The organism is Paraburkholderia sp. RL17-347-BIC-D (genome assembly GCF_046027915.1).
Taxonomy (GTDB): domain Bacteria; phylum Pseudomonadota; class Gammaproteobacteria; order Burkholderiales; family Burkholderiaceae; genus Paraburkholderia.
Map to the genome: position 1 here is coordinate 114,147 of NZ_JARESS010000020.1, position 51,772 is coordinate 165,918.

The window sequence follows — 51,772 nt, forward strand, 5'->3', positions numbered from 1 at the left end:
ATTCCGGCCGTGGTGGTTGTTTTGGGTATCGTTGGTGTCGTGGTGGTTAGGGCGTTTGCCTCGTCGCGCGTGGATGGCATCGACGTTTTTATGCGGCGGCATATGCCCGATGAGCGCGAGAGGAGTTAGAAGGAGTTTTTTCCGCATCAAAGCATGCCGCGTTCTGCCGGCACTTGATAAAAGTTGCTCGCGGTTGATTCGGGCGATCGTCCCCTTGTCAGTATCTGATATGCTGCGGCCTCGCTTGCCGTCGCGCTGTGTGCCGCGCAGCAATTTCCATCCGCCGTCCGACTCGGGGTTGGATCGTGATCGCGCGGCGCATCCTATCTCGCTGTCGCGTGACATCGAAATCTAAGCTCACGACCCGTCTCCCCAGCGTCTGCCCAATACCTTTCAAACGTGACATCGACATTCGCCATGAGTTATGATAGGCGTTTGCCGTCGTCACCTTCTCGGATCTGATTCGGGCACACTTCACACGGTAACAACTTAATCAAAGTCATCGCACCGCTCGCGTGTGATGGCGTAAATCACATTGCGGAGGTACGCGCGCTATGGTCGGCAAGGTCCCTCTGTTTTCCATTGAAGCCTCGAATCGCGGCATCGATTTGGCTGGTGCGTTCAACCGCGTGGCGAACAGTCACTGGTTCATCCTCGGCAATGAAGTGACAAACTTCGAGCGGGAGTTCGCCGCGTATATCGGCGTCGATACCTGCGTTGCACTTGCTAATGGAACCGACTCGCTGGAACTCGCGTTGCGGGCTCTAGATGTAACGTCCAACGATTCCGTGGCGCTCGTGGCAAACGCGGGTTTTTACGGCAGCACGGCGGTCAATGCGATTGGAGCGCGCGCCCTTTACGTCGACGTCGATGCTTCGTCGCTGAACATGTCGCCGGCCGCCCTTCGCGACCTGCTTTCGCGCGAGAAGCCCAAGGCGATTCTCGTTACGCATCTGTACGGACAACTCGCCGCTATCGAAGAACTCGTAGCGATTGCCGCACAAGCCGGCGTTCCTGTCATCGAAGATTGTGCGCAAGCTCATGGCGCAATGCGCGCGGGGCGTATTGCGGGAAGCTTTGGCGCCATTGGCTGTTTCAGTTTTTATCCGACCAAGAACCTGGGCGCACTAGGTGACGGCGGTGCAGCCGTATGTTCGGACCCGGTGATCGCACAGAAGCTGAAGATGCTGCGTCAGTACGGCTGGAACGCCAAATACAGTGTAGAGCTGGCGGGCGGCCGAAATAGCCGTATGGACGAAGTGCAGGCGGCGATCCTGCGCGAGAAGTTGCCGCACCTGAACGACTGGAATTCGCAACGTAAAGCCGTGGCGCGGCGATACAACGCCGCCTTCAAAGATCTACCGGCCAGGATCGCTTCATCGGTGGATGCGGATTACGTTGCCCATCTCTACGTCATCCGCGTGCGCGACCGCGATTCGTTTCGCGCGTATCTTGGCGAACAGCAGATCGCAACGGAAGTGCATTATCCGATTCCCGATCATTGGCAGACCGCTTACAGAAGCCGGTCCGCTTCACCCCGTCAACATTTGCCGGTGACGGAACAGAGCGCGGCCGAGATCGTCACGTTGCCGTGCTTCCCGGGAATGACCGAGGCGCAGGTGGATCGTGTCATCGAATCCGTTTGTGCTTATTTCGCACGTGAGTCCGCGCAATGAATCAACCAAAGAACCGAACATCGCAGATCGGCTTCGACGATTTCCGGCGGCTCGCGAGCGACGACTCGTTGTCGAAATACGAGCGGATCGGATTTCCGGACGACTATCGTCAAGGTTTCGAGAGTCACATTTTCGCGGACATCGTCGGCAAACTGGACAACCTGCAACTTCCGAAACAGAACGTGCTCGACATCGGCCCTGGATGCAGCGATCTTCCGGGCATGCTGATCGGCCTTTGCGAGAAGAACGGCCATTTGCTCACTTTGGTGGATAGCGAGGAAATGTTGCAGCAACTGGACGATCGGCCATTCATCACGAAGGTTGCAGCGCGCTACCCCGATTGCCCTGGCGTCATCGACGGACTCAGAGAGACGGCAAATGTCATTCTCTGCTATAGCGTTCTGCAATACATCGTGCTGGAGGCACCGTTCTTCCGTTTCCTCGACGATTCGCTGTCCTTGCTGGCGCCGGGAGGGCAGATGTTGATTGGCGACATACCGAATGTATCCAAGCGCAAACGTTTCTTCTCCAGCGAAACGGGCGTCCGTTTCCACAAGGAGTTCATGCGCACCGCCGACGATCCGGTCGTAAGCTTCAATCAGATCGAGCATGACCAGATCGATGACTCCGTCGTCTTCTCGATTCTTGAGCGGGCGCGATCCGCTGGGTTCGATGCCTACGTGCTGCCGCAAGGGCGAGCGTTGCCCATGGCGAATCGCCGCGAAGACATCTTGATCCAACGACCGTAAAAGCGACGCAAATGGAAAAGACCCGAGACCTGGTTATCGTTGGCGACAGTGCATTCGCCGAAGTTGCGTACGAGTACTTCACGCACGACTCGGAGTACAACGTGGTCGCTTTCGCCGTCGAATCGGAATTCATGACGCGCGACCACCTGTTCGATTTGCCGGTGGTGCCGCTGGAGCGGCTCGAAGAGCTTTATCCGCCCGAGCGGGTCGACTTCTATGCGGCAATTGTCTATTCGCAACTGAACCGGCTGCGTGCGCGCCTTTATGAAACGTGCAAGGCGAAAGGCTACAAGCCCGCAAGCTATATCAGTTCGAAAGCGTTCGTGTGGCCAAACGCGTCGATCGGCGAACATTGCTTTATCTTCGAGAACAATACCGTCCAGCCGTTTGTCCGTATTGAGGACAATGTCGTGCTCTGGAGCGGCAATCACATCGGGCATCATACGAAGGTGGACAGTCACTGCTTCATCTCGTCGCAAGTCGTGATTTCCGGGTTTTGTACGATAGGGCGCCATACCTTCATGGGGGTCAACTCGACGGTCAGCAATAACGTCAACATTGGCGAAAGCAATTGGATCGGACCCGGCGTTTCGATCTCGAGTGACACGGAACCTGACAAGCTCTACGGCGGTGTCAAAAGCGAACCCGCAAGAGTAAGCGCTCGCCGCTTCTTCAAAGTACGCGCGGACTAAAAATGGAATGGAGAAAGCTGGGCGTCGTCTGGTGCCCGACCGGTGACCTTTGGTGGGCCCGATCCCATGCATCGTGTCCGACGCCGCTGTTTCTGGACGACGGCACATTGCGCCTCTACGTGCAGGGGCGTGACGAAAAAGGTATTGGCCGCATTGGCTTCGTCGACGTTGACGCCGGCGATCCAACGCGCGTGCTCCGTGTATCGCCAGACCCTGTCCTCGACGTTGGCGTACCGGGTGCCTTTGACGACAATGGTGTATTCCAGACATGCGTGCTCGCGCGTCCGGACGGCACGTTGGCGATGTACTACGTCGGCTTTGAGATTTGCCATCAAATCCGCTACCGCTTGTTGACTGGACTTGCCATCAGTCACGATGGCGGCGAGACGTTCCAACGTCTTCGAGCTACGCCGGTTCTGGAAAGATCGCCGCATGAGCTGCATTTTCGATGTGGTCCCTTTGTCATGGCTGAAGGCGGCGTCTACCGGATGTGGTACATCGCAGGAAGCGAATGGGAGACGCTGGAAGGAAAAGCCATGCCGGTCTACAACCTCCACTATCTGGAGTCCGCGGACGGGATCATTTGGCCCGACGAGGGCAGTCGCGTCTTTGAACTGAATCGCGATGTCGAACATGGGATTGGTCGGCCCTACGTTGTCAGGAAGCATGACGGCTACCAGATGTTCTATAGCATCAGGAAGAAGCAGCCATTGGGTTATCGGATGGGCTATGCAGAATCGCCCGATGGCCGGCACTGGACGCGGCTGGACGAACAGCTGGGACTGGACGTTTCCGGGTCCGGCTGGGACAACGAGACGGTTGAATACTCGGCGGTGGTCAATGCCGGCGACAAAACTTTCTGCTTTTACAACGGCAACGACTTCGGCGGGACGGGCTTCGGTGTCGCGGAACTGATCAAGTGAACATCAATATCGTCGACTACAGCGCTGAACACGCACAAGCATGGGACGACTGGTGTCGCGAATGCGACAATGCAACGCTGTTGCACACGCGACGCTTTCTGTCATACCACGGTGCACGCTTCGAAGACGCTTCCGTCCTGCTAATGAACGAGGGGCGTTTGGTGGGTCTGTTTCCAGCGGCGAAGGCGGCCGGCGATTCGGACATCGTCGTGAGTCATCCGGGCGCAACATACGGCGGCATTGCACATGCCGGATGGCTTCACGGTCAGCGAATGATCGACGCGATCGGCGCGTTGAAGGATCACTATCGCAACCGTGGTATCCGCAAACTGGTCTACAAAGTGGTCCCGTTTATCTACGCGCGGGTTCCCTCGCAAGACGACGTGTATGCGCTTTTCCGTCATGGTGCGCAGCGCGTTCGATGCGATCTGTCCTGCACGATCGATCTACAGCACCAGCGGCCCGTCAGCGAGCGTCGAAAGCGTGCGAGGCGTAAGGCGTGCAAGACCGTCTCGTTGCGCGCGGCTATCGATGACCTGCCCGCATTCTGGGCGGTTCTGACCGAAACGCTCGCGCGCCGCCACGAGGCTGTTCCGGTTCACACAGTCGACGAAATCGCTCTGCTGGCGTCGCGCTTTTCCGACGAGATTCAGCTTCGATGTGCCGTTATGGATGAAAAAGTGATCGCGGGCGTCCTTTTGTTCTGCTCGAGGAACGTGTGGCACGCTCAATACATCGCGTCCAATGAGAGCGGCAATCAGGTTAGCGCGCTCGACGCGGTATTCGGCGCCGCGATAGAAGAAGCCCGCGCTAGTGGAGCACGGTATTTCGACTTTGGCACGAGTAATGAATCTGCAGGCCAGGTACTGAACGACGGACTGTTCCGGTTCAAGTCCGAATTTGGCGGCGGCGGTGTAGCCCACGAATATTACGAATTGGCGATTTGAGACTGTGAGTCAGAAAAAAATATCCTTGATCGTTCCGGTGTATTTCAATGCCGGAAGCCTGCCCGACCTATTTGCGCAGCTCGTCGCGCTCGAACAGGGTCTGCTCGCCCGCGATATCCTGCTTGAGCTTATCTTCGTCGATGACGGCTCAAAGGATAATTCCCTCGAACTGTTACTGGAATTCAAGAACACCCGGCCGGCCACCACCGTCGTCAAGTTGACTCGTAACTTCGGAGCGGTGCACTGTTCGAAGACGGGTTTCCGCTTCGTGACGGGTGACGCATTCATCATTGTTGCCGCCGATCTGCAGGATCCGCCCGGGCTGATCAATGAGATGGTCGACCGGTGGCTGGCTGGTTCCAAATTTGTTATTTGCGAGCGCGTAACCCGAGATGATCCGGTCGTGTCTAAGTTCTTCTCGCGTATTCACTATAAATTGCTGCGGGCGCTGGTCATTCGCGACTACCCCTACGGCGGGTACGACATGGCGCTGATGGACAAAGCGCTGTTGCCTCACCTTCTGAACAGTTCGAAATCAGTTTTCACGCCGCTCCTCGCTTATTGGCTGGGCTACGAGCCGAGCGTGATCACCTATCATCGTCCGGCGCGTCGCCACGGGAAGTCCGGTTGGACGTTTGCCAAGAAATTTTCAGCGTTTCTCGACATCATGCTGGGTTTCTCAATCACGCCAATCCGGGTGATTTCGGGCATCGGCGCTGTGATCTCAGTGTGCAGTTTCGTTTACGGGCTCATCGTCGTGATCAACGCATTCCTTCACAACATTTCCGTTCCCGGATTTGCAACGATTGTCTCTCTGATTTCATTCATGCTGGGACTCGTGATTGTCATGCTCGGCTTGATCGGTGAGTACTTGTGGCGGATCTTCGAAGAAACGAACCGGCGCCCGGAGACGGTCATCGAGCAGGTCTGGTGAAGATGAGGTTCAAGCGATTCCTGGTTTCGGGCGCTGTCAACACGCTTGCCACCTACCTCCTTTACCTGCTGTTGCTGAAGTTCCTTCCCTATACATGGGCCTACACAGTCACGTACGTGGTTGGTATCGCGCTGGGTTACCTACTAAGTGCTAAATGGGTATTCAAAAAAGATCTGAGCGTGCGAACCGCAGCGGCATATCCGGTGGCTTATCTGATCAACTATGCGATCGGACTAGGCGTATTGAGGCTATGCGTACATGTACTGCACGTTCCGGCGCAGGTCGCGCCACTCATCGTCGTTTGTGTGACCATTCCTGCGATGTTCATTCTCACCCGCGCAATCTTCCGTGAATAGGCCCATGAATACTATGCCTGCCATTTCCGACTGCAAGCTCTACGAGTTGCCGAAGATCACCGATCCGCGAGGTAATCTCACGTTTATTGAAAGCGATAAACATGTTCCATTCGCGATCCAACGTGTTTTCTACCTATACGACGTTCCCACTGAAGAAAGCCGGGGCGCACACGCGCACCATACGCTGAATCAGTTAATCATCTGCCTCTCGGGCAGCTTCGACGTCGAGGTCGACGATGGCAAGAACCGCACGCGCATCCATTTGAATCGGCCGTGGAAGGGCTTGCACGTTCCACCGTTGATTTGGGCAGCGGAGGTCAATTTCGATCCTGGTTCGGTAGCGCTGATTCTTGCGTCCGATATGTACAATGAAGCGGACTATATCCGGGACTACGATGACTATCTCGCCCTGATGAACGATCTAGCGTCAAAGCAGGATTGACTGAATGTACCGCAGCGTAACACTGAGATCAGAGCCAACGTCAGGCGCGCACAACCACCGCGTAGGGCTAATCGCCGCCGCTTTGTTCGTCGTGCTCGTCGTTGTTGTGCTGCGGCTGGCGGTAGTCGGTGGCTATCCATCCACGGACGAAGGCATCTACGCGTACTACGCGCTGATTATCCATGACCGGCTATCGCAAGACCTACGTCTTCCGAATGACGGCATGTTGATGCTCTACCCGTTAATGACGTCTTTCGTCTACTCGCTGAAGGTCAATCCCATTTTTGCTTTACGACTGATTGATGTCGTTCCGGACGCGCTAGCCGCTGTCTTGATGCTACGAATATCAGCACGCTTGAGTGGAAGCCTGACAGCGAGCGCGCTCATCACCGCGCTGTTCTTTGTGCTGCTGAACCACCCGAGTTTCATCCAGTATGGGTTCAAGAACAGCTTCTTCATAGCGCTGTGCCCGTTGCTCTATGCGGTGATCCTGTTCTTGTCCGAACAGCAAGCCAGTCCGTCCAGGTTCTTTGCCATGGGCGTACTCGTCGCGCTCGGCGTACTTTTGCGAGAAACGCTACTTCTCTTCGCCGTGTTAGGGGCGGTTTCCATTTTCGCGGAGCGGGGTACTCGCGGGTTGACGTACTACGTTGCAGGCGGGCTGGCGGCTGGATCACTCATACTCATCCTGGCAATCGCCCTGCGAGGCACCGGCGGCGTATCCAGCTTTATAGCGGGTTACGTTGACAGTGGCGCCGTTTATGTAGCGTTCGGCGATATGCGATGGAAACTCTTCACGTCGAGCGGGCAACTCGCTGCGCAGGCAGCTGCCGCGGGGCTGGTTATAAGTCTTGCGGCAACGGCATGCCTCGTCATCGCGTCGATTCGCGGCAGAACGACGGAATATCTGAAGCCTTTCGCTTTTTGGGCCGCTGTTACCTTGATCCCCTTCGTTGAACCGCTCGCGAAGCTGGGTTTTCCTTATCATTTCTCGTGGTCGCTGATCGGCCTGTGCGGCATTACGAGCTTGGGTTGGAGCACTTGCCAGTTTGCTGGCCGGGCGCAAAAGCTCATTTGTAGCTGCTTGTGCATTGGCGTCTCCTTACTGCTCGTATGGCCTCAACTCAACTTTCAACGCAGCATCTTTTGGGGACTTACCTACCCCGCGCTCAAGGAGACGCACGGGAAATATTGGGCCGACGAGTCGATTCCGAATAGCAACTATCTGCTCTTGGCCGATGAGATCAAACGCGTTGCTCCTGCCAACGCCACGCTGAGTTCGAGCGCTGCGATGCTGATACTGTATCCCCTTACCGGTCTCCGCCCACCGTGTTACGGCGTCAGTAATCTGACCGTTACGGCTGTCACGCTGCGGTTCGACGAGAAAGCAGTTAAACGAGCCATCGAAAATTGTCCTGCGGATGTGGTCGTAGCGACTCAGAGAGACTTGCCTGGCAGCTCGGCCGTCGCGCAAGCAATGCGGGAGCTCCCTCAGTATCGGCCCGCTGGCAGAGTGGACGCGTCCACTGCACGGGATTACGGAAGCTCCACCGCAGAGTTGTTTTTGCGCCAGCGTTGACACGAATGAATGTGCTAGGGCCACGCAAGGGAACGCTAGTATTTCAGCCTAAGCCGCCCACCATGCCAACCATGACGCCCGTTCGCCTGAGTCAGCATATGCAGGCGGGTGTCTATCCGGCGACTTCAGGCGGAGCGGCTCTGTACCGATGTGAAACGGTTCTTCAAGAGCAGGAAAGGACGCTCGAGAAGCCTATACGAAACGTCCGCGAGCAAGACGTTGGCCACGGCGGCGACAGCGAATCTCGAGAACCGGTTGTGCACTTCGAACTGATCCAGGACTTTAGCGGTCTCTGTCAGTGCACAAATGTGGAACACATAGATCCCGTACGAAATCTTTCCTAGGTGCCGCGTGGGGCGGCAACCGAACGCTGCCCGCAGCTTCGATGACATCGAGACCGCGTAGACAATCAGACAGCACGCGAACGCCATGACGGGATAACCAATTACCTCGCAGACTCGCGAGATACCGGGCGGCCCCATCCATACGAGCGCCGAGAGTATCAGCAAAGCGGCAGTAGCAGAAAGCAATGACTTGCGCGTCCGCAAATCCATCGATGCGCCGACTGAAGTGCCGAGGCCCATGAATATCCCGAACAGAAACGTGTCGGCTCTCAGCGGTGAGACCCATACGAATGGATGACTACGACCGATCAGCACGACACCGAGACGCATCAACATAAAGCCTACCGCCGCCGCAGCGAGCGCCATTTTCAAGCCTCGCACGTGACCACGCGAAAAGTACGTTGCAGTTGCGATGGGGATCAGCAAATAAGCCTGCTCTTCGAGCGCGATCGTCCACAAATGCGACGAGAACGGAAACGGCGTATATCCGTGATACGCCGCCTCGATGTTCTGGGTAAAGGTCAGATGGGACACGTACCAGCCGAACAGCTGCATAGTGCCTTGATCGCCCCAAATCAGCCCCCAAAGCAGTGCGAGTGTGACGAATGACAGATAGAGCGGCCAGATGCGCAAGGCCCGACGAATATAGAAGTTGAGGATGCTGACGTCGCCCGTCGTTTCTCGTTCGATAAGCAGAAGGCGTGACAGAAGAAACGCACTTAGCACAAGGAACAGATCAACCCCGAACCACCCGAGGAAATTCCTGAACGCAGCTATCGACGGCTCCGCCAGAAGATCGCTGTGATGCACGACGACTGACAAAGCAGCGACTGCCCTGAGGCCGTCGATCCAGGGGAGATAGAAGGTCTTGTTGCCGTTTGCCATGGTGCTCGTTCGGATTGAGCGGCAATGGTAACAAAAATGATGGCGGACGCACTTTTCCGTGAAACGATTCGCCCGGAGACAGAACGACAATTGCCTGGCAAGCCTTATTTCCCAGACCCGAAAACTAGAGTTAGAGTTGGTTTGCTGGGCGATACGACTGCGTCGGCGGGACCATCAAATTTTATTGTGGGGCAAGCCCACGTCTTAGCGATCATCAACCAAGGACAGTTTTGCGGTGGGCGCGAAGTTCTGGTTCAAGGTGTTCAACGAACTGAAGACGCGCGGATGCCAGGACATCCTGATTGCCGTGGTCGACGGCTTGAAGGGACTGGCCGAGGCGATCGACGCAGCTAATCCCCGCACAAGCGTGCAGACCTGCATCGTGCACCTGATCCGTAGCAGTCTGGAGCACGCCAGCTACAAGGTTCGCAAGGCTGTCGCCACGGCGTTGCGCCAGATCTACGATACCGCGAGCGAGCAGGCCGCACAGCAGGCCCTGCAGGCCTTCGCTCAGGGGCTCGCTGACGTGGGCGACTATCACTGCCCAACGCAAAGATAGTGATGCGAAGCTCTCGAACGGAGACGCGTCGGGCGCCGAGTCGGCCAGCAACCAGGTGGCTGCCAAGGAGATGGTCAAGGCCGCCATTGCACAGATGTCTCAGGGAAAGCTCGATGATGCCGAGAAAGAACTGAGCGATGCCGCGGCTCGCGATCCGAAGCAGTCGCTGGTCTACTACAACATGGCGGTGCTGAGGCTGAAGCAGGGCCGTACCGACGACGCATTCAAGGAACTGGAAGCCAGTTTTCTGAACGGGTTCTCGTACTTCGACGAGATGCAGAAGGACCCCGATCTCGACGCTATCCGGAACGACCCGCGCTTCACGGCGTTGATCAAAAAGTATCGTACGACGACGTGAACATCTCTAGCTATCGGCGAGCCGCCGCGCTGTGCGCGGCGTTAGCGATTGTCTGCGGATGTTCGAAATCCGTTGGGCCGTCGATCATCGGCCACTGGCACGCTGAACGCGTTGCTTTCGATAGCGTGCAGTTGCCGGTTGGCCTTGATATCGTTGTGTCGAACACGCAGATCGTAAGTCCCGATACGGGGCAAGCCTTCCGATCAAAGGTATTGAGGGAAAGAAGGATGCTGTGACGATCGATTTGTCGTACGGGGTCGGATTTACGTTTTACTTCGATGGCCCTGACCGGATGTATCTGAAGATACCTCTCGTTGGGCCCGTATACTATCGTCGCGTCGTCGAGGACGTTCACGCATCGGCGTTACCGACTAACGCTGCAGAGACTTCGGCAAATGGGCTCGGCCCCGCGACGCAAGCTCCGGTATTGAGTAAGCAGTCGGCAGACATGGAAGTAAGGAGGAGTGAACCGAAAAACGTGAACGCCGAACCTCCTGAAGTTATATCTGCTGCTCAGCGTTATCGCGTTGGTGAGCCGACGGTTTCGCCTTCTGTGGGCATGGACAAAGTCGTGACTGGAGGCGGGGTCGCGCTGGCCAAGCTCGCGTTCGCCGCAGCACACGACGGGGACTACGATGCCGCCATTAGTCGGCTTAGCGATGCGTTCAAGTCAGGTTATCGAGGGTTTGCTTTTCTCGACAGCGCCCCGGAGTTGAGCGGCTTGAGGGATGATGTACGTTACCGTGCTTTGGTTGCTCGGTATCGCTGAAATAGGAGTAGCACGTTTCGACAATGAAGGTGGTGACTCAGGGGCTGGAGTCGCACAGATCATGACCTGTTGTCGACGCTTGATTCGAGGAACAAGTTATCGGCCTAGGCCGTCATTGGGACGGGCTGGGTTCTACGTCAGCAATGTGGCTGATTGCCGACGATGGCGGCATCGAGCAACCCGGTGGCATCATCCTGCATCAGTGAACTCACACTCCCGACCTTAAGCGGCCCTTCGACTCGATGCGAGGGCTATGGCAGCTTCCAAACTGGAACTGCCACGGGGTTAACTCAGGCGATGATCTTCTGCTCCCCGGCAGCCTGCTCGCGCATGCGACGGGCTTCGTCGCGCAGGAACTGCTGGTAATCGTCCAGATCGCCGTCGAAGGGCTCGACGCCACCCTCGGTAACGAGCCAGAACTCGTCGCATACCGCGCGCAGCAGGGACCGGTCGTGACTGACCAGCATCACCGTGCCTTCGAATTCGTTGAGTGCCATGCCTAGCGCTTCGCGTGTGGCCAGGTCGAGGTGGTTGGTAGGCTCGTCGAGCAGCAGCAGGTTGGGGCGCTGCCACACGATCATGCACAGCACGAGCCGCGCCTTTTCGCCGCCGCTCATCGTGCTCACCGCCTGATGGACCATGTCCCCACTGAAGTTGAAGGTGCCGAGGAAAGTGCGAAGCGATTGTTCGGTGCCACTCTGGCCGGGCGCACGCATGTGCGCCGGCGTGTCCTTGGCAAGGCGGATCATGTGTTCCATCGGCGTGTCGAGGGGACGCAGCACGTCGAGTTCCTGCTGTGCGAAGTAGCCGATGTTCAGGCCTTTGCCCTCGCTGATTTCGCCGGCAATCGGCGCCAGTTCGTGCGCCACCGTCTTCACCAGAGTGGACTTGCCCTGGCCGTTGGCACCGAGAATGCCGATGCGCTGCCCGGCCAGCACGGATCGGTTGATGCCCCGCACGATGACCGTCGGCGGCGTGCCCGGCGGTGCGCCGGTCGGCGCCGCGTAGCCGAAGCTCGCGTCCAGCATCGACAGCAGCGGGTTCGGGACGTTGAGCGGCTCCTTGAACTCGAAGTTGAACTCTGCGTCGGCAAGCACCGGTGCGATCTTCTCCATGCGTTCGAGCGCCTTGACCCGGCTCTGCGCCTGCTTCGCCTTCGAGGCCTTGGCCTTGAAACGGTCGATGAATTTCTGCAGGTGAGCGATCTTATCGGTCTGCCTCGCCATCGCGGCCTGCTGCAACACCAGTTGCTCAGCGCGCATGTCTTCGAACTTGCTGTAGTTGCCGCCATAACGCACCAACTTGGCGTTGTCGACGTGCACCGTCACCTGCGTCAACGCGTCGAGGAATTCGCGATCGTGGCTAATCACTACCAAGGTTCCTGGATAGCGCTTGAGCCACGCTTCCAGCCAGACCAGCGCGTCGAGGTCCAGGTGATTGGTCGGCTCGTCGAGCAACAGCAAGTCGGACGGGCACATGAGCGCGCGCGCCAGCTGCAGTCGCATGCGCCAGCCGCCGGAGAAACTGTTGACCGGCTGGCTAAGCTGCGCGGCACTGAAGCCAAGGCCCAGGATCAGCGCTTGGGCACGTGCGGGGGCATCATGTGCACCGGCGTCGTGCAGGGCCATGTAGGCGTGCGCCATGCGCATGCCGTCGTCGCTGGCCTCAGCGGCGGCTACTTCGGCCTGCGCGGCCAGTAGTACGGTGTCACCCTCGATTACGAAGTCGGTCGCGCTCTGCTCGGTCTCCGGCATCTCCTGCGCGACCTGGCCCATCTTCCATGCAGCGGGAATCGAGAACTCGCCGCCGTCTTCGTGCAGCGTGCCGTTGAGAAGGCCGAAGAAGGATGACTTGCCGGCGCCATTGCGGCCGACAAGGCCAATCTTTTCGCCAGGGGTGAAGGTGACGGACGCGCGGTCGAGTACGACATTGACGCCACGGCGCAGCGTGACATTACGGACGGAAATCATAAGGAGCTACTTCGGAGAGGATAGGCATGATAGCCCACCGGACGCACAGGGCTGTCTCTTTTCTGGCCGCACGAGTGAAGAGCCGCTTGCTCTTTGCGGCGCCCACCGGCCGCAAAGCGAGGCGGGCACTGGCGCGCCGGGCGTTCCGGCTGCTGGGCCAGCGAACAAACGGTGAGTGACGGCTCCTGGCTTGTAGCAAGCATCCGACGTGCGCACAAGGCGGAGGTGATCCTCCGCGGCCAGAACAAAATCAGACTCCGGTCAATCAATTGGAGTCCTCCATGGCAACCAGGCAAACTCGGGAGCCTTGGAACAAAGGCAAGTTAATCGGCCAAAAGCCACCGCTGAAGCCGAAAGAAATCTGGACAATCCGGATTCATCTCCAGAATGCCCATTCGGTTCGCGATCTGGCGCTGTTCAACGTCGCAATGACAGCAAGCTGCGCGGCTGTGATCTCGTCAATTTCCGTGTGCGCGATGTCATGCACGGTAGTCAGGTGTTGGTCATTCCAAGCTGGAAAGTACCGTGCGATACCTTGGCATAGAGGTCGACGATGCACTCGAGATCTCAGAGCAGACCGAGATCTAGCGCGCCGTAACCGGCCGCTATCTCGCCTGATGTCGTGCGAGTACTATCGGCCAGAAGCAGCCCTTCGACGGCCATAAGCAAATCGGTAACAATCTACCAGCGGCAGAATTAAAGACAACCAGAGCGTGACCGGAGCGGCAATTCGGCCATCACGACGCAACGTGGTCGAGCGCACAGACTACCGATGGAGCTTCGTGGTCTGGTTGGGGGGTTTGGACTCCCCGACCCACCAGGAATATCCCGTTCAGACTGCGCAATGCGCAACCACAATCATGAGTACATGGGTACACGAGCTGCCGTTATGGTTGATGGCACTGGTCACTTTCGGTGCGATATTTCTCGCGGGCGCGACCATCCATGTCGTCACCGGATGGCTTGCTGCCGGTCGATATGGGCGATCATTCAAGGCAATTTCTCCCGGTCTGCTTTCGCCACTCGGTATCATATTCGGCTTATTTATCGTCTTCACGGCCTCGCAGGTCTGGAACGATACGGCGCGCGCCAATATCGCGGTCGCCACTGAAGCGAGTGCGTTGCGATCGGTCGTTGTCATGTCTGCCGTTTTGCCAAATGAAGCCCAGACCGAACTGCGAAGGATGGTCCGAGACTACATCCAGTACACCGCGACGACTGAATGGCCGCTGGTGGCGAAGGGAGCCGTTACACTTAACATTAGTCCTCCCACGCTGAACAACGCACTGAAGTTCACGCTATCCCTACCAGTCGTTACGCCCGGACAGCAGACGGCGCAGCGCGAGGTCGCGGCGTCCCTGCAGCATGCTCTCGAAGTGCGTCGCGAGCGTATCCTGATCAGTCGCAGCGAAGTGAATGGTATCAAATGGTTATGCTTGGCCTTTCTGGCGGTGTGCCTGCTGTTCGCCATCGCGTTCGTTCATTGCGACAACCGGCTGACATCCGCCGTGGCAATCGGTCTGTTTTCGGCGGCACTCGCCACAACCGTTTTGCTCATCCTCTCCCACGATCGGCCCTTTACAGGAGAAATCGCGCTGACGCCCGAACCGCTGTTGCAGGTGATACCTGAGGATCGCTGAGCGTTGTCGGCCAGGAAGGGTCACTCGTGTTTTGTGCCACTCTGACATTCAGACGGCGGCGCAGTCCGGCAAAGCGGCCATTCGATCTCGAGGCGAGCATGGTTGACGACGGCTCTTACCGCACAACATGCAGGGGCAACGAGCGCGAGCCCATTACCTGGACGGCGTATCGGATGATGCTTTGGTCTTGAACGTTTGCGACCAACTCGTCGGCACGAGATAAAAGCCGAAGGAGCAATGGATTTGTATTCGCATTGTTGTATCCCAGGGCGAGATCAATCGTCGGGGGCACGCCGTCAAGCGCCCGGGCAACAACGTTCGGTGTCAGCATATTTTGCGCATGCAGCGGGATAAGAACCCGAAGCGACGTTGAGTAGAAGTTCTCGCGATGCACATGAACGCATGCTGAGAACCATCGAACTGCCGCCCGAGGACAGCCGAGCCATTATTTTCGTCAAAGGACTTTCTGACATTGCGCTGTCATGGCCAGGCATTCGAAGCACGAATACGAGCGCATGCCTGAACCATGCGCTCGCATCGAATTGCCCAAAACAGAGTGCGTACTACTGACCTTGCAGATTCGGATTGCCGGCAGGAACGTCAGAGCCGGTTTCCGACGAGCCAGCGGTGGATGGACCATATCCCGTCGCTGCATTGTTCTGTGCGGCGACGCGAGCTTCGGCCGCCTGAATGTCAGCGGGGTAGGTGGAGTCGGTTGCGACCGCGGGGTTATAGCCGGCCTGTTCGATCTGCTTCAATTGCGCCTTGACCTCGGCGCGCGTGACCGGTTGCTCGGATTGTGCGAACGATGCCACCGGCGCTGCGAAGACCACAACTAGCGCCACGGCTTTGATAAGCGATTTCATGATGCTTCCCTCCGAGAATACTTTATGGGGCGCCGCAGCAATCTTTGGCACCATCCACGGATTCTAGGAAGGTAGTCGTCTAGGGGAAACCACTGATACGGTAATTCAGTGTTGCTACAAACAATAAGTCGGCCTGATGTAATGTGGTCCGTAATATATGAAGAATCGCGCTACACGCCTTGGCGAACATCGACTCGATACGCGGTCACCTGCCGATACGTGCTGCCGGCCCGCACGATCACCTCGTCCTGCTCAGCCATATTGACCTGGTTTGGAAAGCCCCCCGCTTCGAGGCACAAACCGGCGTGCGCTTGATACGCAATGCCGCCGCGTCCTGAGTCGCCCTTTAACCAGTTGCCGCTGTAAAACTGTAAGCCGCGTTGATCGGTCGAGACGGTCAATTCGCGTCCACTGCCGGGATCGTAGGCGCAGGCAACCTGGCGCATCGGCGGGGTGGCACCGTTCGTGCCGGCGTCGGGGGCATCGCGCAGCACGTAGCAGTGGTCGAAGCCACCGGCCGTCGCCAACTGCGCGTGTGGCCAGTCGAGCCGCGCGCCGATCGGCGCGCTCTGCCGAAAATCGAAGGCATTGCCTGCCACTTCCGCCAGCTTGGACGGAATCATAGCGGCGTCGACCTCAAAGAAGCGGTCCGCATCGATCGACAACACGTGGCCGCGAATGTCGGCACCCGGCCGGCCCGTGAGGTTGAAGTACGGATGGCTCGTCAGATTGAGCGGCGTCGCGGCGTCGGTGATCGCTTCATAGGCGATGGTCAGCGTGCCGTCGTCGTCGAGCGAGTAGCGCACTTGCGTGGTCACGTTGCCCGGAAAACCGGCATCGCCTTCGGGCGACTCCAGTCGCATGAGCAACGCACCGTTGTCCTCGCTCACGTCCCACAGCGCGCGATGAAACCCCACCGTGCCGCCATGCAGCAGGTTCGCGCCTTCGTTGCGGTCGAGCGTGTACTCGATGCCGTCGAGCGTGAAACGCGCATCGGCAATCCGGTTCGCCCAGCGGCCTATCAGGCCGCCCATGTAAGTGGTGGCCGCCACATATTCGGCGGGCGTGTCGTGGCCGAGCAGGATATCGCCGAGCACGCCGGCGCGATCCGGTGCATGCCACGAGACCAGCGTCGCGCCCAGATCGCTGATGGCGACTTTCATACCGTGCGCGTTGCGCAGCGTGAAGAGTCGGACGGAATCGCCGCCGCGCAATGTGCCCCACGGCTCGGAAGAAAGTTGTGCGATGCTGATCATGTCGTCAGTGAGAAGAAAAGAGAATAGGCATGCTCAGCCTGGCGCGGACGTCGAATTCGCCTGCTCCTGGTATTCGCGCGGCGTACAGCCGAGTTCACGGCGAAACACCGCGTACATGTATTGCAGCGACGTGAAGCCGCAACGGATCGCCACTTCCGCACTCGACGCATCGCGCTTCGCCAGCAGTGCTTTTGCGACATCGAGTTTATGGCGCAGGATTTCCTGATGCACGGTGCACTGCCGTTCGCGCCGAAAGTACTCTTCGAGCGATGAGCGCGACACGCCCACATAGTCGGCAACCTGTTCGGTGCGAATGCCTTGACACGCGTACTGTCGAATGAAGTGCCGCGCCCGCATCACATACGGACTCGCCAGCGGTTGGTGCTTCGTCGATTCGAGCACGTTGATACCGACCGGCGGCACCAGAATGCGCCGCCCCGGAAACCGCGCGCCATGCAGCATCTGATGCAAAAGGTGAGCAGCGGTGCGGCCCATTTCCTCAGTACCCTGAATCACCGATGAAAGCGGAATACGCGTCAACGTGCGGGTCAGCGGATCATTGTCGATGCCAATGATCGCGACTTCTTCGGGCACAGGAATGCCGGCGATCAAACACGCCTGAAGCAGATGCCGCGCACGCGCATCGGTCACTGCGATTACACCAACCGGCTTCGGCAAATCCCGCAGCCACGCAGTGAGCTGTTCGGTCGCCTGGTTCCATGACGGCGCGCTGGTCGAGAGGCCGCGATACATCTCGCTGTCGATCTGCTCCGCGCTATGTCCGTCCGCGCTGCGCAAATGAGCGAACGCGAGTTCACGCTGTTGGGCCCAGCGGTTCTCCTGCGCTTGCGGCAGGCTGTACAACGCGAAGTGCTCGAGACCCGCGCCGATCAGATGCGTATAAGCGAGCGAAACAAGCTTGCTGTTGTCGGTGGCGATATAGGGTAAATCCGGAGGATAGTGCGCCGGATCTTCGAACGACGATCCCACGGCGACCACCGGCAACGGACAATCGCGCAGCGCTTCGCCCACGGCGGGATCGTCGAAATCCGCGATGATGCCGTCGCCGTCGAAGCGTTCTATACCCGTCAGCCGGCAGCGAAAGTCTTCTTCGAGAAACAGATCCCACGCCACGCGCGTGGACAGCAGGTAGTTGCCGATGCCGGTGATGATCTCGCGGTCGTAGACCTTGTTCGCGTTGAACAGCAGCGCGATCCGATGGGTCGTCTGTGGTGTTTGCGGACGGGTCATGGCGGTGAGCGGTGTGCGGGTCAATGACCCGTCACGCCTTTGTCTCCTGTTGGATGCTTAATTTGAACGGCACCGGTTTTAAGCGTCTGGTTATTCTAGGCCTCGAATCGCGCGCCGGTGCGAAACAAAATCGAGGGCGGTAAGAAACATCAAGCACGCTGCGCAATTTCGCAATTGCCGACGCATCGTGCAAGCGGCAGCATGGCGTCACCTTGTCAACCGGCGCGGCGACGTCGCACGGGTTGCGGTGCACCATAAACTGGAGACGCTGATGTCTTACTTCGAACACATTCCCGAGATCCGCTACGAAGGCCCTCAATCGGATAACCCACTTGCGTACCGCCACTACGATAAAAGCAAGAAGGTGCTCGGCAAGACACTCGAAGAACATCTGCGCATTGCCGTGTGCTACTGGCACACGTTCGTCTGGCCGGGCGTGGATATTTTCGGGCAGGGAACGTTCCGGCGTCCTTGGCAGCAACCCGGCGACGCGATGGAGCGGGCGCAACAAAAAGCGGATTCCGCATTCGAATTCTTCTCGAAGCTCGGCACGCCGTACTACACGTTCCACGATACCGACGTCTCGCCCGAAGGGTCGAGCCTGAAGGAGTACAGCGAAAACTTCTTGCGCATCACCGACTATCTGGCGCGCAAGCAGGAGAGCACGGGCATCAAGCTGCTGTGGGGCACGGCCAATCTGTTCTCGCATCCCCGTTATGCGGCCGGTGCCGCGACCAGTCCCGATCCGGAAGTGTTCGCGTTTGCGGCAACCCAGGTGCGCCACGCGCTCGATGCGACGCAACGGCTCGGCGGCGATAACTATGTACTGTGGGGCGGACGCGAAGGTTACGACACCTTGCTCAATACCGACCTCGCGCGTGAACGCGATCAACTCGCCCGCTTTCTACATATGGTCGTCGACCATGCGCACAAGATCGGCTTCAAAGGCTCGCTGCTGATCGAACCCAAACCGCAGGAACCGACCAAGCATCAATACGACTACGACGTCGCGACCGTGCATGGCTTTTTGCTGCAACACGGGCTCGACAAAGAGATTCGCGTGAACATCGAGGCCAATCATGCGACGCTCGCGGGCCACTCGTTTCATCACGAGATCGCCACGGCTTACGCGCTGGGTATTTTCGGCAGCGTCGATGCGAATCGCGGCGATCCGCAAAACGGCTGGGATACGGATCAATTCCCAAATAGTGTGGAAGAACTGACGCTCGCCTTCTACGAAATCCTCAAACACGGCGGCTTTACAACCGGCGGCATGAACTTCGATTCGAAAGTGCGGCGCCAAAGTGTCGATCCGGAAGATCTGTTCTACGGCCACATCGGTGCGATCGACAACCTCGCGCTCGCCGTCGAGCGCGCGGCGGTGCTGATCGAAAACGATCGTCTCGATCAATTCAAACGTCAACGTTACGCGGGCTGGGAAGCGGAGTTCGGCCGCAAGATTCTTTCCGGCGACTATTCGCTCTCCACACTGGCGGCGGATGCACTGGCGCGCGGTCTGAACCCGCAGCACGCGAGCGGCCATCAGGAGTTGATGGAAAACATCGTGAATCAGGCGATTTACAGCGGACGTTGATCCGCGTCTCAAGAAGCAACGCATCAGAAAGTAGCCACACCACTAAAAAAATCGCGCGGCCACGCCGACCGCGCGAAATAGGAAGCTTTGGGTTGTCGCTTGTCCGGTCTGCGGCTCGCAGCGCAAACCGTCCAATCCGGTATTCCGGCTATCAGAAGAAGGAGACAGAGATGAAATTCGCAACGCGTCGTACCGTATTGAGTTCGCTCGTGTGTGGAGCGGTGCTCGCCAGCCTGTCGCTTGCCGCGCCGCTCGCGCATGCGAGCAAGGATCATCCGGAAATTGGCTTCTGTATCGACGATCTGCGCGTCGAGCGGTGGTCGCGCGATCGCGACTATTTCGTCGCCGCAGCGGAAAAACTCGGCGCGAAAGTGTCGGTGCAATCCGCCGATGCGAGCGAAGAGCGGCAGATCTCGCAGATCGAAAACCTGATCTCGCGCGGCGTGGATGTCATCGTGATCGTGCCGTTCAATTCGAAGACGCTCGGGAATGTGGTCGCCGAAGCGAAGAAAGCGGGCATCAAGGTCGTTTCATATGACCGCCTGATTCTCGATGCCGATGTAGACGCGTACATCTCGTTCGATAACGAAAAGGTCGGCGAATTGCAGGCGCAAGGCGTCTACAACGCGCAGCCGAAGGGCAACTACTTCCTGCTCGGCGGCGCACCGACCGACAACAACGCCAAGATGCTCCGCGAAGGCCAGCTCAAGATACTGAAGCCCGCCATGGATAAGGGCGACATCAAAGTGGTCGGTCAGCAGTGGGTGCCGGAATGGAGCGCTTCCACGGCGCTGCGCATTGTCGAAGATGCGCTGACGGCGAATAACAACAAGATCGACGCGATCGTCGCATCGAACGACGGCACCGCGGGTGGCGCGATCCAGGCGCTCGCCGCGCAACACATGGCGGGCAAGGTGCCAGTGTCGGGCCAGGACGCGGACCTCGCGGCCGTGAAGCGTGTGATTGCCGGCACGCAGACCATGACGGTATACAAGCCGCTGAAACTGATTGCCGGCGAAGCGGCCAAGCTCTCCGTGGCGTTGGCGAAGGGCGAGAAGCCCGCGTATAACTCGCAATACGACAACGGCAAGAAGAAAGTCGACACGGTGCTCCTGCAACCCACGTTGCTCACCAAGAGCAATGTCGATGTAGTCGTCAAGGACGGCTTCTATACTCAGGCCCAGCTCGCGAGCCAATGAGCGTAACGTGTGCGCGGCGGACCTCGATGCGTGTCATGCGTATCGGCGCCGTCGCGCGCCTTGCAGCGAGGCATAGCGAATGACGCAAGCTCTTATGACGATGCGCGGCATCGTCAAGGCGTTTTCCGGCGTGAAGGCGCTCGACGGCATCGACCTCACGGTCGCGCCCGGCGAGTGCGTGGGCCTGTGCGGCGAGAACGGCGCGGGTAAGTCGACGCTGATGAAAGTGCTCTCCGGCGTGTATCCGTGGGGCACGTGGGACGGCGAAATCATCTGGGAAGGTGAGCCGCTGAAAGCCGCCAGTGTGCGCGACACCGAACGCGCCGGCATCATCATCATTCACCAGGAGTTGATGCTGGTGCCGGAGTTGTCGGTGGCGGAGAACATCTTTCTCGGCAATGAAATCACGCTGCCCGGCGGCCGCATGAACTACGCCGCGATGTACCAGCGCGCCGACGAACTGCTGCGCGAACTCGGCATTAGCGGTATCAATGCCGCACAGCCGGTGATGAACTATGGCGGCGGCCATCAGCAGTTGATCGAGATCGCGAAGGCGCTGAACAAGCGCGCCAAGCTGCTGATTCTCGATGAACCGTCGTCTTCGCTGACTTCCTCCGAGATCCGCATTCTGCTCGACATCGTGCGCGATCTGAAGCGGCGCGGCGTGGCCTGCGTGTACATCTCGCACAAGCTCGATGAAGTGGCGGCCGTGTGCGACACGATCAGCGTGATTCGCGACGGCCGTCATGTCGCAACGGAGCCGATGCGCGCGCTCACCACCGACCGCATCATTTCGCTGATGGTGGGCCGCGAAATCAAGAACCTGTTTCCACGCGAGCCGCATCCGATCGGCGACGTGATCTTCGAAGCGCGCCACGTTACCTGTTTCGACGTGACCAATCCGCGTCGCAAGCGTGTGAACGATGTTTCGTTCGCGCTGCGGCATGGCGAGATTCTCGGCGTGGCCGGTCTGGTCGGCGCGGGGCGCACGGAGTTGATGCAGGCGATCTTCGGCGCGTATCCCGGCGTGAGCGAGGCGACCGTGGTGATGGATGGCAAGCCGCTCAAGATTCGCGCACCCGTCGATGCGATTCGCGCGGGCATCGGCATGGTGCCGGAAGATCGCAAACGGCACGGCATCGTGCCGGGGCTGAGCGTCGGCCATAACATCACGCTGGCTGTGTTGGAACGCTTTGCATCGGGTGGGCGAATCGACTCCGCTGCCGAACTCGATACGATTCATACGGAGATGAAGCGGCTTTCGGTGCGCGCCGCGCATCCCATGTTGTCGATCGCGAGTCTGTCCGGCGGCAATCAGCAAAAGGCCGTGCTGACCCGCATGTTGCTGACCAATCCGAAGGTGCTGATTCTCGACGAACCCACCCGCGGCGTCGATGTCGGCGCGAAATACGAAATCTACAAGCTGATTTTTCAACTGGCGCAGCGCGGCATGTCGATCGTGATGGTGTCCTCCGAATTACCCGAAGTGCTCGGCATCAGCGATCGCGTGCTGGTGATCGGTGAAGGCGAGTTGCGAGGCGATTTCATCAACGACGGTCTCACGCAGGAGGACATTCTCAGCGCCGCGATCCGACCTGTGCAGCGATCCCCGAACCCAACCGCAGCGAGTGCCGCATGACGCCCGACGTTACTTCCCAACGCGCCGACGAAGCCGTGCCGCGAGGCGCATTCGGCGGTCCGCAGCGCATTCAGCAACTGTTCGCGCGCTACAAGATTCTCGCGCTGCTGATCGCCGTGGCCGCGATCTGGATTTTCTTTTCCGTGCTCACGCACGGCGCGTTTGTCACGCCGCGCAATTTGTCGAACTTGCTGCGGCAGATGTCGATTACCGGCATGCTGGCGTGCGGCATGGTGTTCGTGATCATCGCCGGCGAGATCGATCTGTCGGTCGGATCGCTGCTCGGTTTGCTCGGCGGCGTGGCGGCGATACTCGACGTCAACCGCCATTGGCCAATCGGCGTCACGTTGCCGGTGGTCATGCTGCTCGGCGTGCTGGTCGGCATGTTCAACGGATGGTGGTCGACCTATCGGCGCGTGCCCTCGTTCATTGTCGGGCTCGGCGGCATGCTCGCCTATCGGGGCATTCTGCTCGGCGTGACAGGCGGTTCGACGATCGCGCCGGTGTCGGACAGTTTCGTGTTCGTCGGCCAAGGTTATTTGCCGCGGCTCGCGGGCGATACGCTCGCGGTGGTGCTGTTTCTGCTGTTGGCGTTTCTGACGATACGGCAGCGCCGCAACCGCGAGCGCTATCAGTTGCGCGTGGTGCCGTTCTGGCAAGACGTGGTGAAGGTGGTCGGCGCGGGTGTGATTCTCGCCGGCTTCGTTGCGACGCTCGATCGTTACGGCGGCATTCCGGTGCCGGTCCTATTGCTGCTCGCGCTGCTGGGTATTTTCACGTGGATCGCCACGCAGACCGTGTTCGGGCGACGCATCTATGCGGTCGGCTCGAACCTCGAAGCGACTCGGCTTTCGGGCGTCAACACTAATCGAGTGAAGCTGGCGATCTTCGCGTTGATGGGGCTGATGTGCGCGTTCGGCGGCATCGTCAATACGGCGCGGCTGGCCGCGGGTTCGCCTTCGGCGGGATCGATGGGCGAGCTCGATGCGATTGCCGCGTGCTTCATCGGCGGGACGTCGATGCGCGGCGGTTCCGGCACGGTCTACGGCGCGCTGATCGGCGCACTGGTGATGGCCAGCCTCGACAACGGCATGTCGATGCTCGATGTCGACGCCTATTGGCAGATGATCGTGAAGGGCAGCATTCTCGTGCTGGCCGTGTGGATCGATGTGGTGTCGGGGTCGAACCGGCGGTGAGGTGGAAGAAGGGGAGGTGCGGCGGCGCGAGGCCGGCGCATCTCATTCCCCACCCCATTTAATGAAACACCCCACGACTTCCCTCAATCCCCGCCATCCTCCTCACCCCCCGCCCCGCGCCTCTTGACCTGAACCCACGCATTTAAGTCCCACATCCACTCTCCCGTCTTATTACTATTCCGAGGAACAACGCCAGGCGCCGACCCGCGCTTTCACAGCTTCCCAGCCATCGTGCAAGCTGATCGAACCATGCCATGTTGAAACGCAGAACCTTTCTGCTCGGCGGCGCCGGCGCTGTCGGCGCGTTGCTGGTCGGCTGGTCGGTGCTGCCGCCGGGGCAGCGTTTGACCGCCTCCATGCCGCTGCCGGCACAAGGCACGCAGGTGCCGCTGAACGGCTGGGTCAAGATCGCCGCCGACAACAGCGTAACGATCATGATGTGCAAGGCGGAAATGGGGCAGGGCATCCACACCGGCCTTGCGATGTTGCTTGCCGAAGAACTGGACGCCGACTGGTCGCAGGTGCGCGTCGAAGACTCGCCCATCGACAAGATCTACAACAGCGTCCAAGCCATCATCGACGACCTGCCGTTTCGCCCCGACGACGACAGCACCATCAAGCGCACCACCGTCTGGATGACCCGCAAGCTGGTGCGCGAAGCCGGCACGATGATGACGGGCGGTTCATCGAGCATCAACGACCTATGGACGCCGATGCGCGAAGCCGGCGCCTCGGCGCGCGCCATGCTGATCAGCGCAGCGGCCGCGCAATGGAAAGTGCCGGCCGGTGAATGCCGCGCTGAAGGCGGTCAGGTGCTGCACCCGTCGGGCCATAAGGCGAGCTTCGGCGAATTGTCGTCGATGGCCGCGCAGCAGGCGCTGCCGCGCAAGGTGGCGCTGAAAGATCCCGCCGACTTCAAGCTGATCGGCAAACCGCTACGCCGTATCGAAGCGGCATCGAAGATCAACGGCACGGCGCGCTTCGGCATCGACGTGCTGCCGGACGGCCTGCTCTACGCAAGCGTCGAGATGTGTCCAACACTGGGCGGCTCGGTGGCAAAGTTCGACGCAACGGCCGCCGGCAAAATGCCGGGCTTCATCAAGGCGTTCGCCGTCGCGCCGTACAGCGGTGGATCCGGCGGCGTCGCAGTGATCGCCGACAACCCGTTTCGCGCGACAAACGCGGTCGCCGCCATCGACGTGAGCTGGCATGATGGACCGGCAGCGAAGCTCTCGAACGCGGACGTGGACCGCCGGCTCGCGCAAGCACTCGACGACAGCGACGGCCACGCTTACTACCACCTGGGCGACGTCGATGCCGCGTTGAGTCGCGCGGCGCGCACCGTCAGCGCCGAATATCGCGCGCCGTATCTCGCGCATGGCGCGGTCGAACCGCTCAACTGCACCGTGCAGGTCGCGGACGGCGCGGCCACGGTTTGGGTCTCCACGCAAATGCCCGGCCTCGCGCGGCATCATGTGGCGAAAGTGCTGGACCTCGATGTCGACAAGGTCGACGTGCAAACGCTTCTGATCGGCGGCGCATTCGGACGTCGTCTGGAGCTGGATTTCATCGCTCAGGCCGCGGCGATTGCGCGCGAGGGCGGTGGCCGTCCGGTGCAGACCCTCTGGTCGCGGGCCCAGGATTTCACGCACGACTTCTATCGTCCGGCATGCCTGTCGCGGCTGAAGGCCGGTTTCGACAACGACGGCAAGCTGGTGGCGTGGCAGGCCACGTCGGCGAGTCAGGCGATCGTGCCGGAAGCGCTCGCGCGCTACTACGGCGCCCCGCGCCTCCCCATCGACAAGACCACCTGCGAAGGCGCGTTCGATCAGCCCTACGAATGGCCCGCCGCGCGTGTCGCGCACAAGATCGTCGAATTGCCGGTGCCGGTCGGGTTCTGGCGCTCGGTCGGCCACTCGCATCAGGCGTTCTTCACCGAGGGCTTCACCGACGAACTCGCCGTAGCGACCGGCAAAGACCCGATTGCGTTTCGCGCCGCGCTGCTCGAGCAGCATCCGCGGCATCTGGCGGTGTTAAAGCGCGTCGTGGCGTTGTCGGACTGGGAACGTCCGTTGACGCGTGCCGCCGACGGCGCGCCGCGCGCGCGTGGCGTCGCGTTGCACGAGGCGTTCGGTAGCGTGGTCGCGCAGGTCGCGGAAGTGTCGATCGGGCCTGGTAAGAAGATTCGCGTGCACCGGGTGGTCTGCGTGATCGATTGCGGCATGCCGGTGAATCCGAATCTGATTCGTCAGCAGATGGAGAGCGCGATCGTCTTCGGTCTCTCCACCGCCTTGCAGGACGAGATCACGCTCGTCAACGGCCAGGTCCAGCAGAAAAACTTTACGGATTTTCCGGTGGTGCGGATCGACGATTGCCCAGTAATCGACACGGACATCATGCCCAGCCAGATGCATCCGCAAGGCGTGGGCGAAGCGGGTGTGCCGCCGGTCGCGCCGGCGGTGGCCAATGCGGTGTTCAAGCTAACCGGCCAGCGTTTGCGCTCGCTGCCGTTGAAGCTCGCGTGAAGCACCCCGGATTCAAAAACTTAGGGACTAGGACGAAGGAGACAGCCGATGGGATCGCTGAACATCAACGGCCGGGCGGTGGCGGTACAAGCCGAGCCGGACATGCCGCTTCTATGGGTGCTGCGTTGCGAACTCGGCATGACCGGCACCAAGTTCGGCTGTGGCCTGGGAATTTGCGGCGCGTGCACGATCCATGTGGATGGCGAGCCGAGCTTCGCGTGTCAGACGCTCATGTCGAGCCTGCACACGCAGAAGATCACGACCATCGAAGGCTTGCAGGGTCCTGAAGCACAGGCATTGAAGACCGCGTGGATCGATCTCGACGTGGTGCAATGCGGCTACTGCCAGAGCGCGCAACTCATGGCGGCCTGCGCGTTGCTCAAGCACAATCCCAAACCGACCGACGCCGACATCGACACGGCGATGTCGCACATCGTATGCCGTTGCGGCACCTATCCACGGGTACGGGCGGCAATCCACCAGGCGGCGGCAAAGCGCCGCCCCGCGTAATGCCGCCGACGTGTTTCGCGTTATCGAAAGAGCCCGCCGCGCGTGCTCAACCTGCCAGCAATTCCACCACGGCGACGACCGCCGCAAAAATGCCGATGCAGCCGCCCAGCGTGGCTGCGCTTTTCATGAATTGCGACATACATGTCCCCGTATTGAGTGGTTGGTGATATGTATTTAACCCGAAATGAAAGCTAAAAGAAAGCTAATAAAAATAATTCGTAAGCTTGTGGCGCGTCACCGTAAAACACGGTTTGCCGCCAGCACGCCCCAATAAGACGCCTCCTCGAATAGCGACATGCCGGACAAATCGGCATGCGCGAAGAGGATCGGGCCGTCCAGGTCACGCAAGGCGAGCAACCCCGGACGGCTCAGGAAGCCGACATCCGGCGTGGCCATGGCGTGGCCGCGAACGGTGATTTCCAGGGCCGCGGCATGACGCCACAGATCGCGGCCGTACGCGGGCACCAGATCGATCGCGGCCTGCGTGCGCAGGTCGTCGGGATGCGCGGCGGCCAGCCAGCGGCGCGTGTCGTCGGGCGTCTTGAGGTCGAGCGCCTGATACGCCGAGAACACCGACCGCTGCGGCGGCGACAGACGAATCAGTTGATGTGTCGAGACCACGTAGCCGAGACCTTCGCCGCGATACACGACGTTGTCCCACGCGAGCGGCACACCCTGCGCTTCGCGCGGCATGCCGTCCATCAGGAAGTTGGAGACGAGCCATGGCGCGCGCGGCGGCAGATCGCGCGACGCTTCGAAACCGTGAGCGGCCAGATTCGGTATCACGTGTTGCGCGACGAAAAGCGGCATCGCGCACACCACGCGGCGCGCTTTCAGTACGAACGTGCTGGGTACGTTCTGGTTGTCGATGCGCACGCACAGCACTTCAATGCCGCCGGTTTTTTCATCGACGCGTGCGGCGAAGCCCGGCAGCGACCACGTATGTTCTTTGCCCACGCGACTTGTGATCGACGCGCTCAGTTTGGTCACCATGCTGTGCAGCCCGTCGGGCCAGGTCAGCACCGCGCCATCTTCGGCATTGCGCGCATGGCCGCCACGCGACGAGAAGTAATGCAAACCGGCCCACGCGGAGACGCGTTCATAGCCCGCGCCGAAATCGTCGCGGCAGGCGTAGTTCAGATACCAGTGCAACGAGGGCGCGCTGTAGCCTTCGTCGACGAGCCACTGTTTGAACGAGCGCTTGTCCAGCGCACGCCAATTCGGATCCTGCGACGACTGCGCCAGCGGAATGCAGAACACCTTGCGGCCGTCATTGCCGAGGGCGGTGCGCAACGCATCGGTATAGGCGAAAAACCGCTGCTGCTGCGCGAGTTCCGCGTGACTCACGCCGAGCGTCGGCACGAGTCCGTCCTGCCATTGGCCGTCGATCAGCAGGCGTTCGTCCGGCGCGTGGACCAGCACGCGCTCATCGAACACGGGCCGCGCGGTGAACGGATCGGCCTCGATCACGCCGAGGTCGGCGAGCATGTCGCGCAAGTGCGTCGATTCCATCGACGGCAAGGGCAGATAGTGCGCGCCCTTCGGATAACCGAGATCGCCATACTGACCACCCGCCGCATTGCCGCCGAATTCGGGCCCGGCAAGTAGGACGAAATTCTTGTGTCCCGCGCGCGCGAGTTGCCACGCGCACGACAAACCCGCCGCGCCCGCGCCGAGAATCGCGATGCCGGTTTCGATCGTGCCGGACGGCGGCGGCAAGCTGCGATGGTCGCGCAACGCGTGGCCCTCGCGCATGCCGGGGCTGTCCACCACCGGCGTCGTCTCGATCCAGCCGGTGCGGCCGCAACCGGTGAGCGTTGCCGCCGCGCCGGCCAGCAGAAAAGTGCGGCGGTCCATCAGCGGAGCACGTGCTTCCAGTCCTCGTCGAAAAGACGGACGAGCGGCTGGTCGTTCAACTGGTTCGGCGCCATCGGTAACGCGGGCATGTCGGCGGGGAAGTGAAACATTTCGACGGCGGTTTGCGCGTCGAGCCAGCGCATGGGCTCCGAGTAATGCGTCGGGATCGTATAGTCGCGGCGTTTGCCGGCGATCACGAAACCCCAGTCGCCAAACGAGGGCACATAGCAGTGATAGGGCCACGTGTTGAAGCCCGCTTCGCGCAGCGTATCGACAATGGTCCAGTACGCGTGCGGCGCGAAATACGGCGAGGTCGATTGAATCACCGCATAGCCGTTCTCCGACAGATGCCGTGCGAGCATGCGATACACCGGCGCCGAGTACAAACGGCCCAAACCGAAGTTGGTCGGATCGGGAAAGTCCACCACGATCGCGTCGAACACGTCGGCGTTGGATTCGAGCCAGCGCACGGCGTCGTCGTTGATCACATGCACGCGCGGGTTTTTCAGCGAGCCTTGATTGAGTTTGACGAGTGGCGCGGAATTCGAAAAGAGCCGCGTCATGGCCGGGTCGAGATCGACCAGCGTGACGGTTTCGATGTTGCGATGTTTGAGGATCTCACGCACCGCGAGCCCATCGCCGCCGCCGAGCACCAGCACGTGCCTGGCCCACGGCAGCGCTTCGAGCGTGGGATGAATCAGCGCTTCGTGATAACGATGCTCGTCGCGCGAAGAGAATTGCAGATTACCGTTCAGGTACAGACGCATGTCGTCGTGCCATTGCGTGAGCACGATGCGCTGATAAGGCGTGGTTTCAGAGAAGATCGTCTCATCGCCGTAGAGGCCGTGTTCGGCCCAATGCGTGAGGCGTTCGGACAGCGCGAAACCGGCGCCGAGCAGACTGATCACCAGCGCGGCGCGCGCCAGCTTGGCCGGCACGTTGCTGATTTCCGCGCGAAACGTGTGCGTGGTCCACAACGCGACCAAGGCATTGAGAATGCCGAACAGAAAGCCGGTACGCAGCAGGCCGAGGCGCGGCGCGAGTACGAGCGGAAACAACAGTGAGACCGCGAGAGAACCGAGATAGTCGAAACTCAACACGTCGCTGACGGTATGGCGAAACGCCTGGCGGCGTTGCTGGAAGGCGCGCATCACCAACGGAATCTCCATGCCGATCAATGCGCCGAGCACCAGCACCACCGCGTAGAGCGCGGCGCGAAACGGCGTGGACAGCCACGCGAATACGCCGAACAGCATGGCCGCCGACAAACCGCCAATCAGCCCAACCAGCAATTCGATATCGACGAAGCGATCGAGCACGTCATCGTCGTCGATGAACTTGGCGAGCCACGAGCCGACACCCATCGCAAACAGATAACAGCCGATCACCGACGAGAATTGCAATACCGAGTCGCCGAGCAAATAGCTCGACAGCGTACTGCTGATCAGTTCATAACCCAATCCGCATGAAGCCAGAACCAGTACGGAGAGAATCAGCATGCGATTATGTTTAATCATCGCGCTGGGCACTCCGGTCCGATGTGGATATACTGGCGGCGATTTCGGCGAGCCTTCGAACGGCGCTGCCCGCATAATCATGGCCGGCAGAATCGGCATGCATGTTGGCATGCTCGGCATACACAATCCGGGGGAATAAATGGGTGATGCCTTTTCTTATGGGATTCATTTACTGTCGGCGTTTGTGCTGATCCTCGGATTCGCGGCAGTTTACCTCAAGGTCACACCGTTCGACGAACTGGCCCTGATCCGCGAAGGCAACGTTGCCGCGCTCCTTTCTTTTGCCGGCGCGCTGATCGGCTTCTGCCTGACGCTCGCCTCGAGCATTGCGCATAACTCCACGCTGATGTTGGTGCTGATCTGGGCCGTCGGCGCCATGGTCGTGCAGGTCGCGACTTACGCATTGCTCACACGCCTTTTGCCCGGCATGAATGACGGCATTGAAACGCGTAATACTGCAATGGGCGGTTTGATGGGCGCGGCTTCGCTGGTGGTCGGCATTATTAACGCAGCCTGTCTGACCTGATTTGCGTTTAACACATTTCCACGTTAATGCCTGATAAGCGGGCGCCTCGCGCGAGGAGTACACGATGAGTTTCGGTTCGTTTATTCGCAAGCAATTTGTCGACGTCCTGCAATGGACGGAAGATAGCGACGGCGTATTGGCCTGGCGTTATCCAATGGAAGACCAGGAAATCCAGTACGGCGCGCAATTGACGGTGCGCGAATCGCAAATGGCGCTGTTCGTCAACGAAGGGCGCATTGCCGATGTGTTCGGCCCCGGCCTCTACACGTTGACCACGCGCACGCTGCCGGTGCTGACCAGTCTGCGCAATTGGGACAAGCTGTTCCAATCGCCCTTCAAGTCCGACGTGTACTTCTTCAGCACGCGTCTGCAACTCGGGCGGCGCTGGGGTACGCCGCAACCGGTCACGATTCGCGATAGCGAATTCGGCCTCGTGCAGGTGCGGGCGTTCGGCATTTATTCGTACCGCGTGGTGGATGTGCCGTCGCTTCATCGCGAGATCAGCGGCACGCGCGCGGTCTATACCGTCGACGATCTCGAACAGCAGTTGCGCAACCTCGTCGTCACGGCCATGAGCGTGGCGTTCGGTTCGGCGGACGTCGCGTTCGTGGATATGGCGGCGAATCAGGAAGTGCTGTCGCAGGGGATCGGCCAGGCGCTCGCGCCGGTGTTCGCGCGTTACGGCGTGGCGCTCGATTCGTTCACGGTGCAAAGCGTGTCGTTGCCGGAGGCGCTGCAAAAGGCACTGGACGCGCGTATCAGCGTGGGCGTGAGCGGCGATCTGAACAAGTTCGCGCGGTACCAGGCCGCGCAATCGATCCCGCTCGCCGCGCAGAATCCCGGCGGCGTGGCCGGTGTGGGCGCGGGTATCGCAGCGGGCGCGGCGATCGCGCAAACCATGACGGGCGCGCTGAATCAACCTGCTCAAACGCAACCTGCGCAAGCCCCGGCCTCGAACGATTACGTCGAGCGTCTGCAGCAACTCAAGACCCTGCTGGACAAAGGCCTCGTCACCGAAGACGACTATGCGAAGGCGAAAGCCGAGATCCTCGCGAAGCTGACAAAATAAACGCGCTCGATGTTCAGTACTTCGTGTCCTCAATGCGGCGCGCCGCTCGAATTCCGCTCCGCCGCGGCCGTCATGGCCGTGTGCGGATCGTGCCGCAGCACCTTGCTCAAACGCGGCGAGGCGGTCGAACGGATCGGCGAAATGGCCTCGGTATTCGAGGACTATTCGCCATTGCAACTCGGTGTGACGGGCCGCCATGAGTCACGTGTGTTCACGCTGCTCGGCCGCATTCAATTGCGTTACGACGCGGGCTACTGGACCGAGTGGTACGCCGCTTTCGACGACGGCACGTTCGGCTGGCTTTCCGATGCCTCAGGGCAATACGCGGTCACCACGCAACAGAATCTCGACGGCAGCGCCGACGAGCCGCCGCAGTTCGATTCGCTGCGCCCGGGCGTCGGCTTTCACTTCGGCGGCAGGCGTTATCTCGCGTCGGATATCCGCACGGCGCAATGCGTCGGCGGCGAGGGCGAGTTGCCGTTTCGCGTGGGCGACGGCTGGCAGGCGCGCGTCGCCGACTTCCGCTACGAAGACAAATTCATCACACTGGATTACTCCGACGCCGAACAGCAGTCGGGCAAGCCGGTGGTCTATGCGGGTGCGTCGGTGGAACTGGACACGCTCGCCTGTCAGGGCTTGCGTGACGAAGCCGAGATTCGCGAGTCGGAGGGCCGTTATCGTGGCGAACTGGGTGTGTTCACGTGCCCGAGTTGCGGCGCGTCGCTCGAATGTCCGGTCGGTGTGGCGAACTATGTGATCTGCGGCTCGTGTCATGCGGGCGTCGATTGCAGCGCCGAACAGGTCACGCTGTTTTCGAACAAGCGCGAGGTCGAGTCGATCGAAACGGCGCTGCAACTCGGCGCGAGCGCGACCTTCGACGGCGCGAAATATACGGCACTCGGCCTCATGCGCTGCCGCACGCCGGACGGCGAATCGAGTTGGGAAGAATATCTGCTGCACAACCTCGAACGCGGCTTTCTGTGGCTCGTGCATGGCGAAGGCCGATGGGAACGTGTGGACGTGCTGAACAACTGGCCAATGATTAGCAAAGACGGCCAGGTGCTCGAAGGCGGCAAGACCTATCGCGAACGCGAGCGCTACGACGCGGTGGTCGCTTACGTGGCCGGCGCATTCAACTGGCGGGTGCAAGTGGGCGATAAGACGTCGATCACCGATTTCACGTGGCGCGACTTCAAGATGACGCGCGAGACGACGGCCGATGAAATCGTCTGGTCGCGCGCCAAGCCGTTAAGCAATAGTAAGGTTGCGGAACGATTCGGTGTGCCGGCGCTGGCGGCGGAAACAGCGCGCCGGCTTGCGGCCAAATCCGCCAGCAGCGAAGCAAAACCGGCGCGAGAAGGAATCACGACGGCCGGCTTCGGTCCCTGGCCGTGGATCGCTACCTTCGCGATGGTCTTCATCAACTTCGGCAAGCTATTCGAATTCGACGGTTCGACGGTGCTGGTGATCGTCGGCATGGTGGCTTTGTGGGCGCCGGAGTGGATCTGGCGCGCCTTCCACGAAGAGTCGAGGTGAGCGTGAGGCAAATCTTATATGTGCTTTACGCGCTCGTTGTGATTGTCATGTTCAGTTGCACGTCGATGACCGGAGGCGGCGGTGGTGGTTATGGCGGGACGTCCGCGCGCAGCGGTTATTCGTCGTATGGGTCGCACAAGTGAGGGCGGTGACGGCCATATCCGCGCCTGCGCCGCGTGATGCCTATGGCACGCATGTGTTGGCCGATCTCGGCGGTATCGCGGCGGACATGCTGCGGGATCCCGCAGCGCTCGAGGCGATTCTGTTAAACGCGGCTAAGGCTGCGGGCGCTACGGTACTCTCTGCGCACTTTCATCACTTCGGCGGCGAGCATGGTGTGACGGGTGTCGTGCTGCTCGCGGAATCGCACGTCACGATTCATACGTGGCCGGAGCATCGCTTCGCCGCGCTCGATATTTTCATGTGCGGCAAGGCGCGTGCTGAAGATGCGGTCGCGCAGATCGCTCGGGAGTTAAAGGCGGAAGCGCGGAATGTGCGCACGTGTGAGCGCGGAGTGGTGCCGCCGCGGTAGATCGGTCGGCAAGCGGATTGTCTAAAGCGAACCTTGATAGGCTGGCCGCGTTAGACAATCACAAATGAAAAGCCGCTTTAAGGCGCTTTCGCTGCAGCCGTCGGCACCGGCGTTGCCTTAACCGGCACCGCAGCCGCTGGCGTCGAACTGCCGGACGCGTTCTGCGGATCAACTTCCCACCCTCCGCCAAGCGCGAGGAACAGATTGACCTGATCGATCGCCACCTGGCCATCCGCAGCCGCCGCCTGTGACTTCGTCGACGTCAGCGTGCGCGTCGCATCCAGATCCGAAATAAACGACTCACGTCCCGCGCGATACAGCCGGTGCGTTTCATCCGCCGACTCGGTGGCCGACCTCACCGCGGCACGCAGCGCGTCGGCGCGGGCGTAGTCCGACGCGTAGGTCGCGAGACTGGTTTCGGTCTCGCGCAGCGCGGTCAGGACCACGCCGTCGAACTTCGCCAACGCCACCTGGCTCGACGCCTGTGCTTCACGCACGCGGCCACGCGCGCCGTTCGCCGGGAACGTCCAGCTGATCAGCGGACCGAAGCCCCAGCGCGCCGTGGGCGACGTGCCAAGGTCTTCCAGAATGCCTGTCAAACCCGCCGACGCACCGATGCTCACCGTCGGATACAGCGCCCCGGTAGCGACGCCGATACGCGCGGTGGACGCCGCCAGTTGACGCTCTGCCTCGCGCACATCCGGTCGGCGCTTGAGCAGCGCGGCGCCGTCGCCGACTGGAATCGGCTGACGGATTTGCGGCAGCCTGTCGCAAGCGAGCACGGCCGGCGGCAGGTCGGACGGCGCGCGGGCAAGCAGCGCCGCGAGGCGGTACTGCGCGATCTTGCGGCGCGCTGTATACCGCGGAATATCGGCCGACAACGTATCGACCTGGGTCTGCCCGCGCGTCACGTCGGGCTGATTGCCGCGGCCCGCGTCGCGCAGGCGGCGCGAAACGTCCACGCGCTGTTTCTGCAAGGCCAGCGACTGTTGCGCGATCCTGAGTTCCTCGGCGGCCGAACACTGCTCGACGTAAGAGCGCACCACGTCCGCCACCACGGTGATCCGCGCGAGTTCGCTCGCGGCCTGCACGGATTCGGTGTCCGCTTGCGCCGCTTCCACGCCGCGCCGCAGCTTGCCGAACAGATCGATTTCATACGAGACGCTGATGCCGATGTCGCCTTCATTCACGACCGGCAGTTTCTCGGTGAGCAGGTATTGTTCGGCGGACTCCTGCGCGCGTTCGATCAGCGCCGACGTCTTGCCGGAAAATCCGCCTTGTGCTTGCGCGACGCCTAGCGCTTCACGCGAGCGCGCCAGATTCGCGGCAGCGACGCGCAAGTCGGTGTTCGATTGCAGCGCCTGGTCGACGAGTCCGTTCAGCACTGGATCGTCGTATAGCTTCCACCACACGGGCGGCACGTTCTGACGCGTCGTCAGGGACGTATCGGCGCCTTCGATCGGCGCATTGGCGAGCGGCGCGTTGACGAGCGCCTGTTGCGGCAACGAGTAGTTGGGACCGACGTTGATGCAGCCGTTCAGCGCGACTGCCAACGGCAATAGCGGCAGCAACGGCAATAAGGGCAGGGCGCGCGACAGCTTCATTGCGAGGCGCCCGATGATGAGACCGCCGCCGACGCCGGCTGTGCAGCCGAGCCAGCCGGAACAGCAGACGTAGCCGACGCCGACGCCGAAGCCGCTACCGCACCCGACGCCCCCGCATCCGGATGCTTCTTACCGCCAGGCGACAGATCACGCACCGACACAGTCGCCGTGCGCCCGGCAATCATGCGGAAATCCGCAGGCACTTCATCGAGCGCCACACGCACCGGAATCCGTTGCGCGAGCCGCACCCAACTGAACGCCGGGTTCACATTCGGCAGCAGATTCGAGCCTTGCGTGCGGTCGCGATCCTCGATCGCGGCGACGATGCTCTGCACGTGTCCACGCAACACGGCCGGCTCGCCCATCACCGTGATATCGACTGGCTGACCGATGTCGATGCCACCCAGCTTGGTTTCCTCGAAATAGCCATCGACACGGAACGAATGCATGTCCACCACCGAAACCACCGCCCGCCCCGCCGCGACATATTCGCCAACGCGCGGCGCGCGGTCGTTCAGATAACCGTCGACCGGACTCGCGATCGTGGCGCGCTGCAAATTCAGCTTCGCCGTATCGATAGCCACATTCGCATCAGCGAGCGCGGCCTCGCCCTGTTCGACGCGCGAACGGCTTTCTTCCGACACCTCCGCCGCGACCAGGTTGCCGAGCTTGCGGTTACGCGCGTCTTCGCGGCGCGCCTGATCGAGCGTGGCGCGGCGTTGTTGCGCGGTGGCCTGCGCCTGGCGCAGCGCGAGCGTATAGCGGGCCTGATCGATCACGAACAGCACCTGGCCTTGCTTGACCTGCTGGTTGTCCACTACCTCGACCGACGAGATCAGCCCCGAGATGTCCGGTGCGACCTGGATCACGTCGGCGCGCACGTGTCCGTCGCGGGTCCAGGGCGCGAACATGTAGTAGCCGACCAGTTTCCACAGCACGAAGGCGGCGACGACGACGACGATCAAGGTCAGCAGAATTTGACCGACGGAGAACCAGGTTTTTTTCACGTTATTAGTCTGTGCGAAACGACAACGACAAGGCCCAGCACCAGCACATAGATGCCGAGATCGAAGATGGAGCGATGCCAGACGAAACGGTAAAAGCCGACGCGCGCGAGCACCGTGCGAATGGCCAGGTTGATCAGATACGCGACCAACATCAGCACGAGCACGGCCGGCACGAACACGCCGAAGATATCGATTTCACCGATCATCGCGGGAAGTGGAAAAGGGTGGAGAGGGCTGGAAAGTCGCGACGAGTTGGGCGCATCAGGCAGCGGCCTCCGGTTCGGGCGGCGTCGGTGTCGTCAGCGTGGCCGGAAACAGCGAAAGACGCAAGCCGACCAGCGCGTGCAGCGCTTCACGCAACCGGCGTGCCGAGGTTTGCGAGGTCGCGCTCGGCGCATCGGCGTTGGCGAGCCCTTGTGCCGTCACGCGCGCCACGGCGGCGTCGATCGACGACATCAGGCTGTCGGGCACCGGCTCGCGCTTGCGGCGATTGACGCAGCTTTCATAGTACTGACGCACGTCGTCGAGCACGTGATCGATCGCGGCGGGCGCTTCGCCGCCCAGCTTGTGGGTCAGGCGGCGCAGATCGAGTGCGTTGAAGGCGATGCGCAGATCCCGAAAGCTTTCGATCGACGGATGGCGATGGTCGTCGGTCGCGGCAAGGCGCGGGATCAACTGCATCAGGCGGTCGAGCATGCGCGCGGCGAGATTGCGCGGATCGTGGATCGGCCGCGTCGATGCCGTGAGCGCCACGTCGGCCCAGCTCGAACGCAGCAGACGGGCCGCCGCGAGTTCGGCGCCGAACGGCCGCGTCACGCGCGTCCACAGATACGCGTAAAGCAAGCCGGCGAGGCCCGCGAGATTGCTGTTCATGAACACCAGGAAGTTGGCGTCGTACGCGTCCTGAATGCTGATGAAGGTGGCCGTGTTCACCGCGACCAGCACCGTGGCCAGGTTGAACTGCGGGCGCGGGATCAGCGTGCCGACGAAGATGAACGGCGCGGCGAACATGATCACCAGCATGGGAAAGTCATGCACGTGCGGCAGCACGACGAACAGATAGACGCCCGCCGCCACCACGCTGATCGCGGTCGCCACGAAGAAGCGGAACACGAACGGCGCGGGTTCGTCGAGCGCGGCGAAGAAGCAGCACGCCACGGCCGCGAGCGTGACCGCGCTCGCGCCGTCGTTCCAGCCTGAGCTGATCCACAAACTGCACGCGAGAATCACGGCCGCCGCCGCCGAGCCGGTGGAGAACAGCATGATGCCGTGATCGTAGAAGCGCTCGGTGCCGCCCAGCCGCCAATGACGGAAGCGCGGGCGCCACGAGCCTTCTTCCCGCGTGATGATGATGCGCAGCGAGCGGCAGTCCTGCCAGACGTCGATCACCTGTTTCATGCGCCACAGTGCGTTCGAGAGCAGCGCGGCGTCCCAGCCCGCGAGTGCGGACGGCGGCGGCTGCATCGCCGCGATGCGCTCGCGCAGCGCGTCGGCGGTCGGGTCGGGGTGATCGCCTTCGCTCACGGTGGGCATCGGCTCATTGAACCATTTGATGACGTCGGCGAGCAGGCTTTCCAGACCCTCGGGCCACGTCTGCCGGCCGCTGTTGTAGAGCGCGATCAGCGGATCGGCGAGCGACGACATGATCGGCAGCAGCAACTGCATGCGTCCGCGCAGTTCATGCGTGCGCGCCAGCACGTCGGGCCGGGTGTGATCGTAGGCAAGCTGGCTCAGCAGCAATTCCAGACCATTGATGGTGGCCGCGATGCGCTGCCGGGCACCCGAAATCGCCGAGCCGGCAATCCGCCCGGAGAGCGTTTCGGTCGCATAGAAGGCGGCGTCGCGAAACCATGCGTCGGTTCGCTCGATGATGGTCGGCGCAAGCCGGCTCGGAAACAGCGCGCCGCCGACAATGCTCGCGCAAACGATGCCAAGCGTGATCTCTTCGGTACGGCTGACCGCGAGATCGAACACGCCGCCCGGATTGGTCACCGAGGGCAGCGCGATGATCGGCATCGTATAGCCGGCCAGCAGGAACACGTAGCTGCGCGCGGTGCGGTCGAACACCGCCAGATACAGGAGCGTGCCGGTCCAGAGCGCCACGATCACGCTGAATAGATACGGCGATTCGACGAAGGGCGGCACCAGCAGCACCGCGGCCGAGGCGCCGAGCATGGTGCCGAGCGCGCGATAAAGCGCCTTGGAACGCGTCGCGCCGACAAACGGGTTCGACACGATGTAGACGGTCGCCATCGCCCAATACGGCCGCGGTAGTTCGAGCGCGAGGCCGATGTAGAGCGCGATCATCGCCGCGGCAAACGTCTTGACGGAGAACAGCCAGTCGCGAAGGGAAGGGTAGACCATAAACCGTTACGCCGGATCGTTGGCGCTGTGTGGCGCGGCGGTGTCTGCTTTGCCTTTGTTCGCTTTGGTAGCTTTGCGGGGTTGGCTGGCGTGCTGCGTTGGTTTGACCGAGGCGCGTTGAACGCCTTCATCGCGGTCCGGATCGCCGCTGGGATCGCTGTTCTGATCGGCGCGTTCGCCGGCGTCGGCGGTGAACGCGGCCAGCACGCGCAAGGTCGCTTCGAGATCGCTGCGCGAGACGTCTTTCAACGCCAGCGCCCGCAACGTGACTAGTTCTTCTTCCATTTTCGCGGTGACGGCGCGGCCTTCTTCGGTGAGCACCACGGTTTTCGCGCGGCGGTCTTCGGGGTCTTCGTCGCGACGCATCAGACCTGCGGCGCACAGTTGATCGAGCAACCGCACCAGCGAGGGCCCTTCGATGCCGATGTGATCGGCGAGCGTGACCTGGCGCACCGCCGCGCCGAGGCGGCTGGCGGTCAGGAGCGGCGTGGCGCACGCCTCGGAGACATTGAAGGCCGCCAGCACGCCGTGACTCGTGCGCCGCCATTTTCGGGCGGCGACGACCAGCGTGCTGCTGACTGTCCGGCGCAAGGTATCGAGATTCGACATGGCCGGTATTGTATTTCCAAAAAATTCGTTAGCAAACTATTGAATTGGAATTTTTTGTGACGGCGCGATGTGGCCGCGTGCGTTGACAGGCGCCGGGGTTCGCCATGCAAACGTCGCTCAAGCCGCGAGTCCGAGCCTTACCGTACGCGCCAGATCATCGAGTTGAAAAGGCTTGCGCAAAATCGTGCAGCGCTTCACGGCCAGCCCGGAAATGTCCACGTCCGCATAACCCGTTGCGAGGATCACCGGCAAATCCTCGCGCATCTTGCGCGCCTCGGCGATCACGTCGATCCCGTTCATGCCGGGCATCGCGAAGTCCACCATCAGCAAGTCCGGGTTGTCGTCCTGCAAACGATTCAGGCCCGCGCGTCCGTCGGCGGCTTCGGTCACGGTGTAGCCGAGCATTCTCAGCGACTCGACCAGCATGGCGCGCACCTCGCCGTCGTCTTCGACCACCAGGACGCGCTTTTCGCCGACCACGTTCGCTTCCGCATCGGACGCCGCTTCGGCCTGCGGCGCCACGCGCTCGCGCAACGGCAGCCAGATCTCGACCGTGGTGCCCACGCCTTCCTCGCTGAACAGACGCGCCGTGCCGCCAGCTTGCCTCGCAATGCCGTAGACCTGACTCAAGCCGAGCCCGGTTCCCTTGCCGATTGGCTTGGTGGTGAAGAACGGATCGAAGACGCGCGACACCACATCGGCCGGCACACCCGAGCCGGAATCGGCGACTTCGACCACTACGTAGCGGCCTTCATCGAGTGTCTGATCGGGCGCCTCGCGCACCTTCACGCAAATGCCGAGCTGGCCGCCGCCCGGCATGGCATCGCGCGCGTTGATGGCGAGATTGAGAACGGCCAGTTCGAGCTGATTGGCGTCGGCCTGTGTCCACATCTCTTCGCCATCGAACTCGTTGGTATAGCGGATGCTTGAACCGAGCGACACCGTGATGATGTCGCGCATGCCTTGCAGCAACGCCACCACGTCCACCGCTTTCAGATCGAGGTTGCTGTTACGCGAGAAAGTGAGCAACTGTCCCGTCAGTTTTGCGCCGCGTTCGGTCGCGCGTTTGACGGTGGCGGCCATGCCGCGAAGGCGCTCGTCGCTGCTCACGCGGGCAATCAGCTCCGCATTGACCATGATGACGTTCAGCAGATTGTTGAAGTCGTGCGCGATGCCGCCGGTGAGTTGCCCGAGCGCTTCCATCTTCTGTGATTGCACCAGCACGGCCTGCACTTTGGCGCGCTCGTGAATTTCCATCATCAACCTGTTGTTGGCGGAGGCGAGTTCGTGAGTGCGTTCGGCGATGCGGCTTTCCAGCGAGTCGTTCAATTGCACCAGCGCCTCTTGCGCTTCGATCCGCTCGGCCAGATGGCGGCGCGATTCGTATTGCCGCGCGCGTGCCCGCAATGACGACGCTACCGCGCGCCGCAACGTTTCCGAATTCAGCGGGCGCTCGAGCACGACCACGTTGCCGAGCCGTTCGAGCACTTCCAGGCCACGTTCGGAACGATGTCCGAGGCGTGAGGCGGCGAGCAGAATGAACGGGAAATCGGACCATGCTGGCTGTTGTTCGAGCCAGGTGAAAAGCCGGATCGCATGGTTGCCCGCGAGCGCTTCTTCAGCGATCAACGCGGCGCCCGCACCGGCGTCCAGCGCCGCGGTGAGCGTGTCGGCATCGCGGCAGGCCACGCAAAGGCGCTTATCTTTGTGCAGCACTTCGGCAATCACATCGGCGTCGCGGCCAAACGGCGCCAGGATGAGGACGCGTTGCTCCATGACTTACTGCCCAGACGTGTCGATGACGCGGTTCGTCGCACCGAGCAGCGCGGTGCTGCCGCGATAAGCCGGCAGTCCGGAGAGCACACCCTCGAAGTCGCGCAGCGCCTCGCCCACTTCCACGCCGTTGCCGCCGAGCCGGAACTGGCGGATCGAACGCTCGTGGGCATTGGCGCGGCTCTTCACGGCCGTCACGGCGGTGAGCACTTCGCCGTGGTGTTCGAAATAGCGGAACAGCACGACCACGTCGCTCAGATAGCTTATGTCGATATCGTTCTGCACCTCGCCGATAATGCCGTGCTGTCCCAGCACGAGCATCGTGATGATGCCTTGCTGGTTCAGATAGCCGAGCAGTTCATGCATTTGCAGCAGCAGATAGCGCTCGCCGGGCATGGCCTGGAGATAGGCGTTCAGGCTGTCGATCGCGACGTACTTGACGTCTCTCTTCTCGACCGACTGGCGCACGTCGCTGGCGAATTCGCCGGGCGAGATTTCCGCCGGATCGATCTGGCGCAGCGTCAGCAGGCCGCTCTCCACGTGCGGCGCCAGATGCATGCCGAGCGTCGCGCAGCGGATCATCAGCGTGACGAGGGTCTCGTCGAACACGTAGTAGACGCAGCGCTCGCCGCGTTCGAGCGCCGCGACCAGGCACGACACCACCGTGGTGGTTTTGCCGACGCCCGACGGGCCGATCATCAGTGCATTGGTGCCGGGGATCAGACCGCCGCCGAGCAACGCGTCGAGTCCCGGTGTGCCGGTGCTGACCGGCTCGGTGTCGAACGTCGCGTGGTGTTCCGCCGCGACGAGGCGCGGATACACGTGGATGCCGCCGGTGTCGAGCGTGAAGTCGTGGTACCCCTCGCGGAATTTGATGCCGCGCATCTTGGCGATGCGCGCGCGCCGCCGGTTGCCGCCGTAGTCGTGCACGAGATTGTCGAGGCTGACCACGCCGTGCGCGATGCTGTGCAGCTGCACGTCGCCGGGATCGGCCGAATTGTCGTCGAGCAGCAGCACCGTGCATTCACGGGTGGCGAAATAGCGCTTGAGCGCGAGAATCTGCCGCCGGTAACGCAACGGGTTCTGCGACAGCAGACGCAACTCGGAAAGGCTGTCGAGCACGATGCGCGCGGGTTTGAGTTCGTCGACCTGCTGGATGACGTTGCGCACCGTCTCGCCGAGTTCGACCTCGGCCGGGTGCAGCACGGTCTGCTCGTACTGCGGGTCGAGACCCTCGTCCGACACCAGCTCGAGAATCCTGAAGCCGCCGATGTTCCAGCCGTGGCTTTCTGCTACCGAGATCAGTTCGGAGCGGGTTTCGGACAAGGTGATGTACAAGCCTCCCTGTCCTTCTTCGACACCCTTGAGTAAGAATTGCAAGGCCAGGGTAGTTTTACCTGTACCGGGCGCACCTTCCACGAGGTACATGCGGTGCGGCGTGAGACCGCCTCCCAGGATGTCGTCGATTCCTTCGATTCCCGAGGAAAGGCGGGCCGGCTTGGCGGCGGCTTGTCTGTTTGACATGGCGTAGCGTTTTGGCGTCGATGAGTGGCTGGTGGTTGTTCAGCCGGTACGGCGAGAACGCAATATCTGTGCCCATCGACGCGATCATCCAGCAGCGCGCTCCTTCACCAGTTGAATGAAGCGCGTGGCCGCGCTGTTATGCAACGCCGTCGGATAGGCGAGGTGCAGCGGCGCGCTGAGTTTCGAGGGGTTCGCGAGCGTGCAATACACCGTGCCCACCTGGTCGTAACGCTGCATGGAAGCGGGCACCAGCGTCACGCCCAGACCAGCCGCCACGAGGTTGATGCCCGACACCATGCGCGGCACTTCACGGGCAATGCGCGGGACGAAGCCGGCCTGCCGGCACGCGGCGAGGATATCGGCGTACATGCCGGGTGCGCCTGGGCGGCGGACCAGAATGAAGTCTTCGTGCGCCAGCGCTTTCAGCGACACTTGCGGCCGCTTCTTGCCCTTGAGCAACGGATGACCGACCGGCAACACCACGACCATCGGCTCGTCGAGCAGCAACTCGAACGCCACGCCTTCGCGCGCGTCGACCGGCTTGCGTAGAAACGCCGTCTGAATCTGGCCCGCGGCCAGACGCTCGATGATCTCCGCCGCGTTGAGTTCGGCAAGCTCGACGGCGACCTCGGGGCACACCGCGCGAAACGCGCGGATCGCCTCGGTCGTGAACGGATGAAAGGCCGCGGAACTCGTCAGCCCGATCGAAATCGTGCCGAGCTCGCCGCGTGCAATCCGGCTCGCCTTTTCGACCGACTGCTGCAGATTCTGCAGCAAGCGTTGCGCGTCTTCCGCAAAGGCCTGGCCGGCCGGCGTCAAGGTGACGCCACGCGGCATGCGCACGAACAGTTCGAAGCCGATCTCTTCTTCCAGCGTTCGAATCTGTTGCGAGAGCGGAGGCTGTTGCATGGCCAGCCGCTCTGCCGCGCGCGTGAATTGGCCTTCTTCGGCGACCGCCAGAAAGTAACGCAGATGCCGCAGCTCCATGGTGTTTCGTCTCCCGGACAGCGCTCGAAGGTCGGCTCGCTGCCATATCGAATAAATATGGTTTGTGCTTAAAACAGGTATTTTACATTTACCACGGCCGATCCTACGATCTCGTCCATCGCATAGGAAATGAACGCGAAATAAAACAAAACGTGGAGACGTCAATGAAAAAACAATGTGCGGTGGCCACCCTGGCCGTCATGAGTTGCGCCGGCGCGTATGCGCAAGCATCGGTCACCTTATACGGTGTGATCGACACCAACCTCGAATTTCTCAACCATGCCGGCGCCAGCGGCGGCTCGCTGGTCCGCGAGAATTCCGGCGGCTTGAGTAATTCGCGCTTCGGCTTTCGCGGCGCCGAAGATCTCGGCGGCGGCAACAAAGCGTTCTTCATTCTCGAAGCGGGCTTCAACGGCAACGACGGCACCAACGCGAGCGCCGGCGTGCTGTTCAACCGCACGGCCGCAGTGGGGCTTTCGAATGCCTACGGCGCACTGTCGGCGGGCTTGCAGTACACGGCGATGTACGACACGCTCATCAAATACGACCCGATGGTGTTCGGCCAGCAATACACGTGGATGCCGACCACCGGTTCCGTCGACGGCTTTTCGTTCAAGGCGCGCGTGAACAACTCGGTCAAATATGTCGGCCGCTTCGGTGGTTTGACGGCGACGGCGGATTACAGCTTCGGCGGCTCCGCGGATTCGTTTCAGAGCAGCGCGGCCTACGGCGGCGCGCTCGATTACGACATGGGCAGCTTTGCCGCCGCGGTGGCCTACGACTACCGCAACGGCGCGATCAACTCGACCGGCATGTGGACCAAGTCGCGCAACTGGAGCGCCTCGGCGCGCGAGCTGCTCGGCGACGTCACGCTGATGGGCGGCTATGAGCACTATTTGTTTAACCCGACCAAGGGCAAGTCGGTGTCGTCGGCATTGTGGTTCGGCGGCGTGCGCTATCTGATCGCGCCGGCTTTCCGCCTGACGGTCGCCGCGTACTACCAGAGCAACAAGGCGGACAACGTGTCGAACTCGTTGATGGGCGTGCTGGGCGCGGACTATATTCTGTCGAAGCGAACCGATGTGTACGCAACGGTCGCGTATGCCGCGTCCACGCACTACGCTAACGACCAGTACACACCCGTCGGTTTGACGAGCGACACCGCGTTTGGTCCGAACCAGACCGGCGTGACGCTCGGCATTCGCCATCGATTCTGAATACTCTGTTTTTCAACGACGGATTCGACGATGCGCCGCGTTCAAGACAGTACACGGCGATCAGGAGCAAGCTGCATGACTTTCAATCTTTCACGACGTATTGGGGTGCTGTGTGCGTCAACCGTCGCTGCCCTGCTAGCGACGCTCGCGCAACCCGCGCTCGCGGTCCATGCTTACGAGCCGCATCTGAAGCCGGTGGCGACGATCTCGGATACGCGCTTCACGCTCGACACGCCGCAAGGGCACGCGGAATTTCCGCTGTATCTGTCGAAGGATTGGAACGTCGCGCAGCCGCAAGTGTCGCGCGCGGTGATCGTGATTCATGGCAAGCTGCGCAACGCGGACGTGTACTTTCGCACCGCGCAGAATGCTCGCGATGCCGCGCACGCGGACCCCGACGCCACGCTGTTGATCGCGCCGCAATTCCTCGCCACGCTAGACACGCGCGTGCATGACGAACCGGCCGATCTGCTGCGCTGGACCGGCGACGCCTGGATGGGCGGCGAAGCGGCGCGCGCGCCGCTGCCGATCAGTTCCTACGAGGTGCTCGACGCGATCGTCGCGCGTCTTGCCGATCGCAAGCTGTTTCCCAATCTGCGGCACGTGGTGTTCGCCGGGCATTCGGGCGGCGGGCAAGTCGTGCAGCGCTACGCCGTCGCGGCGCGCAACATCGCCGCGCTGACCGGCGAGGGCATCGACGTGCGTTACGTGGTGGCGAGTCCGTCCACGTATGCCTATTTCGATGCGCAACGGCCCAACGCGCAAGGCATTGCCGCGCCGTTCGATGCCGCGCAATGTCCCGACTTCAATCAATGGAAATACGGCATGGACAACCGGCCGCCCTATCTCGACGACCGAACACCCGCGCAACTCGAAGCGACCTATGCGGCGCGCCGGATCGACTACCTCGTCGGCGGCGCGGATGACGATCCGCAGCAAAGCGCGCTCGACAGAACCTGCGCCGCCGAAGCGCAAGGGCCGCAACGCGTCGCGCGCGCCGAGGCGTACTACCGGTATATCCAGTCGCGTCATCCGGACGGTTTGAAGCAGCGCTTTCATATCGTGCCGGGCGTGGGGCACAACGGCGCGCGCATGCTGACGTCGGTGTGCGCGCTGGCGGCGATGTTCGACACTCCGGGATGCGAGCAATGAGCGAAGCGACCTTCAATCAACGCGACGGTACCGCGTCCGAAGCCGACACGTCGAACGGCCTGAGTCCGTCGATGGTGCGGCGCGCGATCTTCGCCTCCGTCCTCGGTAACGGCTTAGAGTGGTTCGACTTTCTGATCTACGGCTACTTCGCGAAGATCATCGCGCAAGTGTTCTTTCCCGGCGGCAGTGGATTCGTGTCGATCATGCTGACGCTCGCCACGTTCGCCGTCGGTTTCATCGTGCGGCCGATCGGCGGCATTCTGCTCGGCATCTACGCGGACCGCGCGGGGCGCCGCAAAGCGCTTTCGCTGCTGATCATTTCGATGGCGGCCAGCACGCTGCTGATGGGTCTCACGCCGGGCTATGCGCGCATTGGCATCGCGGCGCCGCTGCTGGTGGTGCTCGCGCGCCTGTTGCAAGGGCTCTCCGTGGGCGGACAGTTCGCGACGGCATCGGCGATGCTGGTCGAGTATGCGCCGCCGCACAAGAAGATGTTTTACGGCAGCTTCAATATGTCGGCGCAGGCGTTCGCGTTGCTGCTGTCGTCCGGGGTCGGCTATCTGCTGACCACGCAACTCACCCATGAGCAACTGGTGGCGTGGGGCTGGCGACTGCCGTTTCTGTTCGGCGCGTTGGCCGGGCCGTTTGGCTTCTACATCCGGCATCGCGTGGCCGAATCGCCGGAGTTCGAGCGGCTGCTCGATCACAAGGACAAACCGCCGCGCGTCACGATCCGCCAGTTCTTCCGCGACAACGGCGATGCGGCGATCTGCGCGATGGGCGTGATCATCATCGGGGCGGCGACCAATTATGTGTGGCACTCGTATCTGTCGGTGTATGTCGAACGGCAATTGCATTTGCCGCTCTCCACCGCGTTGCTCGGCGCGTTCGTGTCCGGCGTGTTGAATCTGTTTCTGTTTCCGCTGTCGGGCAAGCTCGCCGATCGTTATGACGCGTACCGGTTGTTCTATCCGATCGTGATCGCGTGGATGGTCTGCGTGTATCCGCTGTATCACTTCGTCGTGACGAATCCGACGCCGGGGCATCTGTTCATCGCGCAGATGATCGCCACGGTGTTCCTCGCCGCAATGTCCGGTGCGCATCCCGGCATGCTCGCAACATTGTTCCCGGTGCGCAGCCGTTCGGCGGGTGTGGCGCTCTCGTACAACATCGCGGTGACGCTGTTCGGCGGCATGGCACCGCTCACCATCACCGGCTTGACGCGCGTGACCGGCAGCAGTCTCACGCCCGCCTTCTACCTGATTTTTGCCGGCTTCGTGTCGCTCGCGATGGTGTACTTCACGCGCGCCGGACGCATGTCGGGCGGCGCGGCGGCGAGGCCCGCCACCCATTGATCAACCACGAGCCTATTGCATGACCCAGCCTTTCATCACAGACGACGAACGCGCGCCGAATGAGCATCCGGTCACGGTCGTCGCAAGCCGGCATCTGAGCGTCACGACGCAAGCCGGCAGCGGCACCGTGCCCGTGTTTTCGAACGGCGACTGGCTAGCGCCGACGCGCGAAGTCCAACGCGCCGTGATTCTGATTCATGGCCGCCTGCGCAACGGCGACACGTATTTCGAACTCGCGCAGCGTTCCTGCGCGCTCGCCGGCGGCAGTGCGGCCGATACGCTGCTGATCGTGCCGCAGTTTCTCGCGACGGCGGATGTCGAGGCGCACGAGGTGCCGCCGTCCACGTTGCATTGGGACTGGACGAGCTGGATGGGCGGGGAGAACGCGGAGGGTCCCGCGCCGATCAGTTCGTTCGATGTGCTCGACGCCATTCTGCATACGCTTGCTTCGCGCGAGCAGTTCGCGTCGCTTGCCGAGGTGGTGATCGCGGGGCACTCGGGCGGCGCACAAGTCGTGCAGCGCTATGCGGTGGTGGCGCGCGACGAGGCGCCGCTCGCGGCGCGCGGCATCGCGCTGCGCTACGTGGTCGCGAATTCTTCGTCATATGTGTACTTCGATGCGATGCGGCCGGTTGCGTCCGGCGAATTCGCGGCGTTCGATCGGGCGATGTGTCCGTCGTTCAATCGCTGGAAATATGGGCTCGAGGATTTGCCGGGCTATGCGGGCGACGCGGCTTCTGCCGCAGCGCTCGAAGCGCGTTACGCGCAGCGTGACGTCACCGTGCTGCTCGGCGGCGCGGATTGCGATCCGCAGCATCCGGCGCTCGACCGTTCATGCGCGGCGCTGGCGCAAGGGGAACACCGGCTCGGGCGCGGGCTGGCTTATGCGCGCTATATGACGTTGCGGCATCCGGAAGGATTGGCGAAGCACCGGACGTATGTGATCGATGGTGTCGGGCACGATGCCAAGGGGATTTTTGCTTCGGCGCAAGGACTGGCGGCTTTGTTTGCTACTGGGCTGTGAGTGCGCATGGGCACGAAGCGTGCTATCGCGCTAATACCTGTGAGTGACTTCAAGGACCGCGCCGACATGAACAGAACCCGATTACTTGTCACCTCGCTTGCCGCTGCATCGCTGGGCGTCTTGTTGACCGGCAGCGCATATGCCGACGATGCGCCTAGCCCGTGTACCTCGCTGAAACGGATCGTCGCGGCCACCCCTGGCGGGCTCGCTTCATTGACGCCGGACGACGGCAAGGGCGTCGCGCAACCTTATGGCGACGACGCGCAATGTTCGGCGAGCCGCGGTGCGTATCAATGCAACTGGACGCCGCATCACGACGCCGGTTCGAATGCAGACGCGCTGCAAGCTGTCGCGGCGGACATCGCATCGTGTCTGCCGGACGCCACGCACGATCAGAATTCGCCGGGACGTCAGCACTTTTATCTGGGTGCGAAGGGCAAGCGGACCGACATCACGCTGACGCCGACCGGTTCGAACAAGCTGCGTCTGGTGGTGTCGGGTAAGTAAACCGCCGCACGAAGGTGGCTAGCGTGAGGCCGGCCACCATGTCCAGCCGCGCGACGAGCGCCGCAACTCGATTATCGAAAGCGGCGCGATTTCAATGCGCGGAAACACGGCGGGCGATGCCCCTAGCGCATGCACGATCGCTGCCCGGAGCACCGGCGCATGGGTGACGGCGATCACGTCGCGCGCATGGTTGGGTGCACGATCCTTCGCGCCGTTTTGCGCGTCGAGCCATTCTCCTACCCGTTTCACGAGTTGACTGAACGACTCGCCGCCGTGCGGCGCGGCGTCGGGATCGCGCGCCCATGCGGCGAGGTCTTGCGGCGCTTCGGCAGCGAGGTCGGCCAACCGCCGCCCCTGCCATGCGCCGTAGTTCATATCCGCCAGACCGGCGTCGACCGATGCCGCGAGGCCCAGGGCGGCTGCCGTCTCGCGCGCGCAGACGGCCGGGCTGACGAAAGCGGCCGCGTCGTCCACTGTCGCGAGACGCGTGCGCGCCGCTTGGGCTTCGGCGAGGCCACGGGCGTCGAGCGGGTCGTCGGCAGGAAAACGGCCTGCGCGCTGGGCGGCGGTCGATGCGTGGCTGATCAGTAACAGCCGAGTGTCCATTCTGTTCATGTCCTGTGAAGCGGCGCCCCGAAGCCGAACGCGAGCGGGATGAAGCGTACGTTTTGCGTTGCCGGGTGCCGAAGTTTAGCGCGTAGAATAGCGGGACTGCGAAGCGCGGAAGCCGGTGAGAGCCCGGCGCGGTCGCGCCACTGTAATCGGCAGCACAAGCCGAAAGCCAGACCTGAGCTTCGCACCAATCCTCTGCAATGACTATCGGGGCGCGTTACCCCAGGAGATGTCCATCATGAACGACGCTGTTTTCGATCCCGCCAACCAGCCTGTTGCTCAACCCACGCCGATTCCGCTGCGCGAGTTGTTGCCCTGGGTCGTGTTCGGCGGTTTGCTGTTGTTGCTCGCTCTTTACTTCGTGGGTGCGGAACAGGGCGCCACCTCGCTGGTGCCGGGCATGTACGTGCATGAGTTCGTGCACGACGGCCGCCATCTGCTCGGCTTTCCCTGCCACTAACGGAGTCGACCATGGTTGGTAAATTGTTGGTACGCGGGATGCTTGCAGGCATCGCCGCGGGACTGCTCACGTTCGGCTTTGCCCGGGTGGTGGGCGAGCCGCAGGTGAATCAGGCGATTTCGTTCGAAGAAAAAGCCGACGCCGCGAAAGGCGAGGCCGCTGAACCCGAGATTGTGAGCCGCGATACGCAGCGGGGTATCGGCCTGTTGACTGGCGTGGTGACTTACGGCGCGGCATTCGGCGGGCTGTTCTCGCTGGTGTTCGCGTACGCCTATGGACGAGTGGGCGCATTGAGCCCGCGCGCGTTGTCCGCGTGGCTTGCGCTTGGCGCGTTCATTGCGCTGGCGGTCGTGCCGAATCTGAAGTATCCGGCGAACCCGCCTTCGGTCGGCGACCCTGAAACGATTGGGACGCGGACGGGTTTGTTCTTCCTGATGATTGCGATATCGCTGGCCGCGATGGTGTTTTCGCTCAAGGTGCGGCGCCGTGCGGCTATGAAGCTTGGCGCGTGGAACGGCTCGATTGTGGGGGCGGCGGTGTTCATCGTGATCATCGCCGCGGTGCAGTTGTCGATGCCCACGATCAACGAAGTGCCGGAGGCTTTCCCGGCGGTGCTGCTGTGGAAATTCCGCGTCGCGGCGCTGGGCATGCAGGCGATTATGTGGGCGACGATCGGGCTGCTGTTTGGGGCGCTGGTTGAGCGGAGTGCGTTTATGCGGGTGGGGGGAAGGTCGGCGGTGAAGTCGGTTTGATGCTTTGGATTTGGTGAGCGCAACAGGTTTGGTGGTTGCGCTCCGCGTCTTGCTCTCGCACTTCGCTCTCCGTGCTTTGCGCGCAGTGGTCAAGAAGGGTTCTGCGTCAAGGAGTTGGGGCGGTTGTGGGGTGGTTATCCACAGGCTTGCGAACAATTTCTGTTGATAACTTTGCGCGCGCGACACTGCGCCCAAATGAATACTTTCAACCAGATGGCGAGAGGATGCTGAACCGGCAGTTTGTCGTGGAGAGTACTTGACCACATTGCCGCCTAGCCGTGGCTCAACTGGACTTTCTTTCATCACGTCAGCAAGGGACGCGTTACACCCGGCACGCACTTGGATTGAAGTCCTTGAGCAGCGACCCACAGAAATGTCCGCGCGACAGCGCTAGTACCCGCAACCATATCGCGTGAACCTTCCGGGCGAATCCGGTTCCCCCTTTCTGTCTGCAAAGTCACTTGTCCCTGAGGACTATCCAGCTCCCTCAGCAACCCCCGTCGTATCTGCGCGTTCCAAGCATGGCTGCCTTGGCCCGCCTCGTGCGAGTTTTTTTCTGCGCTGACTGGACAGAATATCGCTGGGTGTGATTTCCGGGGCACTGCATGAACCTTTGGGACAACCTGGATTGCCCTTTCCGTAGTTGAAAAATTCGGCGTGGCGCACTTCACTCACCTAGCACAGAATCGTCCTCGCATACCTCAAAAAAAGTTACCCAAATTTCTGCTTTCCATTAAGCATTTTCCTGGTTATGCGAAGTACCTATCTATTTAATCGGTTTGACCAGATTTTACAGTCGTCTTATATACGCATCATAAAAGTCACTTTGATAATGGAGAACGTGAATTTTTGAACGGGGGCGGCGTATGAAGTCATGCGGAAGCCGGTTGTATCAGGTCAGTCCAGGGAGGGGCCATGTATAGCCCCAA

At 61.3% G+C, this 51,772-nt stretch carries 46 protein-coding genes, 2 pseudogenes and 1 riboswitch (1 of these 49 running past the window's edge); of the genes and pseudogenes, 32 read left to right on the top strand and 16 right to left on the bottom strand.

Going from position 1 to position 51,772, the window contains the following annotated elements; all coding sequences use genetic code 11:
• From P0D96_RS25400 to P0D96_RS25445, 10 genes are all read left to right on the top strand, one after another.
• Nucleotides 1–129, top strand: partial view of a hypothetical protein gene (locus tag P0D96_RS25400; RefSeq protein ID WP_181309363.1) — the 3' portion only. 21 nt of this gene lie to the left of the window's left edge; 129 of the gene's 150 nt are visible here — the last part of the coding sequence; its start codon lies beyond the left edge, outside the window; the stop codon is at nucleotides 127–129.
• A gap of 425 nt (nucleotides 130–554) precedes the next feature.
• Nucleotides 555–1,676: a DegT/DnrJ/EryC1/StrS family aminotransferase gene (locus P0D96_RS25405; RefSeq protein WP_408316027.1), complete on the top strand. Its 1,122-nt coding sequence runs from the start codon at nucleotides 555–557 to the stop codon at nucleotides 1,674–1,676.
• Entirely contained in the window at nucleotides 1,673–2,425 is a 753-nt protein-coding gene (locus P0D96_RS25410; protein ID WP_408178557.1) for a class I SAM-dependent methyltransferase, read from the top strand. The genes P0D96_RS25405 and P0D96_RS25410 overlap by 4 nt, the downstream gene beginning before the upstream one ends.
• Nucleotides 2,426–2,436: 11 nt before the next feature.
• Complete coding sequence (locus tag P0D96_RS25415; RefSeq protein ID WP_408316029.1) at nucleotides 2,437–3,117, top strand: acetyltransferase; 681 nt, start codon at nucleotides 2,437–2,439, stop codon at nucleotides 3,115–3,117.
• 2 nt (nucleotides 3,118–3,119) lie between these two features.
• Nucleotides 3,120–4,040, top strand: a complete 921-nt coding sequence (locus P0D96_RS25420; protein WP_408316031.1) for a glycoside hydrolase family protein — start codon at nucleotides 3,120–3,122, stop codon at nucleotides 4,038–4,040.
• The gene (locus tag P0D96_RS25425) at nucleotides 4,037–4,987 is read left to right on the top strand and encodes a GNAT family N-acetyltransferase (RefSeq protein WP_408316033.1); all 951 of its coding nucleotides are present in this window, start codon (nucleotides 4,037–4,039) and stop codon (nucleotides 4,985–4,987) included. Before P0D96_RS25420 ends, P0D96_RS25425 begins: the two co-directional genes overlap by 4 nt.
• A gap of 25 nt (nucleotides 4,988–5,012) precedes the next feature.
• Complete coding sequence (locus tag P0D96_RS25430) at nucleotides 5,013–5,921, top strand: glycosyltransferase family 2 protein (protein ID WP_408316035.1); 909 nt, start codon at nucleotides 5,013–5,015, stop codon at nucleotides 5,919–5,921.
• 2 nt (nucleotides 5,922–5,923) lie between these two features.
• On the top strand, nucleotides 5,924–6,277 hold the full coding sequence (locus tag P0D96_RS25435) for a GtrA family protein (RefSeq protein WP_408316086.1): 354 nt from the start codon (nucleotides 5,924–5,926) through the stop codon (nucleotides 6,275–6,277).
• A gap of 4 nt (nucleotides 6,278–6,281) precedes the next feature.
• Nucleotides 6,282–6,719, top strand: coding sequence for a sugar 3,4-ketoisomerase (locus P0D96_RS25440; RefSeq protein WP_408316037.1), 438 nt, complete (start codon nucleotides 6,282–6,284; stop codon nucleotides 6,717–6,719).
• 4 nt (nucleotides 6,720–6,723) lie between these two features.
• A complete protein-coding gene (locus P0D96_RS25445; protein ID WP_408316039.1) occupies nucleotides 6,724–8,298 on the top strand; it encodes a hypothetical protein in 1,575 nt (524 codons plus the stop codon).
• 125 nt (nucleotides 8,299–8,423) lie between these two features.
• On the opposite strand, the gene P0D96_RS25450 is transcribed toward P0D96_RS25445, so the two are convergent.
• Nucleotides 8,424–9,527 (bottom strand): acyltransferase family protein, encoded by a 1,104-nt coding sequence (locus P0D96_RS25450; protein WP_408316041.1) that lies wholly within the window; start codon nucleotides 9,525–9,527, stop codon nucleotides 8,424–8,426.
• Nucleotides 9,528–9,765: 238 nt separating this feature from the next.
• Between P0D96_RS25450 and P0D96_RS25455 the strand changes: the two are divergent.
• From P0D96_RS25455 to P0D96_RS25465, 3 genes and pseudogenes are all read left to right on the top strand, one after another.
• Nucleotides 9,766–10,044, top strand: a pseudogene (locus tag P0D96_RS25455) (transposase); the annotation flags it as partial.
• A 112-nt stretch (nucleotides 10,045–10,156) separates the two neighbouring features.
• The gene (locus P0D96_RS25460) at nucleotides 10,157–10,444 is read left to right on the top strand and encodes a tetratricopeptide repeat protein (RefSeq protein ID WP_408316043.1); all 288 of its coding nucleotides are present in this window, start codon (nucleotides 10,157–10,159) and stop codon (nucleotides 10,442–10,444) included.
• A gap of 232 nt (nucleotides 10,445–10,676) precedes the next feature.
• Nucleotides 10,677–11,213 carry a hypothetical protein gene (locus P0D96_RS25465; protein WP_408316045.1) on the top strand — a complete coding sequence of 179 codons (537 nt, stop codon included), beginning with the start codon at nucleotides 10,677–10,679 and terminating at the stop codon, nucleotides 11,211–11,213.
• Between the two features lie 290 nt (nucleotides 11,214–11,503).
• Here P0D96_RS25465 and P0D96_RS25470 read toward each other — a convergent pair whose 3' ends face one another.
• A complete protein-coding gene (locus P0D96_RS25470; protein ID WP_408316047.1) occupies nucleotides 11,504–13,183 on the bottom strand; it encodes an ABC-F family ATP-binding cassette domain-containing protein in 1,680 nt (559 codons plus the stop codon).
• 281 nt (nucleotides 13,184–13,464) lie between these two features.
• Here P0D96_RS25470 and P0D96_RS25475 point away from each other — a divergent pair.
• Nucleotides 13,465–13,771 (top strand): annotated as a pseudogene (locus P0D96_RS25475) (hypothetical protein).
• Between the two features lie 272 nt (nucleotides 13,772–14,043).
• Nucleotides 14,044–14,823 carry a bestrophin-like domain gene (locus P0D96_RS25480; protein WP_408316049.1) on the top strand — a complete coding sequence of 260 codons (780 nt, stop codon included), beginning with the start codon at nucleotides 14,044–14,046 and terminating at the stop codon, nucleotides 14,821–14,823.
• 563 nt (nucleotides 14,824–15,386) lie between these two features.
• Here the strand turns inward: P0D96_RS25480 and P0D96_RS25485 are convergent.
• The 3 genes from P0D96_RS25485 to P0D96_RS25495 all read right to left on the bottom strand — a co-directional run bounded on the left by P0D96_RS25485 (nucleotide 15,387) and on the right by P0D96_RS25495 (nucleotide 18,196).
• Nucleotides 15,387–15,689, bottom strand: a complete 303-nt coding sequence (locus P0D96_RS25485; protein ID WP_408178568.1) for a DUF4148 domain-containing protein — start codon at nucleotides 15,687–15,689, stop codon at nucleotides 15,387–15,389.
• Between the two features lie 170 nt (nucleotides 15,690–15,859).
• A complete protein-coding gene (locus P0D96_RS25490; protein ID WP_408316052.1) occupies nucleotides 15,860–16,945 on the bottom strand; it encodes an aldose epimerase family protein in 1,086 nt (361 codons plus the stop codon).
• Between the two features lie 33 nt (nucleotides 16,946–16,978).
• Nucleotides 16,979–18,196 (bottom strand): XylR family transcriptional regulator, encoded by a 1,218-nt coding sequence (locus tag P0D96_RS25495; protein WP_132384005.1) that lies wholly within the window; start codon nucleotides 18,194–18,196, stop codon nucleotides 16,979–16,981.
• Between the two features lie 271 nt (nucleotides 18,197–18,467).
• Between P0D96_RS25495 and xylA the strand changes: the two genes are divergently transcribed.
• The 6 genes from xylA (at nucleotide 18,468) to P0D96_RS25525 (ending at nucleotide 26,859) form a co-directional block, all read left to right on the top strand.
• Complete coding sequence (gene xylA, locus P0D96_RS25500) at nucleotides 18,468–19,790, top strand: xylose isomerase (protein ID WP_408178570.1); 1,323 nt, start codon at nucleotides 18,468–18,470, stop codon at nucleotides 19,788–19,790.
• A 170-nt stretch (nucleotides 19,791–19,960) separates the two neighbouring features.
• Nucleotides 19,961–20,989: a D-xylose ABC transporter substrate-binding protein gene (xylF, locus tag P0D96_RS25505; RefSeq protein WP_132383882.1), complete on the top strand. Its 1,029-nt coding sequence runs from the start codon at nucleotides 19,961–19,963 to the stop codon at nucleotides 20,987–20,989.
• A gap of 79 nt (nucleotides 20,990–21,068) precedes the next feature.
• On the top strand, nucleotides 21,069–22,628 hold the full coding sequence (gene xylG / locus P0D96_RS25510) for a D-xylose ABC transporter ATP-binding protein (protein WP_408178573.1): 1,560 nt from the start codon (nucleotides 21,069–21,071) through the stop codon (nucleotides 22,626–22,628).
• Nucleotides 22,625–23,824, top strand: a complete 1,200-nt coding sequence (locus P0D96_RS25515; protein WP_132383886.1) for a sugar ABC transporter permease — start codon at nucleotides 22,625–22,627, stop codon at nucleotides 23,822–23,824. The genes xylG and P0D96_RS25515 overlap by 4 nt, the downstream gene beginning before the upstream one ends.
• Before the next feature lie 254 nt (nucleotides 23,825–24,078).
• Nucleotides 24,079–26,349: a xanthine dehydrogenase family protein molybdopterin-binding subunit gene (locus P0D96_RS25520; protein ID WP_408316054.1), complete on the top strand. Its 2,271-nt coding sequence runs from the start codon at nucleotides 24,079–24,081 to the stop codon at nucleotides 26,347–26,349.
• A 48-nt stretch (nucleotides 26,350–26,397) separates the two neighbouring features.
• Nucleotides 26,398–26,859, top strand: coding sequence for a (2Fe-2S)-binding protein (locus P0D96_RS25525; protein ID WP_132383888.1), 462 nt, complete (start codon nucleotides 26,398–26,400; stop codon nucleotides 26,857–26,859).
• A 234-nt stretch (nucleotides 26,860–27,093) separates the two neighbouring features.
• On the opposite strand, the gene P0D96_RS25530 is transcribed toward P0D96_RS25525, so the two are convergent.
• Entirely contained in the window at nucleotides 27,094–28,716 is a 1,623-nt protein-coding gene (locus P0D96_RS25530) for an NAD(P)-binding protein (protein ID WP_408316056.1), read from the bottom strand.
• Entirely contained in the window at nucleotides 28,716–30,230 is a 1,515-nt protein-coding gene (locus tag P0D96_RS25535) for a polyamine aminopropyltransferase (RefSeq protein ID WP_408316088.1), read from the bottom strand. The genes P0D96_RS25530 and P0D96_RS25535 overlap by 1 nt, the downstream gene beginning before the upstream one ends.
• A gap of 142 nt (nucleotides 30,231–30,372) precedes the next feature.
• On the opposite strand from P0D96_RS25535, the gene P0D96_RS25540 reads away from it, so the two are divergent.
• The 4 genes from P0D96_RS25540 to speD all read left to right on the top strand — a co-directional run bounded on the left by P0D96_RS25540 (nucleotide 30,373) and on the right by speD (nucleotide 33,896).
• On the top strand, nucleotides 30,373–30,759 hold the full coding sequence (locus P0D96_RS25540) for a DUF350 domain-containing protein (protein WP_408316058.1): 387 nt from the start codon (nucleotides 30,373–30,375) through the stop codon (nucleotides 30,757–30,759).
• 64 nt (nucleotides 30,760–30,823) lie between these two features.
• On the top strand, nucleotides 30,824–31,828 hold the full coding sequence (locus tag P0D96_RS25545) for an SPFH domain-containing protein (RefSeq protein WP_408316060.1): 1,005 nt from the start codon (nucleotides 30,824–30,826) through the stop codon (nucleotides 31,826–31,828).
• Between the two features lie 9 nt (nucleotides 31,829–31,837).
• Nucleotides 31,838–33,364 (top strand): DUF4178 domain-containing protein, encoded by a 1,527-nt coding sequence (locus P0D96_RS25550; protein WP_408316062.1) that lies wholly within the window; start codon nucleotides 31,838–31,840, stop codon nucleotides 33,362–33,364.
• A 148-nt stretch (nucleotides 33,365–33,512) separates the two neighbouring features.
• Entirely contained in the window at nucleotides 33,513–33,896 is a 384-nt protein-coding gene (gene speD, locus P0D96_RS25555; protein WP_408316064.1) for an adenosylmethionine decarboxylase, read from the top strand.
• 77 nt (nucleotides 33,897–33,973) lie between these two features.
• Here speD and P0D96_RS25560 read toward each other — a convergent pair whose 3' ends face one another.
• The 8 genes from P0D96_RS25560 to P0D96_RS25595 all read right to left on the bottom strand — a co-directional run bounded on the left by P0D96_RS25560 (nucleotide 33,974) and on the right by P0D96_RS25595 (nucleotide 43,764).
• A complete protein-coding gene (locus tag P0D96_RS25560) occupies nucleotides 33,974–35,500 on the bottom strand; it encodes an efflux transporter outer membrane subunit (RefSeq protein ID WP_408316066.1) in 1,527 nt (508 codons plus the stop codon).
• A complete protein-coding gene (locus P0D96_RS25565; RefSeq protein ID WP_408178581.1) occupies nucleotides 35,497–36,507 on the bottom strand; it encodes an efflux RND transporter periplasmic adaptor subunit in 1,011 nt (336 codons plus the stop codon). The genes P0D96_RS25560 and P0D96_RS25565 overlap by 4 nt, the downstream gene beginning before the upstream one ends.
• A complete protein-coding gene (locus P0D96_RS25570; RefSeq protein ID WP_115778589.1) occupies nucleotides 36,504–36,713 on the bottom strand; it encodes a DUF1656 domain-containing protein in 210 nt (69 codons plus the stop codon). The genes P0D96_RS25565 and P0D96_RS25570 overlap by 4 nt, the downstream gene beginning before the upstream one ends.
• A 55-nt stretch (nucleotides 36,714–36,768) precedes the next feature.
• A complete protein-coding gene (locus P0D96_RS25575) occupies nucleotides 36,769–38,871 on the bottom strand; it encodes an FUSC family protein (protein ID WP_408287134.1) in 2,103 nt (700 codons plus the stop codon).
• A gap of 6 nt (nucleotides 38,872–38,877) precedes the next feature.
• Nucleotides 38,878–39,480 (bottom strand): MarR family winged helix-turn-helix transcriptional regulator, encoded by a 603-nt coding sequence (locus P0D96_RS25580; RefSeq protein ID WP_408178583.1) that lies wholly within the window; start codon nucleotides 39,478–39,480, stop codon nucleotides 38,878–38,880.
• 117 nt (nucleotides 39,481–39,597) lie between these two features.
• Nucleotides 39,598–41,256 (bottom strand): response regulator, encoded by a 1,659-nt coding sequence (locus tag P0D96_RS25585; protein WP_408178584.1) that lies wholly within the window; start codon nucleotides 41,254–41,256, stop codon nucleotides 39,598–39,600.
• Between the two features lie 3 nt (nucleotides 41,257–41,259).
• A complete protein-coding gene (locus P0D96_RS25590; protein WP_408316068.1) occupies nucleotides 41,260–42,777 on the bottom strand; it encodes an ATPase domain-containing protein in 1,518 nt (505 codons plus the stop codon).
• An 84-nt stretch (nucleotides 42,778–42,861) separates the two neighbouring features.
• Nucleotides 42,862–43,764, bottom strand: a complete 903-nt coding sequence (locus P0D96_RS25595; protein ID WP_132383907.1) for a LysR family transcriptional regulator — start codon at nucleotides 43,762–43,764, stop codon at nucleotides 42,862–42,864.
• Nucleotides 43,765–43,928: 164 nt separating this feature from the next.
• Here P0D96_RS25595 and P0D96_RS25600 point away from each other — a divergent pair, with 164 nt between their 5' ends.
• From P0D96_RS25600 to P0D96_RS25620, 5 genes are all read left to right on the top strand, one after another.
• Nucleotides 43,929–44,981: a porin gene (locus P0D96_RS25600; protein WP_408316070.1), complete on the top strand. Its 1,053-nt coding sequence runs from the start codon at nucleotides 43,929–43,931 to the stop codon at nucleotides 44,979–44,981.
• A gap of 75 nt (nucleotides 44,982–45,056) precedes the next feature.
• Nucleotides 45,057–46,133: an alpha/beta hydrolase gene (locus tag P0D96_RS25605; RefSeq protein WP_408316072.1), complete on the top strand. Its 1,077-nt coding sequence runs from the start codon at nucleotides 45,057–45,059 to the stop codon at nucleotides 46,131–46,133.
• Nucleotides 46,130–47,488, top strand: coding sequence for an MFS transporter (locus tag P0D96_RS25610; protein WP_408316074.1), 1,359 nt, complete (start codon nucleotides 46,130–46,132; stop codon nucleotides 47,486–47,488). Before P0D96_RS25605 ends, P0D96_RS25610 begins: the two co-directional genes overlap by 4 nt.
• A 19-nt stretch (nucleotides 47,489–47,507) precedes the next feature.
• Nucleotides 47,508–48,512, top strand: coding sequence for an alpha/beta hydrolase (locus P0D96_RS25615; protein ID WP_408316076.1), 1,005 nt, complete (start codon nucleotides 47,508–47,510; stop codon nucleotides 48,510–48,512).
• Nucleotides 48,513–48,578: 66 nt separating this feature from the next.
• Complete coding sequence (locus tag P0D96_RS25620; RefSeq protein ID WP_408316078.1) at nucleotides 48,579–49,019, top strand: hypothetical protein; 441 nt, start codon at nucleotides 48,579–48,581, stop codon at nucleotides 49,017–49,019.
• Nucleotides 49,020–49,037: 18 nt separating this feature from the next.
• Here the strand turns inward: P0D96_RS25620 and P0D96_RS25625 are convergent, their stop codons facing one another.
• The gene (locus tag P0D96_RS25625) at nucleotides 49,038–49,625 is read right to left on the bottom strand and encodes a histidine phosphatase family protein (protein WP_408316080.1); all 588 of its coding nucleotides are present in this window, start codon (nucleotides 49,623–49,625) and stop codon (nucleotides 49,038–49,040) included.
• A gap of 88 nt (nucleotides 49,626–49,713) precedes the next feature.
• A riboswitch (adenosylcobalamin (AdoCbl) riboswitch) is annotated at nucleotides 49,714–49,867 on the top strand.
• Between the two features lie 2 nt (nucleotides 49,868–49,869).
• Between P0D96_RS25625 and P0D96_RS25630 the strand changes: the two genes are divergently transcribed.
• Nucleotides 49,870–50,091, top strand: a complete 222-nt coding sequence (locus P0D96_RS25630) for a CbtB domain-containing protein (RefSeq protein WP_408178594.1) — start codon at nucleotides 49,870–49,872, stop codon at nucleotides 50,089–50,091.
• Between the two features lie 11 nt (nucleotides 50,092–50,102).
• Nucleotides 50,103–50,843 carry a CbtA family protein gene (locus P0D96_RS25635; RefSeq protein WP_408178595.1) on the top strand — a complete coding sequence of 247 codons (741 nt, stop codon included), beginning with the start codon at nucleotides 50,103–50,105 and terminating at the stop codon, nucleotides 50,841–50,843.
• Nucleotides 50,844–51,772 lie beyond the last annotated feature (929 nt).

Excerpts from the sequence above, each read along its gene's own strand:
- P0D96_RS25405 (WP_408316027.1), top strand. The coding sequence starts at position 555 with ATGGTCGGCAAGGTCCCTCTGTTTTCCATTGAAGCCTCGAATCGCGGC.
- P0D96_RS25410 (WP_408178557.1), top strand. The coding sequence starts at position 1,673 with ATGAATCAACCAAAGAACCGAACATCGCAGATCGGCTTCGACGATTTC.
- P0D96_RS25415 (WP_408316029.1), top strand. The coding sequence starts at position 2,437 with ATGGAAAAGACCCGAGACCTGGTTATCGTTGGCGACAGTGCATTCGCC.
- P0D96_RS25420 (WP_408316031.1), top strand. The coding sequence starts at position 3,120 with ATGGAATGGAGAAAGCTGGGCGTCGTCTGGTGCCCGACCGGTGACCTT.
- P0D96_RS25435 (WP_408316086.1), top strand. The coding sequence starts at position 5,924 with ATGAGGTTCAAGCGATTCCTGGTTTCGGGCGCTGTCAACACGCTTGCC.
- P0D96_RS25440 (WP_408316037.1), top strand. The coding sequence starts at position 6,282 with ATGAATACTATGCCTGCCATTTCCGACTGCAAGCTCTACGAGTTGCCG.
- P0D96_RS25445 (WP_408316039.1), top strand. The coding sequence starts at position 6,724 with ATGTACCGCAGCGTAACACTGAGATCAGAGCCAACGTCAGGCGCGCAC.
- P0D96_RS25450 (WP_408316041.1), bottom strand. The coding sequence starts at position 9,527 with ATGGCAAACGGCAACAAGACCTTCTATCTCCCCTGGATCGACGGCCTC.
- P0D96_RS25460 (WP_408316043.1), top strand. The coding sequence starts at position 10,157 with ATGGTCAAGGCCGCCATTGCACAGATGTCTCAGGGAAAGCTCGATGAT.
- P0D96_RS25470 (WP_408316047.1), bottom strand. The coding sequence starts at position 13,183 with ATGATTTCCGTCCGTAATGTCACGCTGCGCCGTGGCGTCAATGTCGTA.
- P0D96_RS25480 (WP_408316049.1), top strand. The coding sequence starts at position 14,044 with ATGAGTACATGGGTACACGAGCTGCCGTTATGGTTGATGGCACTGGTC.
- P0D96_RS25485 (WP_408178568.1), bottom strand. The coding sequence starts at position 15,689 with ATGAAATCGCTTATCAAAGCCGTGGCGCTAGTTGTGGTCTTCGCAGCG.
- P0D96_RS25490 (WP_408316052.1), bottom strand. The coding sequence starts at position 16,945 with ATGATCAGCATCGCACAACTTTCTTCCGAGCCGTGGGGCACATTGCGC.
- P0D96_RS25495 (WP_132384005.1), bottom strand. The coding sequence starts at position 18,196 with ATGACCCGTCCGCAAACACCACAGACGACCCATCGGATCGCGCTGCTG.
- xylA (WP_408178570.1), top strand. The coding sequence starts at position 18,468 with ATGTCTTACTTCGAACACATTCCCGAGATCCGCTACGAAGGCCCTCAA.
- xylF (WP_132383882.1), top strand. The coding sequence starts at position 19,961 with ATGAAATTCGCAACGCGTCGTACCGTATTGAGTTCGCTCGTGTGTGGA.
- xylG (WP_408178573.1), top strand. The coding sequence starts at position 21,069 with ATGACGCAAGCTCTTATGACGATGCGCGGCATCGTCAAGGCGTTTTCC.
- P0D96_RS25515 (WP_132383886.1), top strand. The coding sequence starts at position 22,625 with ATGACGCCCGACGTTACTTCCCAACGCGCCGACGAAGCCGTGCCGCGA.
- P0D96_RS25520 (WP_408316054.1), top strand. The coding sequence starts at position 24,079 with ATGTTGAAACGCAGAACCTTTCTGCTCGGCGGCGCCGGCGCTGTCGGC.
- P0D96_RS25525 (WP_132383888.1), top strand. The coding sequence starts at position 26,398 with ATGGGATCGCTGAACATCAACGGCCGGGCGGTGGCGGTACAAGCCGAG.
- P0D96_RS25530 (WP_408316056.1), bottom strand. The coding sequence starts at position 28,716 with ATGGACCGCCGCACTTTTCTGCTGGCCGGCGCGGCGGCAACGCTCACC.
- P0D96_RS25540 (WP_408316058.1), top strand. The coding sequence starts at position 30,373 with ATGGGTGATGCCTTTTCTTATGGGATTCATTTACTGTCGGCGTTTGTG.
- P0D96_RS25545 (WP_408316060.1), top strand. The coding sequence starts at position 30,824 with ATGAGTTTCGGTTCGTTTATTCGCAAGCAATTTGTCGACGTCCTGCAA.
- P0D96_RS25550 (WP_408316062.1), top strand. The coding sequence starts at position 31,838 with ATGTTCAGTACTTCGTGTCCTCAATGCGGCGCGCCGCTCGAATTCCGC.
- P0D96_RS25560 (WP_408316066.1), bottom strand. The coding sequence starts at position 35,500 with ATGAAGCTGTCGCGCGCCCTGCCCTTATTGCCGTTGCTGCCGCTATTG.
- P0D96_RS25570 (WP_115778589.1), bottom strand. The coding sequence starts at position 36,713 with ATGATCGGTGAAATCGATATCTTCGGCGTGTTCGTGCCGGCCGTGCTC.
- P0D96_RS25575 (WP_408287134.1), bottom strand. The coding sequence starts at position 38,871 with ATGGTCTACCCTTCCCTTCGCGACTGGCTGTTCTCCGTCAAGACGTTT.
- P0D96_RS25580 (WP_408178583.1), bottom strand. The coding sequence starts at position 39,480 with ATGTCGAATCTCGATACCTTGCGCCGGACAGTCAGCAGCACGCTGGTC.
- P0D96_RS25585 (WP_408178584.1), bottom strand. The coding sequence starts at position 41,256 with ATGGAGCAACGCGTCCTCATCCTGGCGCCGTTTGGCCGCGACGCCGAT.
- P0D96_RS25590 (WP_408316068.1), bottom strand. The coding sequence starts at position 42,777 with ATGTCAAACAGACAAGCCGCCGCCAAGCCGGCCCGCCTTTCCTCGGGA.
- P0D96_RS25595 (WP_132383907.1), bottom strand. The coding sequence starts at position 43,764 with ATGGAGCTGCGGCATCTGCGTTACTTTCTGGCGGTCGCCGAAGAAGGC.
- P0D96_RS25600 (WP_408316070.1), top strand. The coding sequence starts at position 43,929 with ATGAAAAAACAATGTGCGGTGGCCACCCTGGCCGTCATGAGTTGCGCC.
- P0D96_RS25605 (WP_408316072.1), top strand. The coding sequence starts at position 45,057 with ATGACTTTCAATCTTTCACGACGTATTGGGGTGCTGTGTGCGTCAACC.
- P0D96_RS25610 (WP_408316074.1), top strand. The coding sequence starts at position 46,130 with ATGAGCGAAGCGACCTTCAATCAACGCGACGGTACCGCGTCCGAAGCC.
- P0D96_RS25615 (WP_408316076.1), top strand. The coding sequence starts at position 47,508 with ATGACCCAGCCTTTCATCACAGACGACGAACGCGCGCCGAATGAGCAT.
- P0D96_RS25620 (WP_408316078.1), top strand. The coding sequence starts at position 48,579 with ATGAACAGAACCCGATTACTTGTCACCTCGCTTGCCGCTGCATCGCTG.
- P0D96_RS25625 (WP_408316080.1), bottom strand. The coding sequence starts at position 49,625 with ATGGACACTCGGCTGTTACTGATCAGCCACGCATCGACCGCCGCCCAG.
- P0D96_RS25630 (WP_408178594.1), top strand. The coding sequence starts at position 49,870 with ATGAACGACGCTGTTTTCGATCCCGCCAACCAGCCTGTTGCTCAACCC.
- P0D96_RS25635 (WP_408178595.1), top strand. The coding sequence starts at position 50,103 with ATGGTTGGTAAATTGTTGGTACGCGGGATGCTTGCAGGCATCGCCGCG.